The organism is Streptomyces sp. NPDC101776, assembly GCF_044766845.1.
Lineage (GTDB): Bacteria > Actinomycetota > Actinomycetes > Streptomycetales > Streptomycetaceae > Streptomyces.
In genome coordinates this window covers 1-57,033 of the sequence record NZ_JBIWMV010000020.1, presented here as the reverse complement: position 1 = coordinate 57,033, position 57,033 = coordinate 1, and the positions used below count along the sequence as shown (strand labels likewise).

50 protein-coding genes and 2 pseudogenes (1 of these 52 only partly in view) are annotated in these 57,033 nt (G+C 69.6%); 25 read left to right on the top strand and 27 right to left on the bottom strand.

The features are described 5' to 3' along the window. Positions 1-2,022: the 3' portion of an AAA family ATPase gene (locus tag ACIRRY_RS40850; RefSeq protein ID WP_403983519.1), read on the top strand. 741 nt of this gene lie to the left of the window's left edge; only the last 2,022 of its 2,763 coding nucleotides appear in the window; the start codon falls outside the window, past its left edge; the stop codon is at positions 2,020-2,022. A gap of 135 nt (positions 2,023-2,157) precedes the next feature. Beyond that, on the top strand, positions 2,158-3,207 hold the full coding sequence (locus tag ACIRRY_RS40845) for a hypothetical protein (RefSeq protein WP_403983517.1): 1,050 nt from the start codon (positions 2,158-2,160) through the stop codon (positions 3,205-3,207). 110 nt (positions 3,208-3,317) lie between these two features. On the opposite strand, the gene ACIRRY_RS40840 is transcribed toward ACIRRY_RS40845, so the two are convergent. The 8 genes and pseudogenes from ACIRRY_RS40840 to ACIRRY_RS40805 form a co-directional block, all read right to left on the bottom strand. After that, positions 3,318-4,868 carry a carboxylesterase/lipase family protein gene (locus ACIRRY_RS40840; RefSeq protein ID WP_403983515.1) on the bottom strand — a complete coding sequence of 517 codons (1,551 nt, stop codon included), beginning with the start codon at positions 4,866-4,868 and terminating at the stop codon, positions 3,318-3,320. A gap of 21 nt (positions 4,869-4,889) precedes the next feature. Continuing rightward, complete coding sequence (locus ACIRRY_RS40835) at positions 4,890-5,531, bottom strand: GPP34 family phosphoprotein (protein ID WP_403983513.1); 642 nt, start codon at positions 5,529-5,531, stop codon at positions 4,890-4,892. 114 nt (positions 5,532-5,645) lie between these two features. Further along, positions 5,646-6,305, bottom strand: a complete 660-nt coding sequence (locus ACIRRY_RS40830) for a response regulator (RefSeq protein ID WP_403983511.1) — start codon at positions 6,303-6,305, stop codon at positions 5,646-5,648. Then, positions 6,302-7,501 (bottom strand): sensor histidine kinase, encoded by a 1,200-nt coding sequence (locus ACIRRY_RS40825; protein WP_403983509.1) that lies wholly within the window; start codon positions 7,499-7,501, stop codon positions 6,302-6,304. The genes ACIRRY_RS40830 and ACIRRY_RS40825 overlap by 4 nt, the downstream gene beginning before the upstream one ends. Positions 7,502-7,799: 298 nt before the next feature. Beyond that, the gene (locus ACIRRY_RS40820; protein WP_403983507.1) at positions 7,800-8,162 is read right to left on the bottom strand and encodes a hypothetical protein; all 363 of its coding nucleotides are present in this window, start codon (positions 8,160-8,162) and stop codon (positions 7,800-7,802) included. An 886-nt stretch (positions 8,163-9,048) separates the two neighbouring features. Next, complete coding sequence (locus ACIRRY_RS40815) at positions 9,049-9,525, bottom strand: hypothetical protein (protein ID WP_403983505.1); 477 nt, start codon at positions 9,523-9,525, stop codon at positions 9,049-9,051. 404 nt (positions 9,526-9,929) lie between these two features. Beyond that, positions 9,930-10,291, bottom strand: a pseudogene (locus tag ACIRRY_RS40810) (transposase); the annotation flags it as partial. A gap of 288 nt (positions 10,292-10,579) precedes the next feature. Beyond that, positions 10,580-11,323, bottom strand: coding sequence for an SDR family oxidoreductase (locus tag ACIRRY_RS40805; protein ID WP_403983503.1), 744 nt, complete (start codon positions 11,321-11,323; stop codon positions 10,580-10,582). A gap of 211 nt (positions 11,324-11,534) precedes the next feature. Between ACIRRY_RS40805 and ACIRRY_RS40800 the strand changes: the two genes are divergently transcribed. Next, positions 11,535-12,404, top strand: coding sequence for a helix-turn-helix transcriptional regulator (locus tag ACIRRY_RS40800; RefSeq protein ID WP_403983501.1), 870 nt, complete (start codon positions 11,535-11,537; stop codon positions 12,402-12,404). A 173-nt stretch (positions 12,405-12,577) separates the two neighbouring features. Here the strand turns inward: ACIRRY_RS40800 and ACIRRY_RS40795 are convergent, their stop codons facing one another. Continuing rightward, positions 12,578-13,108 carry a helix-turn-helix domain-containing protein gene (locus ACIRRY_RS40795; RefSeq protein WP_403983499.1) on the bottom strand — a complete coding sequence of 177 codons (531 nt, stop codon included), beginning with the start codon at positions 13,106-13,108 and terminating at the stop codon, positions 12,578-12,580. A gap of 405 nt (positions 13,109-13,513) precedes the next feature. Between ACIRRY_RS40795 and ACIRRY_RS40790 the strand changes: the two genes are divergently transcribed. The 8 genes and pseudogenes from ACIRRY_RS40790 to ACIRRY_RS40755 all read left to right on the top strand — a co-directional run bounded on the left by ACIRRY_RS40790 (position 13,514) and on the right by ACIRRY_RS40755 (position 21,563). After that, the gene (locus tag ACIRRY_RS40790) at positions 13,514-14,431 is read left to right on the top strand and encodes a type II CAAX prenyl endopeptidase Rce1 family protein (RefSeq protein ID WP_403983497.1); all 918 of its coding nucleotides are present in this window, start codon (positions 13,514-13,516) and stop codon (positions 14,429-14,431) included. A gap of 2 nt (positions 14,432-14,433) precedes the next feature. Next, entirely contained in the window at positions 14,434-14,589 is a 156-nt protein-coding gene (locus ACIRRY_RS40785; protein WP_403983495.1) for a hypothetical protein, read from the top strand. A gap of 211 nt (positions 14,590-14,800) precedes the next feature. Beyond that, positions 14,801-15,055, top strand: coding sequence for a hypothetical protein (locus ACIRRY_RS40780; RefSeq protein ID WP_403983493.1), 255 nt, complete (start codon positions 14,801-14,803; stop codon positions 15,053-15,055). 86 nt (positions 15,056-15,141) lie between these two features. Further along, positions 15,142-16,023 carry a helix-turn-helix domain-containing protein gene (locus ACIRRY_RS40775; RefSeq protein ID WP_403983491.1) on the top strand — a complete coding sequence of 294 codons (882 nt, stop codon included), beginning with the start codon at positions 15,142-15,144 and terminating at the stop codon, positions 16,021-16,023. A 140-nt stretch (positions 16,024-16,163) separates the two neighbouring features. Next, a complete protein-coding gene (locus ACIRRY_RS40770; protein ID WP_403983489.1) occupies positions 16,164-17,078 on the top strand; it encodes an ABC transporter ATP-binding protein in 915 nt (304 codons plus the stop codon). 95 nt (positions 17,079-17,173) lie between these two features. Continuing rightward, on the top strand, positions 17,174-18,235 hold the full coding sequence (locus ACIRRY_RS40765) for an iron-siderophore ABC transporter substrate-binding protein (RefSeq protein ID WP_403983487.1): 1,062 nt from the start codon (positions 17,174-17,176) through the stop codon (positions 18,233-18,235). 14 nt (positions 18,236-18,249) lie between these two features. Further along, positions 18,250-20,370, top strand: a pseudogene (locus ACIRRY_RS40760) (iron ABC transporter permease); the annotation flags it as partial. Between the two features lie 74 nt (positions 20,371-20,444). Next, complete coding sequence (locus tag ACIRRY_RS40755) at positions 20,445-21,563, top strand: peptidase C39 family protein (RefSeq protein WP_403983485.1); 1,119 nt, start codon at positions 20,445-20,447, stop codon at positions 21,561-21,563. A 126-nt stretch (positions 21,564-21,689) separates the two neighbouring features. Here the strand turns inward: ACIRRY_RS40755 and ACIRRY_RS40750 are convergent, their stop codons facing one another. Beyond that, on the bottom strand, positions 21,690-24,908 hold the full coding sequence (locus ACIRRY_RS40750) for an alpha-L-rhamnosidase (protein WP_403983483.1): 3,219 nt from the start codon (positions 24,906-24,908) through the stop codon (positions 21,690-21,692). 514 nt (positions 24,909-25,422) lie between these two features. Here ACIRRY_RS40750 and ACIRRY_RS40745 point away from each other — a divergent pair. Genes ACIRRY_RS40745 through ACIRRY_RS40735 form a run of 3 tightly spaced genes read left to right on the top strand, consistent with a single transcriptional unit; the run spans position 25,423 to position 28,953 of the window. Next, positions 25,423-27,177, top strand: coding sequence for a diacylglycerol kinase family protein (locus tag ACIRRY_RS40745; protein ID WP_403983481.1), 1,755 nt, complete (start codon positions 25,423-25,425; stop codon positions 27,175-27,177). Then, entirely contained in the window at positions 27,178-28,131 is a 954-nt protein-coding gene (locus ACIRRY_RS40740) for a YihY/virulence factor BrkB family protein (RefSeq protein WP_403983479.1), read from the top strand. Between the two features lie 3 nt (positions 28,132-28,134). Then, positions 28,135-28,953 (top strand): phosphatase PAP2 family protein, encoded by an 819-nt coding sequence (locus ACIRRY_RS40735; RefSeq protein ID WP_403983477.1) that lies wholly within the window; start codon positions 28,135-28,137, stop codon positions 28,951-28,953. Between the two features lie 329 nt (positions 28,954-29,282). Here ACIRRY_RS40735 and ACIRRY_RS40730 read toward each other — a convergent pair whose 3' ends face one another. The 3 genes from ACIRRY_RS40730 to ACIRRY_RS40720 form a co-directional block, all read right to left on the bottom strand. Further along, positions 29,283-30,074, bottom strand: a complete 792-nt coding sequence (locus ACIRRY_RS40730; protein ID WP_403983475.1) for an alpha/beta fold hydrolase — start codon at positions 30,072-30,074, stop codon at positions 29,283-29,285. Continuing rightward, on the bottom strand, positions 30,074-30,232 hold the full coding sequence (locus ACIRRY_RS40725) for a hypothetical protein (protein ID WP_403983473.1): 159 nt from the start codon (positions 30,230-30,232) through the stop codon (positions 30,074-30,076). Before ACIRRY_RS40725 ends, ACIRRY_RS40730 begins: the two co-directional genes overlap by 1 nt. 84 nt (positions 30,233-30,316) lie before the next feature. Beyond that, on the bottom strand, positions 30,317-31,045 hold the full coding sequence (locus ACIRRY_RS40720; RefSeq protein WP_403983471.1) for a hypothetical protein: 729 nt from the start codon (positions 31,043-31,045) through the stop codon (positions 30,317-30,319). Positions 31,046-31,217: 172 nt separating this feature from the next. Here ACIRRY_RS40720 and ACIRRY_RS40715 point away from each other — a divergent pair, with 172 nt between their 5' ends. After that, the gene (locus ACIRRY_RS40715; protein WP_403983469.1) at positions 31,218-32,624 is read left to right on the top strand and encodes a diacylglycerol/lipid kinase family protein; all 1,407 of its coding nucleotides are present in this window, start codon (positions 31,218-31,220) and stop codon (positions 32,622-32,624) included. Continuing rightward, entirely contained in the window at positions 32,617-33,243 is a 627-nt protein-coding gene (locus ACIRRY_RS40710) for a phosphatase PAP2 family protein (protein ID WP_403983467.1), read from the top strand. The genes ACIRRY_RS40715 and ACIRRY_RS40710 overlap by 8 nt, the downstream gene beginning before the upstream one ends. A 221-nt stretch (positions 33,244-33,464) precedes the next feature. Here ACIRRY_RS40710 and ACIRRY_RS40705 read toward each other — a convergent pair whose 3' ends face one another. The 4 genes from ACIRRY_RS40705 to ACIRRY_RS40690 all read right to left on the bottom strand — a co-directional run bounded on the left by ACIRRY_RS40705 (position 33,465) and on the right by ACIRRY_RS40690 (position 37,731). After that, entirely contained in the window at positions 33,465-34,481 is a 1,017-nt protein-coding gene (locus ACIRRY_RS40705; RefSeq protein ID WP_403983465.1) for a CHRD domain-containing protein, read from the bottom strand. Between the two features lie 579 nt (positions 34,482-35,060). Continuing rightward, a complete protein-coding gene (locus ACIRRY_RS40700) occupies positions 35,061-35,597 on the bottom strand; it encodes a hypothetical protein (protein WP_403983463.1) in 537 nt (178 codons plus the stop codon). A 149-nt stretch (positions 35,598-35,746) separates the two neighbouring features. Then, the gene (locus ACIRRY_RS40695; protein WP_403983461.1) at positions 35,747-36,085 is read right to left on the bottom strand and encodes a thioredoxin family protein; all 339 of its coding nucleotides are present in this window, start codon (positions 36,083-36,085) and stop codon (positions 35,747-35,749) included. Positions 36,086-36,591: 506 nt separating this feature from the next. After that, a complete protein-coding gene (locus ACIRRY_RS40690; protein ID WP_403983459.1) occupies positions 36,592-37,731 on the bottom strand; it encodes a PucR family transcriptional regulator in 1,140 nt (379 codons plus the stop codon). Between the two features lie 87 nt (positions 37,732-37,818). Here ACIRRY_RS40690 and ACIRRY_RS40685 point away from each other — a divergent pair, with 87 nt between their 5' ends. From ACIRRY_RS40685 to ACIRRY_RS40675, 3 genes are all read left to right on the top strand, one after another. Then, positions 37,819-38,874 carry a ferredoxin reductase gene (locus tag ACIRRY_RS40685; RefSeq protein ID WP_403983457.1) on the top strand — a complete coding sequence of 352 codons (1,056 nt, stop codon included), beginning with the start codon at positions 37,819-37,821 and terminating at the stop codon, positions 38,872-38,874. Positions 38,875-38,881: 7 nt separating this feature from the next. Then, entirely contained in the window at positions 38,882-40,000 is a 1,119-nt protein-coding gene (locus ACIRRY_RS40680) for a fatty acid desaturase family protein (RefSeq protein WP_403983455.1), read from the top strand. 296 nt (positions 40,001-40,296) lie between these two features. After that, positions 40,297-41,454 carry an ISAs1 family transposase gene (locus ACIRRY_RS40675; protein ID WP_403983453.1) on the top strand — a complete coding sequence of 386 codons (1,158 nt, stop codon included), beginning with the start codon at positions 40,297-40,299 and terminating at the stop codon, positions 41,452-41,454. 251 nt (positions 41,455-41,705) lie between these two features. Here ACIRRY_RS40675 and ACIRRY_RS40670 read toward each other — a convergent pair whose 3' ends face one another. The 8 genes from ACIRRY_RS40670 to ACIRRY_RS40635 all read right to left on the bottom strand — a co-directional run bounded on the left by ACIRRY_RS40670 (position 41,706) and on the right by ACIRRY_RS40635 (position 49,361). Further along, positions 41,706-41,852, bottom strand: coding sequence for a hypothetical protein (locus ACIRRY_RS40670; RefSeq protein ID WP_403983451.1), 147 nt, complete (start codon positions 41,850-41,852; stop codon positions 41,706-41,708). A gap of 22 nt (positions 41,853-41,874) precedes the next feature. Next, on the bottom strand, positions 41,875-42,216 hold the full coding sequence (locus ACIRRY_RS40665) for a hypothetical protein (protein WP_403983449.1): 342 nt from the start codon (positions 42,214-42,216) through the stop codon (positions 41,875-41,877). Positions 42,217-42,323: 107 nt separating this feature from the next. Next, the gene (locus ACIRRY_RS40660; RefSeq protein ID WP_403983447.1) at positions 42,324-42,731 is read right to left on the bottom strand and encodes a hypothetical protein; all 408 of its coding nucleotides are present in this window, start codon (positions 42,729-42,731) and stop codon (positions 42,324-42,326) included. A 262-nt stretch (positions 42,732-42,993) separates the two neighbouring features. Continuing rightward, positions 42,994-43,929 carry an ISAs1 family transposase gene (locus ACIRRY_RS40655; protein WP_403983445.1) on the bottom strand — a complete coding sequence of 312 codons (936 nt, stop codon included), beginning with the start codon at positions 43,927-43,929 and terminating at the stop codon, positions 42,994-42,996. A 36-nt stretch (positions 43,930-43,965) separates the two neighbouring features. After that, positions 43,966-44,205 (bottom strand): transposase family protein, encoded by a 240-nt coding sequence (locus tag ACIRRY_RS40650; RefSeq protein WP_403983443.1) that lies wholly within the window; start codon positions 44,203-44,205, stop codon positions 43,966-43,968. Between the two features lie 307 nt (positions 44,206-44,512). Beyond that, on the bottom strand, positions 44,513-47,353 hold the full coding sequence (locus tag ACIRRY_RS40645) for a BTAD domain-containing putative transcriptional regulator (protein ID WP_403983441.1): 2,841 nt from the start codon (positions 47,351-47,353) through the stop codon (positions 44,513-44,515). Between the two features lie 362 nt (positions 47,354-47,715). Next, the gene (locus tag ACIRRY_RS40640) at positions 47,716-48,660 is read right to left on the bottom strand and encodes an NAD(P)-dependent oxidoreductase (protein WP_403983439.1); all 945 of its coding nucleotides are present in this window, start codon (positions 48,658-48,660) and stop codon (positions 47,716-47,718) included. After that, complete coding sequence (locus tag ACIRRY_RS40635; RefSeq protein WP_403983437.1) at positions 48,657-49,361, bottom strand: SDR family NAD(P)-dependent oxidoreductase; 705 nt, start codon at positions 49,359-49,361, stop codon at positions 48,657-48,659. Before ACIRRY_RS40635 ends, ACIRRY_RS40640 begins: the two co-directional genes overlap by 4 nt. 123 nt (positions 49,362-49,484) lie before the next feature. Between ACIRRY_RS40635 and ACIRRY_RS40630 the strand changes: the two genes are divergently transcribed. Together ACIRRY_RS40630 and ACIRRY_RS40625 are read left to right on the top strand one after the other, a co-directional pair. Beyond that, positions 49,485-50,384, top strand: a complete 900-nt coding sequence (locus tag ACIRRY_RS40630) for a LysR family transcriptional regulator (RefSeq protein ID WP_403983756.1) — start codon at positions 49,485-49,487, stop codon at positions 50,382-50,384. Between the two features lie 147 nt (positions 50,385-50,531). Continuing rightward, positions 50,532-51,668, top strand: coding sequence for a hypothetical protein (locus tag ACIRRY_RS40625; protein WP_403983435.1), 1,137 nt, complete (start codon positions 50,532-50,534; stop codon positions 51,666-51,668). Positions 51,669-51,717: 49 nt separating this feature from the next. Here the strand turns inward: ACIRRY_RS40625 and ACIRRY_RS40620 are convergent, their stop codons facing one another. Together ACIRRY_RS40620 and ACIRRY_RS40615 are read right to left on the bottom strand one after the other, a co-directional pair. Further along, the gene (locus tag ACIRRY_RS40620) at positions 51,718-52,560 is read right to left on the bottom strand and encodes an SDR family NAD(P)-dependent oxidoreductase (RefSeq protein ID WP_403983433.1); all 843 of its coding nucleotides are present in this window, start codon (positions 52,558-52,560) and stop codon (positions 51,718-51,720) included. A 60-nt stretch (positions 52,561-52,620) separates the two neighbouring features. Next, the gene (locus tag ACIRRY_RS40615; RefSeq protein WP_403983431.1) at positions 52,621-52,980 is read right to left on the bottom strand and encodes a nuclear transport factor 2 family protein; all 360 of its coding nucleotides are present in this window, start codon (positions 52,978-52,980) and stop codon (positions 52,621-52,623) included. Positions 52,981-53,153: 173 nt separating this feature from the next. On the opposite strand from ACIRRY_RS40615, the gene ACIRRY_RS40610 reads away from it, so the two are divergent. The 4 genes from ACIRRY_RS40610 (at position 53,154) to ACIRRY_RS40595 (ending at position 56,724) form a co-directional block, all read left to right on the top strand. Continuing rightward, positions 53,154-53,687, top strand: a complete 534-nt coding sequence (locus tag ACIRRY_RS40610; RefSeq protein WP_403983429.1) for a winged helix-turn-helix transcriptional regulator — start codon at positions 53,154-53,156, stop codon at positions 53,685-53,687. 155 nt (positions 53,688-53,842) lie between these two features. Beyond that, complete coding sequence (locus tag ACIRRY_RS40605) at positions 53,843-54,778, top strand: hypothetical protein (protein ID WP_403983427.1); 936 nt, start codon at positions 53,843-53,845, stop codon at positions 54,776-54,778. 105 nt (positions 54,779-54,883) lie between these two features. After that, positions 54,884-55,438 (top strand): hypothetical protein, encoded by a 555-nt coding sequence (locus ACIRRY_RS40600; RefSeq protein WP_403983426.1) that lies wholly within the window; start codon positions 54,884-54,886, stop codon positions 55,436-55,438. A gap of 32 nt (positions 55,439-55,470) precedes the next feature. Then, a complete protein-coding gene (locus tag ACIRRY_RS40595; RefSeq protein WP_403983424.1) occupies positions 55,471-56,724 on the top strand; it encodes a cytochrome P450 in 1,254 nt (417 codons plus the stop codon). Positions 56,725-57,033 lie beyond the last annotated feature (309 nt).

Genomic DNA, 57,033 nt, shown 5'->3' with positions numbered 1-57,033 from the left:
GCCGCGATCAGCGCGCCGACCGAGGCACTCGTCTGCGCGGCGGCGGTGCTCGGCGCGCACTGCGGGCTTGCCGAAGCGTGGACGGTGGCCGACGAGAATCCCCAGGTGGCCGACGAGAACCCGCTGGGGGTCGTCGGGGGAGTTGCCCTCGCCGTCCTCGAAGAGGCAGTGCGCGCCGGTCTGTTGACCGAGGCGGCAGGCGATCCGGTCATCCGGTTTCCGCACCCCCTCATGCACGCCGCCGTCTACCACTGGCTCGGTCCCGCACGCCGGGCCGCGCTGCATCTGCGGGCCGCCGCGGTCGTGACGGACGAGGCGCAGCGGCTACGGCACCGGGCGCTCGCGGCGGTCGGGCCCGACCCGGGACTTGCCGGTGAACTGGCCTCTTCGGGGCGAAGGTTGGCCGCCGAGGGTGCCTGGGCCGGAGCGGCGGGGCAACTCGACGCCGCCGCCCGGCTGACCGCGGACACCGAGGCTCAGGAGCGGTGCTCGCTGGAGGCGGTCGAGTGCCGGCTGCTGGCGGGGGACGTGCCGGACGTGGGTGAAGTCGCCGAGCGGATACGGCGGTTCGCGCCCGGCGGGTGGAGAAGCTATCTGCTGGGACGGCTCAGCCTGTTCGACGTGGCGCGTGCCGAGGCGCTGCTCACGGATGCCTGGCACCGCTGCGATCCGGAGGCCGAGCCCGTGCTGGGGGCGCGGATCGCCGGTCAGTTCGCCGCACTTCACGGCAGCATGTCGCACGGAGCCGAGATGGCCGAATGGGCGGATCTGGCGCTGCGTCTCGCGCCGGACGACACCGCCACCGACATGATCCGCTACCTGCGCCTGATCGGGCTCGCGATGAACGGACGGGCCGCGGACACCCTGGCGGCGCTCGGCCCGCTGCCCGATCCGGTCCTCGCGTCCCCCGCGCAGCTGGAGCAACTTCTGGGCCGTGGGAACCTGCGTCCGTTCGTCGGCGATCTCACCGGCGCCGTAAGGGACTTGAGCGGGGTGTTCGGCGCCTGCCGAGGGCGTGCCGCATCGTTCCGGGTGGTCGCCGCGACGGCGCTCGCCTCCGCCGAGTACCGCGTGGGGCGCTGGACCGACGCGCTGGTCCACACCGAGTTCGCCCTGTCGCTCGCCGCCGACACCGATCAGCCGCACATCGCTCTGCACAGCAGGACGCTGGCCGCCCAACTGTGCGCGGCCGGCGGCGCGTTCGCCAAGGCGCAGGCACACGCGTGCGTGGTTCGTGACTACGCCCGAGGCAGTCATGTGAGCCCGGCGCTGGCGGCCGCGCTCGCCGAGGGCTACCTGGCACGCGCCCAGGGCGATCCGGAGGGCGTCGTCGTGGCCCTCGATCCGCTGCTAGCGCTCGGCCCGCGCGGCTCCCTCGAAGAGCCCGGAACCGTGCCGTGGGCGGACCTCCTCTCCGACGCGTGGTCCGCCCTGGGCGAGGAGAAGCGCGCCGCACGGATCCTCGCCCCGTACGAAGTGCTCGCCGCCCGGCGCGGACACCACGAGGCGCTCCTCGTCGCCGCCCGCGCCCGAGGCACGCTCGAATCCGCGCGTGGCGACACCGAAGCCGCCGAGCGCGCCTTCCGGCTGGGACTCAGGCACAGGGCCCATGTCGAGGCCCCCTTCGATCGCGCCCTGCTGCACCTCGCCTACGGCGGCTTCCTGCGGCGCACGGGTAAGCGCACGTCGGCGGCCGAGCAGTTGCAGAGCGCCCGCGGCCTCCTCGCACACCTGGACGCGAAGCCCGATCTGGAGCGCTGCGACAGGGAGTTGGCCGCGTGCGGCCTTCGCCCCGCAAGGGAACACGAGCGGACGTCGGACCTGGCGCTGCTCACCCCGCAGGAGATTGCCGTCGCCCGTCTGGTCGCGTCCGGGCAGACCAACCGGCAGGTGGCGCGCGAACTCGTCATCAGCGTCAAGACCGTCGAGTACCACCTGGGCCGGATCTTCCCGAAACTGGGCGTGGACTCCCGCACCCGTCTCGCGGCCCGGCTCGCGGGCGGCCCCGAACCCCGCTCCTAGGGATACCCCTGGTGCCGCACCCGGGGTGCCGGGCCGGCGCGCGCCGTAGCGTCGGTCGCACTTCGCACCTCGTGAGCCCAAGGGCCGTAGCGGAGGAATCCCACTCACACGCAATCAACCGGGGGATCGACTGTCATGGCCGACAACATCAGTCAGGTAGTGACCGACATACCGCACGCAAAGGTGAAGGCGGTGGCCGAACGCGTCGTGCAGGAACTGAGGCTCGCCGCCGAGAAGGTCGCCGCGCACCACGCCGAGCCCGCCAAGTACCCGATGCCCGAGGACAAGGGCGCCGCGGAACACCTGCTGGCCCAGCGCTTCGACCGGCTGCCCGACGACAAGAAGAAGCGGGCCGCCGACGCGGTCGTCGCCGACCTCAAGGACGTGGCGGGCCGGGCCCGGCGCCTCGGCGACCTGGCCCGGGTCGACCTACGCTCACCGGCATCGGTCGACGCGCAGATCCAGCGGATGCCGTTCCCGGACCGGTTGAGGTTCCCGGCCGACGAACTGAAGAAGCTGCCGTTCCTCCTCCCCGAGGAGCCGCAGACCGACCAGCGGGCCGCGACCGTAGCTCCCGCACTGCACAAGCTGGAACTGCGCATCCAGAGTGTGAAGTGCCTGGCCGAGACGTCGGAACTGGGTTCGGACGAGATCTCTCTCGCGGGGACCAGCGTGGACGAGAGCGGCGACGCTCTGAAGATCAGTCCGTTCGACGTGCGCAGCTTCGACGACGGAGACGTCAAGACGTACGCGCCGCCGAAGCAGTTCCACTGGTTCAACCTCGACGAGGGAGGCGCCTCCTACCCGAAGTCGTACTTCGTCACGCTGGTGCTCGCGGAGGTCGACTTCGGCGGTCTCGCCACCTATGTCGACCGACTCCTGGACATGGTCAGGACGAAGGTCGCCGCCTGTCTCGCCGCTGCCGTCGGTGGGGCGATCGGTGCTTCGGGCGGTGTGCTCGGTATCCTCATCGGCATGGCGGTCGGCGCGGCCGTCGGCTGGGCCTTCGACCAGCTCAAGGGCATCGTCGAGGACGACGTGTTCGCCCCCGTCACCCTCAGCACCGTCATCCCGGCGCTGACCTGCCGCTGGGCAGGCAAGCCCGAAACGGCCGCGGCATCCATCGACTACCGCGGCTTCGGCGGGCACTACCGCGTGACGTACACCTGGCGCATGTTCAACTGAGCGGCATGGCGCCCCTGTTCGGCCGCGGCCGAACAGGGGCGCCATGCCACCCGGGTCGGCCCCTCTGCCGACGGTCACTTGTCGGCCGGGGTGGTCGGCCCGCGCGGTGGTCACCGGCGGGTGTTCCAGAACGCGCAGTGGTGGCGGAGTTCCGCCGTGCGGGTGGGGGCGATGTGGTCTGGTGCCAGGGACAGCACCGTGTGCCGCGACCAGCGCGGGGACGAGGAGCTGTTGGGGTCGGCCGTGCGGGCGAAACGGGTCCAGTAGTCGATCATGGTGTCGGCCAGCCGGTGCTGTGCCTCGGTCAGGTCGCGGGGGCGGCCGCCCAGGTCGAACAGGTAGGTCAGTTCGCTCGCATGCGGTGCGCCGAGCGGGAACGGCGGTGTGCCGGGGGTGAGCGGTGGGGCGTGCTGGTCGGCGAACTCGTAGCGCCAGGTGGGAACTTGAGCGCTGAGCAGGGCGTCGGTGCGCGCCGTCGGACAGGCGAAGTTCGCGTCGCCGATGACCGCGCCGAACACCGGGCCCCCGTCGGTACGGTTCACCGGGTACTCGCGGACGATCGCCTCGGCCTGTCCGGGGGAGGGGAAGAAGGCGGCCACGACGTCGGGCCAGGTGTCGGGGGTGACGGGGTTGTCGGCCTGGATGATCCCGGCGGCCCAGCCGTTGCCTTCGTCGTGGGTGTTGCCGAGGAGGACGGGGACGTGACGGAAGTGGCCCGCGGTGATGGCCGCGGCGGGGTCGTCGGGCAGCAACGGGGTTGCGTAGGCGGGTTGTTGATCGGGTTCCTGAGCCGCGAGAAGGCGGGGGACCTTCACGCGCCGCAGACAGGCGACGACGTCGCGGGCCGCGCCGCAGCCGACCTTCGCCGCGAGGTCCGCGCCCGTGGCGCGCGCCGTGGACAGGGGGACGGAGGACGGAGCGAACGGGCGGTCGGGGTTGCCTGTGCACGGTCCGCTCTCGATGATCGCGCGGTCGAAGAGGCCCGCGGCGGCGGGCGAGGTGAGCTGGGCGCAGACGCTGTAGCCGCCCGCCGACTCACCGGCCAAGGTCACGTTGTGCGTGTCGCCGCCGAAGGTCCCGATCTCGGTGCGGACCCAGCGCAGCGCCGCCTGCTGGTCGGCCAGGCCGAAGGTGCCGGAGCCGGGCAGCGCGCTGTGCGCGAGGAAACCGAGGGCTCCGAGGCGGTAGTCGACGGTGACGACCACGACGTCGCCACGGGTGGCCATGCGGTGGGCGTCGTAGGAGCTGCCCGACCCGGTGGTGAAGCCGCCGCCGTGCAGCCACACGATCACCGGCCGACGGCGTGCGGGTCCCGCGCCGTCGGGCGTGGTGACGTCGAGGTGGAGACAGTCCTCGTCGGTGCTGCCGCCGGGCACCTCGCCGGCCTGCTGGGGGCAGGCGCTCGCGGGCCGCGTCGCGTCACGTACTCCGGGCCAGGGTGCCGCGGGGCGGGGCAGCGCCCAGCGCAAGCTGCCGACCGGGGGCGCCGCGTAGGGGATGCCCTCGAAGGTGCGGTAGCCGTCGTGTGCGGCACCCCGCACCAGTCCGTCGTGGACACGTACCGTGGTGGCCGTGGCCGGCGGGGTCGGTGGTGGGCCGGACCAGGCCGTCGCGAGTACGGCGGTCAGGACACAGCCCAGGGCGGTCAGGACTCGGTGCATGGTCGTCGTCTCCCCGTTCGGTCAGCTGCCGCCCATGCCGCCCTGCGCGGCGATCATGGTTGTCGGCAGAGTGCGTACGACTTTCTCCAGGCCGGGCGCCAGGGCGGCGAGCGAACCCGTGCAGGCGTCGATACGGGCCCGGAGGGACCTGCGGTCCTGCCGGGACACGACCGAGCGGATGCGGCCCGCCGCGGCCAGCGCCAGCAGTGCGGAGTCGGCGGCGGGGACGTCCCGCACGGGGCCGTTCCCGCGCAGCGCCTCGGACACCCGCGCGCGGACCGCGGCGGGCAGTTCGCCGTCCGTCACGGTCAGCCTCCGGGTGCCGAAGGGAGTACGGGGCGCCTTCGCGGTGAGCACTCCCGCCGCGACGAGCCGGTCCTCCACCTCCGTCAGAGTCCGCTCGCGATGACGGCGCACGAGATGCTTCCAGCCGTGCCCGGCGGACGCGTCGCGCAGCACACCGTCCAGGACCGGGTCACCGGTCGGTTGAGCGCCGGACACGACGACCGTGCCGTCCCCGCCCTCCGTCAGCCGGCCGCGCATCGCGAGGTCGACCAGGGCGGCGGCACGCACCAGCAGCCGGGTACGGGAACGGTCGTAGGGGCCTCCGGCCGCGTCGTCGTGGGCGAGCAGATACAGGAGAGAGGGCAGGTCGTCGATCACACCTCGACGCTACGGCCGGCCGCCCCGGCTGCGGATCGGCCGCGGGAACGGGCGGGCACTGGGAACACAGGGGGAGCGCCGCCCGCTCTCCTCCTTGAGGAGGAGAAGGTGCCGTCAGGGGTGGCGCGGCTGAACGAGGCCGTGGTCGTAGGCGGCGACGACGGCCTGGACGCGGTCGCGCAGGGTCAGTTTGCGCAGCACCGCGGTGACGTGGTTCTTGACCGTGGCCTCTGACAGGCGCAGCCGGTCGGCGATCTCCGCGTTCGACAACGCCTGCCCGATCAGGGTGAGCACCTCCCGCTCGCGGCCGGAGAGAACCTGAAGGGAGGCTGGTGGTGCCGGGTCGGGTGTGGTGCGCAGGAAGCGGTCGAGGACGCGGCTCAGCACGGCCGGCGCCAGCAGCGCGTCACCGCGCGCGGTGAGACGGATCGCGTCGACGAGTTCACCGGGGCGGATGTCCTTCAGCAGGAAGCCGCTCGCCCCGGCCCGCAGGGCGGCGACCACGTGCGCGTCCACGTCCCAGGTCGTCAGCACGAGCACCCGGGCCCGACTGCCCGACCCCGCGATCTGCCGGGTCGCCTCGATGCCGTCCACCAAGGGCATGCGTACGTCCATCAGCACCACGTCGGGCGCAAGGTCCCGCGTCAGCCGTACCGCTTCCCGGCCGTCACCCGCCTCACCGACCACCTCCAGGTCGTCCCGGGCGTCGATGATCATGCGGAATCCGGTACGGACCAGGACCTGGTCGTCGGCCACCACCACACGCAGCGTCATGACACGCGCTCCACCGGCAGCCGCGCCGCCACCTCGAACCCGCCGCCGGGCAGCGGTCCGGCGCGCAGGCTGCCGCCCACGAGCCGCGCCCGCTCCCTCATCCCCACGAGACCGCGTCCCGCACCCTCCGCAACCGAACTCCCTTGTGGTGTACGTCCGTTGTCGACCACGGTGACCTCCACGCACTCCCCTCCGACCGTCACGCGCACGCCCACCTCGTCCGCGCCGACCGCATGGCGCAGCGTGTTGGTGAGGGCCTCCTGGACGATCCGATAGGCCGCCAGATCCACCGTGGTAGGCAGTCCGTCGTAGGTGCCCTCGCAGTGCAGTCGTACGGTCATCCCGGTCGCGCGCACGGTATCGGCCAGCTCGTCGAGGCGGGCGAGCGAGGGCCCCGGCTCCCGGTTCTCGCCCACTCCCTCGTTCGTCCGCTCGTACGCTCCCTCGTCCGCTCCCTCATCGGGTCCGAACGCATTCAGTAGCAGGCGCAGTTCCCCGAGCGCCGAACGGGCACCCGTCTCGATGGCCCGCAGCGCCTGACGGGCATGGTCGGGCCGCCGGGCGAACACATCGTCCGCGGCGCCCGCCTGAATGACCATCACGGACAGCGTGTGCGCCACCACGTCGTGCACCTCGCGCGCGATCCGCGCCCGCTCCTCGACCACGGCCCGGCGCATCTCCGCCGCCGCCCGCGCCCGCTGCGCCCGCCGCCACTGTCCCGCGGTCCACGCGAGGAGCACGGCCAGCAGATAGACCGTCACCCCGGCAGGGCCACCGCCGGCCCCGAACGCCAGCGGCGCGGGCAGACACATCGCGGCGAGCGCCCGTACCGACATCCGCCGCGGCCCGGTGGCCGACAGCACGCACAACGCGACCTGCGCCGCGAGCAGCGCCCCCGTCAGGGACACCTCGGGCAACAAAGCCCACACCGCGAGCCCCGTCGCCGCGGTCGCGGCCAGCACGGCGAGGGGGGCACGCACCTGCCACCTCAGGACGACGACCTGCGCGAGGACCAGGCCCACGGCCAAGGGCAGTCGCCGGCCGTTCCCGGAGCCTGCGACAAGCACCGAGGTACCGAGCACGACGAGCACCAGACCGGCCGACCCCCACCACAGCGCCCGCACCGCCCGCGCCGACAGCTCGACCCGTGCCTCCCCGACGAACGCCTCGTCCGGCTGCCTGCCGCTGCGGTTCACGCCCCGACCCTATCCAGCGAACGGGCCGTCCCCCGTGTCAGGCGTGCCCCTGACGCTGTCCGTTTCCAGGTCGGCCGGGAGCACGGATCCGGCACCGTGGGCCTCGTGCAGTCGGTCACCCTGGATGAAACGGACACGGCCTTGCTGCGCCTGCGACTCGCCGTGAGTTACTGGACGACGCGGATTCGTGTGCCCGGTCCTGCGGGGACTCACGGGGAACAACGCGGAATCGAGGCACCCCGAGCTTCCCGGGCCGCGCGGCCAAGCCCGGACTGACAGGCTGTCACAGGTAGGACTTTCAGCTCTCCCCGTGCCCTGTCGGGATCAAGTGCGGGGCTCGGGCCCCGAGGATGCCGAGAACCTCGTTCATGGCCGGCCCGTGGAGCTCGCAGAGGAAGTCCCGGTCGATTCCGTCCCGGCGGGCCCAGACGCCGGCGAGCGACTCCGCGCACAGCTGGGCCAGCACACTGGTGAAGCCCTCGGCACGGATGGTCCGGATCAGGCCCGACTCGACGAGCGGGCCTGAGAATTCCTCCAGGTACATCGCCGCGTCATACTTTTCGTCCTCGCGCGCCGCCGGGTTGTCGAGGATTCCAATGAGCAGGACCCCCCGTTCCTCGGGCGCGATCTCGGCCCGGCTCTCCAGCGGGGTCTCATCCATGGTGCGGAGGTGCCTCCTTCTGAAGAGCCCGCCCAGCGAGGTTCTTATCTGCACCACGTCCTCGATCCCGTCCATAGTGCGCCGCTGCCGATCCCCAGAGGGCCCGCGTCGGCAAGGCCACTCGCCAGGCCGGCATCGTCGCGGATGGCCGGGAAGGTCCTCTTGCGGCGGCCACACCCTAGCGTGATGTGCCGGAAATCCTGAGGGAGTTGCCGGCGGCCGCAGGCAGGGTGACGGGCGGAATTCGACAGCCGTGGCCAGAGAGAGGTGTTGTGCCAAGGAGCGCCGCAGCGCCGCACGCCGGTCCGGTGGGGTTGCGCGGAGGTCTGGGCCGGCGCGGCCCGGAATGCCTCGTTGAGGACATCGACCTCGCATTCTTCGCCTGATCGGGGCGGTGACGAGGAACCGGCCGCTGAGCGGATCGGTCTGGACGTGCGCGGTGAGGCCGGCCATGAGCGAGGCGACGATCTCGTCCATCGGGGCGGGATCTTCGGTGGCGACGTCGAGGTCGCTGCTGAAGTGTTCGGCCAGGCCGTGGGCCAGCACGGCGTAACCGCCCGTGCGGACCAGAGGATGGGGGAGAGACCAGGCCGAGGATGTCAGCGAGGAGACGCTCGTCGAGCGGGGGAGTCACACGGACGGCATGCCGCCCGCAGTGGTGCGCGGCAGCTCGGGGAAGGCATCCTCCCAGGCTCGCGGATGCAGGGGCTGATCAGGCGATGCGGAGTAGGCGACTGCTCGGTCGGCGACCGATGGCGAAGGAAGGCCGTCGGGGCCCGGCGCAGACCTTCGACCTGAACCGTCCGGTAGAGCGTCATGGGACTTCGGGCGGTCCAGGCCGTCGGGTCTTGCGGTATCAGGAACCAATCACTCACTCACGGCGGGTTCAGCTGAAGACGAAGGGCCCGGGTGTCTGGGCGGCGTTTGACGTACAGGTGACGGAGATGCCGAAGATGACCATCTTCAGTGAGCCCTTGTAGAAGTCGAGGCTGTCGCCGACGGCCACGGTGCCGGGAAGCGGGCCGACGGTGACCGAGCCGCCTGCGGGGATGGCCGGGTTGACGGTGCCGCTGAACACGCGGTTGGCGCCGGTGGAGTTGGTCATGGTGAGCGTGGAGCTGATGGAGTTCGCCGACAGGGCCAGCGGTGTGGTGATGGCGGTGGAGCTGAGGGTGATGGTGGCGGAGGTGCTGCTGACCTGGGTCGCGGTCAGGGTGGCCGTGCCGCCGCCGAAGATGCCGCAGGCGGCGGTGATGGTGGCGGAGCTGGGGGTGACGGCGGCGGATGCGGTGGGTGCGAAGGCCAGCGTCGTGGCGGCGATGGCCGCAGCCGTGACTGCCGCACCTGTGGTCAAGCGTTTCATGGGGATCGTGTTCCCTTCCCGTTGGTGGGAGTGCCATGTGTGGGATGGCGACCCCGGGCCGGGTGGGTGCGGGCACACTGCGGGGGATCGGATCTGACGGTCCGTCGGTTCTTGCGATCCCCATTGATACGCCGGTGACACGGAGCGGCATAGTTGAAATCTGGCCGACTGTGTACGAGGGGCTGAGGATCGGATCAGCGACGTGGGTTGCCCGGCCCGTCAAAGGTGTGCGGGAGGCGCGTACGCGGAGGGATGGTTGCGTGGTCCAGCCGTCTCTGCCGGGTCCGTACGGTCGGTGGAATGACACAGAGCCATGCGGACCCAGCGACGATCACGCCCGAGATGGCCGCTGGGTCCGCACCTGGCAGGTGGATGGAGACCTCGCCTGGCGCTCTGTGGCCCGGGCCACGCCAGTTCTCCAGGCGGTTGATGCAGCGTTCGACGGTGTTGGGTCGCTTGTGGCACTCGCGATCGAAGCCTGCGGTCGTCCGTCCTGGTGGCCCTTGTGTTTGCGGTTGGCAAGCCGGTCGGCGGGGTGTGGGAGCACTGCCCGGATCCCCCGTCCACGTGGATGTACACGGATGGCCCGGGATGAGTAGGCCCGGTCCGCAAGCAGTACACGAGGTCGGGTGTGCGGTCGACCAACCGTCCGGGGCACACGCAGGGCGGCCATGACGCGCTCCAAAGCCGGCGCATCGTTTGCCTGACCTGGTGTGAGGACGAAGCGCTGCGGACGGCAACAACTGTCCGCAGCAAGGTGAATCCTCCATCTGCCGAGTGTCGGCAGTCGGGCACGGCTGTCGACGTCTTCGAGCGGCCTCAGGAGCCGTACGCGAAGCGGCTGTTGGCCGCCGTGCCCCGGAAGGACACCCGGCGCGCCCCAACCACCCACCGGCTCCGGCGCCGTCTCACCGGGAGGAGAGGGCGGTGCCGCAACGTTCACTGATACGAGGCTTCGCGTGGCCGTCGTGGACTGCCTCACCTTCGGCGCGACGATCCTCCGGACCGGCACGGGCTCCTACACGCTCGCCGACACCAGGACTCACCCACTGGATCAGTAGCCGCTGAGCATGGCCAAGACGTTGTCGTATGTGCCGTTCGCCTGGGCGTGGCGCAGGAACTTGACGTTCTCGACGAGGATCTCACTGGCGTCTGGCTGCGAGCGCAGGAGGATCATGACTTCGGAGAGGAATTCCTCCAGAGGCATGGCCTGCTCGCTCTCCTGCTGTCCCATCAAGGCGGTTCGCACGGCCGGCGGCACCAGTTCGACGACCTTGACGGAGGTGCCGGCGAGTTGGACACGCAGGCTCTCGCTGAAGGAGTGGACCGCGGCTTTGGTGGCGTTGTAGGTCGGGGTGAACGGCAGCGGTACGAACGCCAGTCCGGAGCTGACGTTGATGATGACCGCGTCGTCCTTGGCCGTCAGGTGGGGCAGGAAGGCGTTGACCATCCGGATCGGGCCGAGCAGGTTGGTGGTGACGGTGTCCTCGGCGACGCGCAGGGAGTCGGCGTCGAGGAGGGATTCCGGCAGCATGATGCCCGCGTTGTTGACCAGGACGTTCACCTCCGGATGGGTGCTGGTCACCGTCTTGCGGGCATGGGCGATCGACGTGGGGTCGGTGACATCGAGGCCGATCGTCTCGATGCCCGGGTGGTCGGTCGCGATCTGGTCGAGCAGGTCCGCGCGCCGTCCGGTGATGATCACCTTGTTGTCGGCCTCGTGCAGCCGCAGGGCCAGGCCGAGCCCGATGCCCGAAGTGCCGCCCGTGATCAGAATTGTGTTGCCCGTCGTCTTCATGGGGATGATGTCTCCTTTGCCACGGGAGCCGGTGGGCCCCGTGGCCCCTACCTTGCGGGCGCCCGTGGGTGGGCGGGAGAGGAGAGCGTGTCCAGGGACCGGCGATCCCTGCCCGACATCGGACGACGGCCGGCTCAGCCTGCCGAAGGGGGGCGAGCCGCGGATCGGCAGTCCCTGGATGAATGGGCGGGCAGCAGCCACCATGGAGGACATGGACCGAGAAGGACTGGCGGATTTCCTTCGCCGACGGCGTGAGACGCTGCAGCCCGGCGATGTCGGACTGACCGAGGGCTCACGCAGGCGCACCCGGGGACTGCGCCGCGAAGAGATCGCCGCGCTGGCCGGCATGTCCACCGACTACTACGCCCGACTGGAACAGCAGCGCGGCCCGCAGCCTTCCGAGCAGATCGCGACTTCCCTGGCCCGCGCCATGCGCCTGACCCTGGACGAACGCGACCACCTCTTCAGCCTCATCGGGCACGGCGCCCCAGCGCGCTTCCTTCGCTCCGAGCACGTCAGCCCCCCTCTCATGCGGGTCCTGGACCGCCTCGACGACACCCCGGCCCTGGTGCTGTCCGATCTCGCCGACACCCTCGTGCAGAACCCGCTCGCGACCGCGCTGCTCGGCGACCAGACCCGCCACACCGGCCTGGCACGCAGTGCCTACTACCGTTGGTTCACCGACCCGGCCGAGCGGACCCACTATCCGGAAGAGGACCACCCGAAGCAGAGCCGGATCCAGGCAGCCGCCCTGCGGGCCGCGCTGACCGCCGACCACGGCAACCCGAGAGCAGCGCAGATCGTCGCCGAACTACGCGAACGCAGCACTGAGTTCGTCCGTCTGTGGGATCGGCACGAGGTCGCCAAGCGCTTCGAGGACCACAAGACCCTCATTCACCCGGAGCTGGGCCGTATCAACGTCGACTGTCAGATCCTGTTCACCGACAATCGCGCACAGACCCTGCTGGTGATGACCACGCGTCCCGGCACGGAAAGTCACGGAAAGCTCCAGCTACTCTCGGTCATCGGACATCAACAGTTCACAGATGACCCTCCGCCCACGCGGCGTACGGTCACTTGACGCGTCGGCTGTCCTGAAGACGCCAGGGGACTGTTCCATGGATTGCCGCTCGTGGAACACGGCGACGGTCGACACCCTCCAAACCTTTAGGGCGGACCTTCACAACGATCAACGCTGCGGAGCACGCGGCGAATGAGTTCGCGAACGTGTGCCGTCGGCTCGGCGTGCCCCGCTCACGCGGGTTTGTCCGGTACGACGACGAGGCTGATGACACGACGTATGCGGCCGCCGTCCCTGGCACGGCCGACCCGTGCGAGGACCGAGCTCTCGATCTCCTCGACCATCTCCGCGAACTCTTCATCGGTCAGCCATACCGCTGCCTGCCGGTAGACCACGCCGTCCGAGGTGGGATCGGCGTCCTCGTGAGTGAGGTAGCGGTCGAAATCCGCCATCAACGATGCCGCGAACGTGGTGTAGGCCCGCAGATGGTCCTCCCGCGTCATGGACGCTCGCGCGGCGGGGTCGACCACCGCTTCTTCCTTGCACACCCGGTAGCTGCGCTCCACCGTGCCGCGCACCCGCCTCTCGTCCACCACCTCCAGCACGCCCGCTTCGGTCAGTACGGCGATGTGCCGGTACATCGTCGCCGGGGCGATGTCGGGCAGACGCTCACGCAGCTGTGCTGTGGTCAGCGGATCGGCGTCGAACAGCGATTGCAGGATCCGCATCCGGACGGGATGCAGGAGGACGTCCGCGGTTGCCATGGACCAACCTTTCTCGCATACGATAATGTTCTCATAGTTGATAACGATGGGGGTGGGGCATGTGGGACGTCGACATGACAGTCATGCGGGCAGCGGCCCCCACGGGGCGGCTCGCCCAACCGGCGGTGCGCTGCCGTTGCCCCGTGCGTCCGTCGGTGTGCTCCCCTCGCCGACGGCTGCGCCAGTCGGCCGACACCGATCTGTTCGCGCAGGTGACCGACCGCCTCGCCCACCAACTCCAGAATACGACCGGAGGGGATTCGCGCCGCAGAGGGAACGCGCCGACTGGAAGTCGCGCCCGGTCGGCGCGTTTGGTTTCGCGGCTCCGGAATAGCCATCGACCGTATTGTTCCGCACGGACTTCCGAAAATTCTGCGGTCCCATTTTGTGCCCGCTCTCTTCGGAATGAACAATCAATTCCTCCATACGGTACCCATGAAAGGCAAAAGCGTGACAAGCGCAACCACTCTTCACCATAAAAGCAGCCTGGCCGTTTTCGGGGCTGTCACCTTCGCGACGAGTTGGGGTTTCTGGCTCATCGCGATCGTACTCGGCGGATCGGTGAAGAATTCCGCCAGCGTCATTCCCTACGTGCTCGGCGGCTTCGGCCCGGTGTTCGGCGCGATCGCGGTCCGAGTGCGCCGCTCCCGCCTCGGTGAACCCGCTCCTGCCCGTACGGTGAGGCTCCGGCTGAGCGGGCGGCTGTTCTGGGTGCTGCCCCTGCTGGTGATGGCGTCGGCAACGGTGCTGACAGCCGCGCTGCTCGCGGACCGCCTGGGTGGTCCCGCGCTGAGCTTCGCGGAGGGGCGGAGTCTGATGTCGGACGCCGGCGGACCCGTGCCGTTCTTCGTCGGCATGCTGGTCGCCGGTCCGCTGTCCGAGGAGCCCGGTTGGCGCGGTACGGCATATCCACGTCTGCGCGCGTCGTTCGGACGCTTTCAGGCCGGCCTGTTGCTGGGTGTTGTCTGGGCGATATGGCATCTGCCGCTGTTCTTCGTCTCCGGGACCCTCCAGGCGAAATTCGGTCTGATCAGTTGGAACGGTCCGCTCTTCGTGCTCAGCGTCATCCCGATGGCACTGCTGACCGGCTACGCCTACGAGCGCGCCGGGGTCGCAGCGTCGATGGCGGTTCACTTCGGCGTCAACGCGACAATCGCGCTGTTGGACGTCAAGGCGCCCTTGATGCTGGCATGCATCGTGGCGGTGCAGGCCATTGTCGCGATCACCCTGCTCGCCCGGCAGAGCGATCGCCAGGCGGACCTGCCGGTGCACGCGGATCCTCACCTGCACCGGGTCGTCACCGGCAGCACCGAAACTCTGTGACCATGCTCCCGTTCGGCAACTACCGGGCCCTGGCGGAGCAGACGCAGACCCAGACGTATCCCGAGAGCGTCCATACCGCGTCCGCCGCCTTCGCCCCCTTCGGCAACTCGACCACAGCCCGGAGGAGTTGCTCAGCGCTGCGCGCCCTCTGGCCGTAGGCGTACGAGAACAAGGTCGCCAACACCGCGCCCGCCGCTGCCGCAGGAATACGGTCGGTTGATCCCATGTCTGTGCTGTCGCGTTGATCTCTGACCGGCGTCAGGCTTCGGCGCCGTTGCGTGACGTCCGCTTCGTGACGCACTGCCAGCTCGGCAACGCAGCAGCACGGCTTCCAAGATCATGGAGGCCGTGCCTGCCGACGCAAGATCCTTGATCCCGCCTGCCCTCGTCGGACTCCTGACCCGCGTCGACGGCTACACGCCGGCCGGGCTGTGGGCCGCGGGCGACGCTCTCCAGGAGTTGCCCGTACTGACGTTGCACCAGCCCCAGCCCCAGCCCCCGACCCCAGCTCGCGGCGAGGTCGACGACGTGCACAAGGCCCTTCCCATGGCGGTATCCGCGCGGACCCTCTCGACGCCGCGAGCCGTTCTGGAGCGCGGCCGGACCGGCATGCCCACAGGCTGACGTGCCTTCGTGGCCCGTCGTATCGCTTCGCCGATCATGAGATACGGGTTCCTGCCGCCTGAGCGGCCCCCGATAGACTCGTCCGCATGGTCCGGTCGTCCCGTGGTGAAGTGAGCGTCGGGACGTGGCGGCGAGAAGTGAGCACCGTGGTGCATCCTGCCGGGGCGTTCCCAGAGGTGACGGTGGAGCCGTTCGCCATCGCCGCCGGGTTTCACGTGCCCCCGGTCCCCACGGAGTGGGCGCCGCACTCGCATCCCTCGCACGAGCTCGTCTGGGTGCGCGGGGGGACGTTGACGTCCCGGGTGGAGGACCGCGTCTTCACCGTGTTCGCGGGGCAGGGGCTGTGGATGCCCGCCGGAGTGGTGCACGGGGGGCGGGCCACGGCGGGTGCGGAGTTCCATGACGCGTTCTTCGCCCCTGAGCGCACGTCGTTCGCGTTCGCGTCCGGGGAGCCGACGGCGATCGCGATCACGCCGTTGCTGGAGTCGCTGCTGACCCACCTGTACCGCACGGATCTCGACGTGGCGGCCAGGGCGCGGGCGGAGTCCGTCGTGTTCGACGTGATGCAGCCGGCGGAGCGGCAGTTCGCGTTGCAGCTGCCAGGCGACGCTCGGATCGACGCGATCGCCGAGGCCCTGCTGGACGATCCCTCCGACGACCGTTCGCTGGAGGAGTGGGCGCGGTGGCTCGGGGTGAGCGACCGTACGGTCACGCGCGCGTTCCGTACCGCGACGGGTCTGTCCTTCGCGCAGTGGCGGCAGATGCTGAGGGTGCATCAGGCGCTGGCGCTGCTCTCCGAGGGCCTCGACGTGATGACCGTCTCCGAGACACTCGGCTACGCGCAGCCCAGCTCGTTCATCGCCGCCTTCCGCCGGGTCATGGGCACCACCCCGGGCGCGTTCTTCGGCGCGGACGACTCCTTCCGCGAGGGTGTCCGGAATCCCGTATCGCCTGTCGGGAACTCCTGATTGTCGACACGTCGGGCGAACCATAAGCTTCTTGGAGTTAGGTAACCCTTACTTCTTGTCCGGGCCGCGGGCGGTATTTGTCGTGCGCGCCCGGTGGAGGGTGCCGTCGTCCTTGCTCCTCCGACCGTCCGGATCCATCGATGTTCACCAGCCCTTTCCGGCACGCCGATCACTCCGCGGACGAACCCGTCGCGCCGGTCGCCGCCCTCAACGGGCACGACCTGGTGCTGCGCTACGGCGGCGAACCGGTCGTCCACGGCGTATCCATCGCGCTGAAACCCGGCCGCGTCACCGCCCTGGTAGGGCCGAACGGCAGCGGGAAGTCCACACTGCTGCGCGCACTGTCCAGGCTGCACCGGGTGGACAGCGGCCGGGTGACGCTGGGTCCCGGTGCCCCGGATGGGTCCGCCGGCGGACCCGACGACCGTCCCGATGGCGACACCGACAGCCCGCGTGTGCGGGACGCGGCGCTGCTCAGTGCCCGTCAGTTCGCCCGCGAGGTCACGCTGTTCTCCCAGTCGCGGCCCGCGCCCCAGGGGCTGACGGTCGCGGAGGTCGTGGCGTTCGGACGTCACCCCTACCGGCGGAGCTTCGCCGGGCCGACCGCTGAGGATCGCGGCGCCGTCGACCGCGCCATGGGCGTCACCGGCGTACGGGACATGGCCTCCCGGCCGGTCGGTGAGCTCTCCGGCGGCGAGATACAGCGGGTCTGGCTCGCCGCCTGTCTCGCCCAGGACACCGGCGTCGTCCTGCTAGACGAGCCGACCAACCACCTCGACCTGCGCTACCAGATCGAGACGCTCGACCTGGTACGCGATCTCGTCGAGGACCACGGCATCGCGGTCGGCATCGTGCTCCACGACCTCGACCAGGCGTCCCGCGTCGCGGACACGCTGGTCCTGATGAGCGCGGGCCGCGTGCACGCGACGGGTAGACCCGCCGACGTCCTCACCGTGGCGAACATCGGCGAGGTCTACGACATCCGCGTCGAGGTCGGCGTCGACCCGCGCACCGGCCGTCTCCGCATCGACCCGATCGGTCGGCACCCCGCCTGAAGAGGCGCTCCATCCGAAGCGGCACTTCCATCGCCGTGATCACTCGTAGAAGCACCCGCAGGAACATCGCGGGGAAACAAGAAAGAGGCTTGTCCATGAACCGTGCCCACCGTCTGGCGGCGTCGGCCTCCGTGGGGCTCTTCGTCCTCTCGGTGTCGGCGTGCGGCACGACCGACGTCGACAAGGTCGGGGCCGGCAGCAGTGCCAGTGCCTCGCCCGCGTCGAAGAGCTGTGCCGACGACACCACGACCACCTCGACGAAGCCGGTCTCCTTCACGGACGGTGTCGGCCGGAAGGTGACGCTCGCCAAGCCCGCCAAGCGGATCGCCGTCCTGGAGTGGCAGCAGGTCGAGGACGCGCTGACCCTGTGCGTCACCCCCACCGCGGTCTCCGATGCGAAGGGATACGGCACCTACGTCAGCGCCGAGAAGCTGCCCGGCGGGGAGACCGACGTCGGTACCCGCGGCGAGCCCGACCTCGACACCCTCTACGCGACGAAGCCCGACCTCATCGTCGTCGAGGCCTTCAAGGCCGACGACGAAACCCTCGTGAAGCTGGAGAAGCGCGGCGTCCCCGTGCTGGCCACGAAGGGCGCGGACCCGAAGGACCCGCTCGGGAACATGAAGAGCGTGTTCACCATGATCGGCAAGGCGACAGGGCGGACCGAGCGTGCCGACCAGGTGCTCAAGCAGTTCGACCAGCACCTCGCGGAGGCGAAGCAGAAGGTCACCGACTCCGGTCTGCCCACGAAGAAGTTCCTGTTCTTCGACGGATGGCTGGAGAGCGGCAACCTCGTCATCCGCCCCTACAGCACGGGCGCCCTCTTCACTCAGATAGGCGAGGAACTCGGCATGACCCCCGCCTGGACCGACACCATCAACAAGGCCCACGGCGACGGAGGTGTCGATCCTTCCTACGGCCTCGCACAGACCGACGTCGAGGGGCTCACCTCGGTGGGCGACGCCAACCTGTTCTACTCCGCCGACGAGGGAGCCGACGGATATGTCGCCGCGCTGAAGAAGAACCCCCTGTGGAAGAGCATGGCGGCCGTGAAGGAAGGCCGTGCGCACGCGTTCCCGTCCGGGGTGTGGGGCGCGGGCGGCCCGCTCTCCTGCGAGCAGGCCATCGACGCGTACGTCGACGTACTCGACAAGTGAGCACATCGCAGAAATCCCCGGCCCCGGCCTCCTCGACAGCGGGGACGGTGGAGGCACCCCCGGGGAAAGCGCTGCCGCGCGTCGAGCGTGGCGGCGGTCCCACCGGTGCGGCCGTCCTGGCCCTCCTGCTTCTCCTGACCGTTCTGGTGGGCATGTGGCACCTGACGCAGGGGACGTCGGGCGTCGGAGTCGGCGATCTCGTGCGATACCTCGCCGGAGAACGGCAGACCGGCGGCGGAGCGCCGGTCGGTGAGATCCTCACCGGCTCGCGCCTGCCGCGCCTGTTCGCGGGCGTGGCCGTCGGCTTCGCCCTCGGCTCGGCCGGGACGCTGCTGCAGTCCGTCACGCACAACGCGCTCGCCTCGCCCGACACCCTCGCGGTCACGTCCGGGGCCTACTTCACGCTCACGCTCGTGGCGGCCTTCGGTATCTCCGTCCCCCTGTGGGCGTCGGGCGCGGTCGCCTTCGCGGGTGGTCTGGTCGCGGCGGCTCTCGTGTTGCTTCTGGCCGGTCGGGCGGCCGGTACCGCGGGCACCCGCCTCATCCTCGCCGGATCGGCGATGGCGATGGCGCTGGACGCGGTGAGCGGGATGCTCCTCGTCCTGTTCAAGGAGAACACGGTCGGTCTCTTCGCGTGGGGGAGCGGTTCGCTCGCGCAGATGAACATCGACGCGTCGCTGCGTGCGTTCCCCGTCCTTCTCGTGGTGCTGTGCGTCGCACTGGCACTGTCCCGGCGGTTGGACGTGATGAACCTCGGCGACGACACCGCGTCCACCCTCGGTGTGCCAATCCGCGCCACCCGCGTGACGGCCGTGCTGTGCGCGGTGGTGCTGACGGCCACGGCGGTCACCCTCGCGGGCCCGATCTCCTTCGTCGGTCTCGGCGCCCCGGTCCTGGCCCGCATGATCGCGGGGCGGGCCAGGGCGCTGCGCCGGCATCTCCTCCTGGTGCCGGCGGCAGGCCTGCTGGGCGCCTTGCTCGTCCTGCTCGCGGACGCGGTCCTGCGGGCGATTCAGGGTGCGAACGGTGCCGCCTCCATTCCCACGGGCGTGCCGACCGCGCTGCTGGGCTCCGTCGTGATCGTGGTCCTCGCGCTGCGCCTGCGCGACACCGGCGAACTCCGCCGACCGCCTCACGTCCGGGTCGCCGTACGGTCGCGCCGGGGGTTCCTCCTTGTGGTGTGCGGCGCGGCGGCACTGTTGGCCGTGGCGGTCCTGGTGGCGACCCTGGCGGGCGCCATCTGGCTGCGGACGGGCGACATCGGCCTGTGGCTGCGCGGCACGGCCCCGGATCTGATCGGCCAGGCGCTCGACGACCGGGTCCCGCGGGTGACCGCCGCGGTACTCGCCGGCGCGGCGCTGGGACTGGCGGGATGCGTCGTGCAGGGCGCGGTGCGCAACCCGCTCGCGGAACCGGGCGTGCTCGGCATCACGGCGGGCGCCGGACTGGGAGCGGCCGCTGTCGTCACGTCGGGTGTACCCGGCGGCCGGCCGGTGCTCGTCGTGGCCGCTGTCACGGCGGGCCTCGCCACGTTCGCGCTGATCACCCTGCTGTCGTGGCGCGGCGGTTTCCTGCCCGACCGGTTCGTGCTGATCGGCATCGGCTGCGGGTACGGCATCAGTTCCGTCACCACGTTCCTGCTGCTGCGCGCCGATCCGTACAACACGCCCCGGCTCTTCACCTGGCTCTCCGGTACGACCTACGGCCGGGAGTTCCCCGATGTCGTGCCGGTGGCGGTGGCCCTGGTGCTCGCGTTCCCGGTGCTGATGGCGATGCGCGGAAGGCTCGATCTGCTGGCCGTCGACGAGGACACTCCGCGCATCGTCGGGGTCGGGGTCGAGCGCACCCGTTTCGCGGCTCTGGGGATTGCCGCGGTGCTTGCCGCGCTGAGCGTGGTCGCCGTGGGCGTCGTCGGCTTCGTGGGGCTCGTCGCCCCGCATCTCGCCCGGTCACTGGTGGGTGCCCGGCACGGGCGGTCGATCCCGGTCGCGATGCTGCTGGGCGGAGTGCTGGTGTGCGTGGCCGACGCCCTGGGGCGCACGGTGGTGGCACCGGCCCAGGTGCCGGCGGGCCTCATGATCGCGCTCGTGGGCGGCCCGTACTTCATCTGGGTGCTCCGGAAATCCCGCGTATGACAACGAGGGGGGCGCCTTTTTTCCTGCCCCCGTTCCCCGCCCTGTTTCCCGTCCTCGCCCTCAGGAGCACCGGAATGCCGTCGTCCCAGCAGGAAGCGTCCGTCGGGCGTGTCGTCGTCCCGTTCGAACGGGAGGCCGTGCCGACTGCGCTGCGGCGGCTCGCGCACCACGAGGTACTGGAGCGCTGGCAGGCGGTCGACCGTACGGCCCACGGGGTTCACCTCGTTGCCGTTGCGGGTGACGGCGGCGGGGACGATGCGGACTGGACGGGGGCCGCGCTGGTCACCGCACGTCCGCACACGGCCTACCTGAAGATCGTCGACGCCCTCGGCGACGTACAGGCGGCCGTCGCGGCCGTCGTCGGTCACGCGCGCGAGCGGGGACTCGTGCAGGTCAAGTGGGAAGGCTGGACGGCACGTTCCGAGGATGCCGCTGACGCCGGATTCACCGTGTTGCGCCCGCCGGCCACCGACAACACTGGGCCCGCGTCGGCGTATGTCCGCTGGCTGCACGCCGGCGAGACGGTGCCCGAGCCGCCGTACTACGGGCAGACCACACACTTCTCGTGCGGCGCGGTGACCGCGCTGGTCGCGCAGGCGCACGCGGGGACGCTGCCGGTGGAGTCGCTGGACCGCCGGGCGGAGTTGACGCTGTGGCGTGAGGCGACCAACTTCCCCTCGTGCGAGCCCGTCGGACTGGGCGTCGCCGTGCGCCGGACCTGGCCGTCGTCCTCCGTGACGGTCCACCTCGATGTGGACCGGCCCGTCCTGCTCGACCACTTTCCGGAGACCGAGCAGGAGTGGCGGGCCCACCTCCAGCGCATGTCCCGTGCGGACGCGGCACGGATCGGTGTGCCGGTCGAACCGCACCGGCTGCTCCCGGCCGGGATCCGCGGCGCGGTCGGGCGACGGGAACAGGTGCTGCTGCTGATCTCGCTCGCCGGGATGCAGGGGTTCGACGTACCGCACTGGGTGCTCTGCCACGGCATCGTGCCGGGCGCCGTCGTCGTCGAGGATCCGTGGCACGGCACGGCGACGGGAGACACCTGGGTCGACGCCCACCTGCTGCCCGTCCCCGACGAGTCCCTCGACACGATGGCGGCCGTACCGCCGGACCACTTCCACGGTGCTGTGCTCATCGGTGCCCGTCCGGCGGCCCGTACCGCCTTCCTTTCCGATTCGGCCGGCGCGTAGGACCAGGTACCGCGGTCGGACACATCGTGGGTGCCTTCACCGTGTACGACGCGCGGCTCCTTGACGAGCCCGCCGCAGGCGGACACACGGGTGCTGTGTCCGCCTGCGGGTCCGGAGGACCGACCGTCAGGCGGTGAACCGGTGTGTGCCGGAACCGACTTGGTAGACCGAGGCGCCGTCCTCCTGGCGCAGGAACGTCCCGTGAGTGTGTCCGACCGCGTCCGGACCGGTCGCGGGCACCCATACCTCCGCGGTCGTGTTGGGCGGCACCACGCAGGTCAGGGCGAAGCGGCCGGATCGTACCCGCCACCGGGTGGAGACAGGGCCGTAGACGGACGTGAAGTCGGCGCGGGCGGAGGTGACGGCCCCGCCGGGGCGGGGGCGGATGACGATCTCGCGGTAGCCGGGCCGGCCCGGCGAGATACCGGCGATGTTCGTGTACATCCATTCGCCCACCGAGCCGTAGGCGTAGTGGTTGAAGGAGTTCATGCCGGCGTCCTGGAAGCTGCCGTCGGGCCGGATGGAGTCCCAGCGTTCCCACATCGTGGTGGAGCCCCGGTCGATCTGGTAGCCCCAGCTGGGGAAGGAGCGCTGCTGGAGGAGGCGGTAGGCGACGTCGGTGTGGCCCGTGTCGGTCAGGACGGGCAGCAGTCGGGGCGTGCCGAGGAAACCGGTCGACAGGTGCCAGTCCTTGGCCTCGATGAGAGCGACGAGACGGTCGGCCGCGGCCGTTCGTGACGCGTCCGGCAGCAGGTTCATCGACAGGGCCAGGACGTAGGCCGTCTGTGTGTCGCCCCTGACCCTGCCGTCGGAGGTGACGTAGGCCTGCTGGAAGGCTGTCCGTATCCGTTCGAAGAGGTCGAGGTAGGGGGTGGCGTCCTTGCCCAGTTCCCCGGCCATCCGGGCCGCGAGGTCGGCGCTGTGCGCGAAGTACGCGGTGGCGATGACGTCCTTGGGGGTCTCGTCCCCGACGTTCAGCCAGTCGCCGAATCCCTGGTCCGGGCGCAGCAGTCGGTCGCTGTTCTTCTCCAGGTACGCCAGCCAGGCCTGGACGGACGGCCAGGCGTCCGCCAGGACTTGGCGGTCACCGTATGCCTGGTAGAGGGACCAGGGGACCGTGACCCCCGCGTCGCCCCAGCCGGCCGTGCCGTTGCCGATCGTGCCGACGACGGGTGCCACGTCCGTGAACGCGCCCTCCGCGGTCCGGGAGTCCCGGAGGTCGACGAGCCACTTGGACAGGAAGCGGGCCGACTCCATCGTGTAAGCGGCCGTGGGCGCGAAGACGTTGATGTCGCCCGTCCATCCCAGGCGTTCGTCGCGCGCGGGTGTATCGGTCGGAACGGAGAGGAAGTTGCCGCGCTGGCCCCAAGTGATGTTGTGGTGAAGCTGGTTGAGCATCGGTACGTCGGTCTCGAAGTCGAGGGTGAAGGGGGCGGAGGTATGCATGACGCGCCCGGTGACGGCCTTGGCGGTGGGAGTGCCCGGGAAACCGGTCACCTCGACGTAGCGGAACCCGTGGAAGGTGAAACGAGGTTCGTAGACCTCCTCCCCGTGTCCCTTGAGGGTGTACGTGTCGGTGGCCGCCGCGGTCCGCAGGTTCGCGGTGTAGACGGTGCCGTCGGGGTTGAGCACCTCGGCGTGTCTGAGCCGGACGGTCGTCCCCGCGTCGCCCGACACACGCAGCCGCACCGAGCCGACCATGTTCTGGCCCAGGTCGAACACGTGGACGCCGGGCTTGGGTTGGGTGATCGCCTTCGGCGTTAACTCCCGTTCCACCCGCACCGGACCGTCCACCTGCGCGACGATCAGGCCGGGACCGATGTCGCCGACGCCACCCATGCCCCGTACGCCGAGCCAGCCGGTGTCGTCGAAGCCGGGGGAGGCCCAGCCGGGGGTCTCCTTGCGGGCGTCGTACGTCTCGCCGTTGAGCAGATCGGCGGCGACGATTGGCCCCGCGGCGGCCCGCCAGTCGGTGTCCGACGTGATGCGTTCGCTCGTCCCGTCGGTGTACTCCACGTCCAACTGGGCCAGGAGCGCCGGGTGTTGGCCGTACTGGCCGGGCCCGAACATGCCGACGTTGCCGGCGTACCAGCCCGGTGCCAGGTAGACCCCGATGGCGTTGGCGCCGGGCCGTAGCAGCGTGGTGACGTCGTACGTCTGGTACTGGACGCGCGTTCTGTAGTCCGTCCAGCCGGGAGCGAGGTGGTCCCGGCCCACCTGGCTGCCGTTGAGGTGGGCTTCGTACAGGCCGAGCGCCGTGGTGTACAGGCGGGCCCGTGACACCTTCCTGCGCGGGAGCCGGAATGCGCGCCGGACCTGGGTGACGGCGTACGACACCGGGACGACCCGTCCCCACGGTCCGCCGCCCCACGCGGCAGCCACCCTGGCATCCCGCCAGCCGGCGTCGTCGAAGTCCAACTCGCGCCAGTCCGTCGGGGGTTGCTGGTCCGTGGTCTTCCAGGAGGCGTCGGTGAACACCTTCCGCTCACCGGAAGCCGTGGCGACCACGAGGACGGCGACGAGTCCCGCCGGGCCCTCCGTCGCGTTGGTGGCAGACACGGCGATAACGTTGTCACCCGCCCGTACACGGTCCAGTACGTCGATCACCGCAGGGCGCTTCCAGTCCTCGTTGTCCGTGTCGAGGTCGGTGTGGCCCACCTCGATTCCGTTCACGGAGACGGCGTACACGTTGTCCGCGGTGATGGCGAGCGTGGCCGACGTGATTGCGTCGGGCAGTTGGGCGGTACGGCGGAACCAACGGGTGGCCGCCGGAACGCTGTTGGTCGGATCGCCCTCGGGGAACCAGATCCAGGAACCGCCCTCGAAGGACGGCGCGTCCGCGAGGCCCGCCGGCGCGGAGATCCAGCCCGCGCTCCACTGACCGGCATCCATCAACCCGGTCTCCCACCATGAGGGCGCGCTCCAGGCGGAGACCTGTCCGTCCCCGTCCCAGACGCGTACTGACCAGTGGTAGCGCGTCCGAGGCTTGAGTCCGGGACCTCCGTACGACACGAGGACGGACTCGCCGGACGTGACCTTCCCGCTGTCCCAGACGTCCGGTCGGGACAGGCCCGACACGGTGCCGGCCACGCGGATCTGGTAGGCGCTCTGGCGCACATCCACCCCGTCCGAGGCCAACGGCCAGCTCAGCCGGGGGCGTTGCGCGTCGATCCCCAGCGGGTTCTGGACGTACTCCACGGTCGGCGCCGTGACGCGCAGGCCGTCGCGCCGGGTCTTCGCCCGCGCCTGTCCGGATGCCGACGCGGCCATCGCCGGCGCACCGTCGACCGTTGCCGCCGCGACCGTGACGACCGCGCCCGCGAGAATGTTCCTCCTGCTGATCACTACGACTCCTCACTCGTACAAAGAATTGAATCGATTCAAATCGGAGGGGCGTGGGTAACGTAGAGCTCAGTGGGGCGGGGGTCAATCGTTCTGCGGTTCTTTTCGGTGGGAGGGGCCGGCGGAAGCCGACGGCGGCGCGCGGCGGTCGGCCTCCAGGTCGTTCACGCACAACTCGCCCTCCGGCGCAGGCTCTTGGCGGACGTCGGAGCCCAAGGCCGCAGCGCTGTGTTGGACCTGGGCCACCCCGCCCAGAATCCGCAGGCGTGCGGGAAGGACGTCCCCTGGTCGCAGGACGAGCTGTTGGCGAGCTGGACGTTGGTGACTGGTAACTGGCGGCCGACAGGACCGGGGCGATGGGTACTCGGCCTCTGTCTGATGCTGAAGTTCTTCGAGATCGGGATTCCCACGTGAAGGAGGTGTCTGCGCCTCGGCTTTGGGGGCAGACGGCGATGGATCGGGTGTGAACGTCACCCGGTCGTGGACCGCCGCGAGGCGCCGACCCGTGGGAGCGCCGATGTCGACCGCAGTGCCGGGAAGAGCAGTGGGAGCGACCGGGGAAGAACCTGACGCGGTCCGGCCGGGCCGTTCGCCTGTTCTGCCCCGCGGTACCGGGAGCACCGCGGCGCGCATCGGCGTACTGACCGTCTGTCAGGCCGCTCTGCTGGTGGGCTTCGGGCTCCTGATCACCGGCCCCGCCCGGAACATGTGGCCGCTGACGGTCGAGGACCACGTCAACGAGGGGTTGGAGCGGATCCGTACGGGCCCGCTCACCGCCCTGTCGTACGTCGGTTCGGAGGCGGGCAACACCCTCACGGTGATCGCCGTCACCTTGGTGAGCTGCGTGGCGCTGCTGCTCGTACCCCGGCTGCCGATGTGGCGTCAGGCGGTCTTCCTCGCCGTCGCCGTCTCGCTCCAGGCACTGGTGTTCCTGGCCGTCACCGAGTCGGTGGACCGGACGCGCCCGCACGTGCACCGCCTCGACGCCTCCCCGCCCACGTCCAGTTACACCTCCGGCCACACCGGCGCGGCCACCGTGCTCTACGCCGGACTTGCGGTTCTCGTGCTGTCCCGGGTGCGCAGGCCGTGGCGGTGGCCGCTGGCCGGGCTGCTGTTCCTCGTGCCGCTGGCCGTCGGTCTCTCGCGTCTCTACCGGGGAATGCATCACCCCACGGATGTGATCGGCGGACTGGCCAACGGTGCCTTGTCCCTGCTGATCGTCGGCCGTGCGCTGTTCACCGACGGGTCCGTGGTCGCCGTCCCCTCGCCGCGCACCGGGCGCGCCGACGCGGAAGCCGAGGCCGAGGTCGAGGAGCGCGAGCCCGGCAGCACCGCCGTGATCTTCAACCCCACGGTGACCGGCGAGGCGGACCGGGCGAAACTGCGCCGCATCCTCGAACAACACGGCCACCGCGCACCGGAGTTCATCGAGACCACCGCTGATGACCCCGGCACCGGCCAGGCGGCCGGCGCGGTCCGTGCCGGAGCGCGACTGGTCGTGGTCTGCGGGGGCGACGGAACCGTCAGGGCCGCTGCCGACGCCCTGGCCGGCACCGGCGTACCGCTCGTCGTGGTGCCCTGCGGCACCGGCAACCTGCTGGCCCGCAACCTCGGCCTGCCGCTCACCCCCTCCGGCGCACTCGACGCCGCGCTGTCCGGCACCCCGCACCGCCTCGACCTCGGCCGCATCGAGGGCGACGGCCTCGCCGCCACCCACTTCGCCGCGATGTCAGGGGCCGGGCTCGACGCCGCGATGCTGGAACACACCGACGCCCGCGCCAAGTCCGCCGTCGGCTGGCTCGCCTACGTGCTCGCCACTTTCGGCACGCTGCGCACACCCCGTATGCGGCTGACGGTCCGTCTCGACGACGGTCCCGTCCTGCACCGCACGGCCCGCATGGTGCTCTTCGCCAACGTGGGCACCGTGCAGGGCGGTCTCACGCTCCTCCCGGCGGCCCGCCCCGACGACGGACTGCTCGATCTGCTGATCCTGGACCCGCGCGGCCCCGGCGGCTGGATGAGCGCCTTGGTCACTCTGCTACGCGGCCGCGGGCGCAGCGCGCGGCCCACGACCCTGGACACCCTCGTCCCCGACGGCACCGGCACGAAGGGCGTGGCGGTGGAGTTCCGCACCTTCCGGCGGGCCGAACTCACCTTCGCCGTACCGCAGTCGCGTGAACTCGACGGTGACCCGGTGTCCCACGGCAGGCGTCTCACCGCCGAGGTCAGCCCCGGCGCGCTGACCGTGCTGCTGCCCACCCGGGAGAAGTGAATGGGTACCGCCACCAAGGTCCCCGAGACCCGTGACATGACCGGCGACGACCTCGCGGCCGACGAGGCGCTGGCGTCGCTGCGCCGCTACGGCCGCTGGCCGCTGCTGCGTGACTCGTTCGTCCGGTTCCGCTACGCCGACGGCTTCAGCCACTCGCGTGCGCTCGCCCTGCAGACGGTGCTGGCGGTGATCCCGCTGGTCATCGCCTTCGTCGGACTGTCCACCGCGCTGCACACGGAGAACATCGGCAGACTCGCCGAACTGACCATCCACCGCATCGCGCAGGGCCCCAGCGCCGACGTCGTCGACGACGCCCTGGACCGCGGCCGCCACAGCGCGGGCGACGGCGACCAGATCGCCCTCTGGTTCGGCCTGCTCTTCTCCCTGGTCAACGTCACCACCGCGATGTGCCAGATCGAACGCGGGGCCAACCGGATCTACGGCAACGAACGCGACCGCCCCTTCCGCCAGAAGTATCTGCGCGGTCTGGTGATGTCGCTGAGCGCGGGGATCCCGCTCGGCCTCGGCTTCGTCGTGATGGTGGCGGGCGGCGACCTGGCCGCCGCGGCGGCGACGGTGTACCACCTCGACGGTGACGCCAGGACCGCCTGGGAGATCCTGCGCTGGCCCTTCGGCCTGCTGCTCGCCCTCCTCTCGGCCAGCGCGATCTTCCGCCGGTCCCCCCGGCGCCGCCAGCCCGGTTACACCTGGCTGGCCTTCGGCGCCGCCGTGTACCTCGTGCTGTGGACGGCCCTGACCTGGCTGCTGAGTCTGTACCTGAACTTCAGCGGATCCTTCGACGCGGTCTACGGCCCGCTCAGCGCCTTCATGTCCCTGTTGCTCTGGGCCTACCTGACCTCCATCGCCCTCTTCCTGGGCCTGTCCTTCGCCGCCCAACTGGAGGCGGCGCGGGCGCTGCGGCCCGGTCCGGTCACTGCCGACCCGGGAGTGTGAGTGATGGTCCGTGCCACGGCTCAGCGCCTTCGCGACCTCCGCCGTCGTCACGCCGACCGGAGATTCGGCGTCCACCTGCTCGGTTCGGCCACGGTCGCTGCCGTGGCCGCCGTCCCGTTCGGACTGCTGCTCGTCCTGGTCGAGGGACACTGGCAGCCGCTGCGTCGGCTCGACGCGGGCGCCGCACGGCAGTTGAACGAGACGGCCCTCCAACACCCGGCGTGGACGCACGTGTTGCGGTTCCTGTCCGACCGGGTGTGGGACCCGGTCACCCTTCGCACGGCCGTAGCGCTGCTGACCGTATGGCTGTTGTACCGCCGGGCCTGGCGCCTCGCCATCTGGTCCGCCGTGACGGCCACGGTCGGTGGACTCATCGGGCTGCTGGTGAAAGTGGTGGTTGAGCGGGCGAGGCCGTCCTTGGAGGATCCGGTCGCGCACGCACCGGGATTCTCCTTCCCGTCGGGTCACACGATGACCGCGACGACGTCCTTCGCGATTCTGCTGCTGGTCCTGTTGCCCGTGGTGCCGCGTGCTCTGCGTGCGCTGTGCTGGTGCGTCTCGGTCGTGTCCGTCCTGGGCGTCGGTTTCACCCGGATCGCGCTCGGTGTCCATTGGTTCAGTGATGTGGTGGGTGGTTGGCTCCTGGGTCTCGCGGTCGTCGCGCTCACCAGCTGGGCTTTTGAGGCCTGGCGCGTTGACGTGGGCCGTGGACGTGCCGGGTTGAGCGGGGGGTTGGAGCCTGAGCTTGTCGGCGTCCGGCCCGAAGCCGGTCCCGCTGGGCGGAGCGGTCACGACGGAGGTTCGGCCGAAGTCCTGGAGTAGGCCTCCGCCGTCAGTGGGCCGCAGCCGGGAGGCGGCGATCGGGCCGGCGCATGGCGAAGTCGTCGAGGACGCGTCACGACGCGGAACGCAGACCGCGGTTCCGGCGCTGGTGCAGCGCACGGCCAGGTCGCTGCCGGTCCGGTCGGGTGTCTGCTCGACCGAGGGGAAACCACCCGCTCGCGGAATCGTCGCCCCCTGCGACGGCCGACGCGCCCGACCTGCTTGCCCGGATGCCGAGTTCAGGTGGCCATGGCCGGGCTGGATGTTCGCCACCATGGCGGAGCATCGTCCGCGGCGGTCGCTGAGACGTCGCCGTCTCCTCGGGCCCGTCAGCGCGCGGCACGCTTGATGAGGTCGGCCGTTGCGGCAGGCTGCGAGATCATCGCGACGTGCGAGGTGCTGACCTCCCGGACCTGCGCACCTGCTCGCTGTGCCATGAAGCGCTGCGCCGTGGCCGGCAGCACCCGGTCGTCGCGGGCCACGAGATACCAGGACGGGGTCCGCCAAGCCGGGGCGCCGGACGGCTCGCCCAGGGTACGAGTGTCGGCCGGTCGCTGGCCGGCCCACATCAGCTCGGTGGTCCTCCGCGGCACGTCGGCCGCGAAGACGTCCCGGAAGGCTTCCTTCTTGATGTAGCCGTCGACGAGACCGTCACCGTAGGGACGGAAGTCCAGTGCTGCCTCGTTCAGGAGGCTTCCCGGGTACTGGGTTTGCAGGCCCAGCAGCGTTTCGCCGTGATCCGGCATGAACGCCGCCACGTAGACCAGCGCCGTCACATGGGGGTTGCCGGTCGCTGCGTTCGTGATGACCATCCCGCCGTACGAGTGCGCCACGAGCACCACCGGCCCCTCAAGGGTGGCCAGGACGTCGGCCAGGTATGCGGAGTCCGTGGACACGCTGCGCAAGGGGTTCGCCGGTGCGATGACGGGGTAGCCGTCACGGACGAGCCGGTGGGCGACGTCGTTCCAGCCGGAGGCGTCGGCGAACGCGCCATGCACGAGCACGACGGTCGGGTTGGGACCCTTCGCCGGGGTTTGGGCCTGCGCAGCTGGTGCGCTGAGCACGCTGCCGGTCGCGATCGCGGCGGATCCGGCCAGCAACGTACGGCGAGAAGTCGTCATCACACCACGCCTTTCAGGGAGTTGTCCTCCGAGGTGACGAGGCGTGAGCGTAGAGCCGGGTACTTGACGTCCTGTGGACGGTGCCGGGCCGGGCGCCGGGCGGTGCGTCCACGAACGGTCCAGTCCTCGTCCAGGGTGCGGATGCCACGGGCCGCCATGAGCCGGGAGACGCTCGGGTGCGCTGCCGCCGTCGCCCGCGCCTGGGGCGTTCCGCCGAAACGCAGGTGGCCGCCGGCGGGTCGTCAGGCCTCGGGCAGACCGGACATCAACTCCTCGACACGGCGGGCGAACAGGTGCGCCTCGCGCTCGTCGCACAGTGCCCGGGCGCGCTCGGCAACGGCCCGGACGGTGGCGTCCGGCTCGTCGCGGGCCTGCAACACCCGCGCCCGGATAATGAGGAGCAGACTCTCCGCGTAGCGCTGGCCGTAGGTGTCGAGGGCCAGGTCGGCCTGGTCGAGGGCTGCTGAAGCCTCGTCCGATCTGCCGGCCGCGAGCCACATCTCGGCGAGGAGGCCGTACCAGGTGGCCAGGCCGGAGCGTGGTGGGTCGGCCAGTGCCGCGGTGATCAGCCGTTGTGCCTCGGTCGCGGCGCCGGCCGGGTCCTCGCCGGTCACGGCACGTGCCCAGCACATGGCCAGACGCTGATAACTGCCGAGGAAGACGAACGAGAACTCGGGGTCCAGGGCGCTTCCCTGCGCCGCTGTGCGCAGCGCCTGTGCCGGGTCGCCGGCAAGTGCCGCGGCCGTGCAGGCGAAGGCCGCCCAGACGGTGATGACATAGGGGTCGCCGTCAGCGGTGGACTCGATCGTGTCGAACAGTGCCCGCGTACGGCCTCGGCGCCGCGACAGGCGTCGTACCGGTCGGCCGGCGTGGCGACACGGCGGCCCAGCGGCTGAGGGCGGCGGAAGGGTGAGCCGTCGCGTTCGGACGTGAGTCCCCAGGCGCGGCTGCCGTAGGTGACGTGACACCATCACTCCAAGATCGGTGACGACGCGCCGTCGGTCCACCTGGCCGATGCAGGCGCCATCGAGGTGCCGGGCTCACGAGGATCGGTCACTGCCGACGCGGTGTCCTCAGCCGTGGGCAGACGGAGCACCCGCCGCGTTGGTGGCCGTCCCACCTAGCCATGACCGGGAAGCGGTAGTGAACGAGACCAGAACGACGCGCGAGACGGAACGCCACGGACCCCAGGGCCTCGGCTCGGCGCGAGCCCTGGCCCGTCTCGCCCTGCTGTGCGTCGCGGGTGCAGTGGCGGCAGTGGTGGCCGGCACCGGCCATTGGTTCATCCTGCTGCTGGGCCTGGCGGGACTCGGACTGGCCGGCGCGGGCCTGTGGTGGGCGCTGGCACACCGCGGTTTCGCCCGGCTCCTCGGTGCCCTGTTGGCGATCTTCGCGCCCGTCGGTGTCCTGGTGCTGTACGCCGTGTCGGGCCTGTGGGTGGTCGCGGTGGTCGCCCTCGCGGCGTGGACGGCCGCGCTCGGCTGCGCGAGGAGTGCCCTGCGCCGTCTGCGTGAGCCGCACGGCATGCACACCCGTACGGTCCGGCCGCCGCGCCGGGCCGTGCTGATCATGAATCCGAAGTCGGGTGGCGGGAAGGTCGGGCGGTACGGACTCGTGGAGCGGGCCGAGGCACTGGGCGCGCGGGTGATCCTGCTCGACCTCGACACGGATCCGGATCCGGTGGCACTGGCCCGGCGGGCTGTCGCCGAGGGAGCGGACCTGCTCGGTGTGGCCGGCGGTGACGGCACCCAGGCACTGGTGGCGGGAGTGGCCGCCGAACACGGTCTGCCGTTCATGGTCGTCACGGCGGGCACTCGCAACCACTTCGCCATGGACCTCGGTCTGGACCGGGACGATCCGGTGAGCAGCCTGGAGGCGCTCTCGGACGGTGTGGAACTCCGCGTCGACCTCGGAGACATCTCCGGCCGGCCGTTCGTCAACACCGCCTCGTTCGGTGCGTACGCGCACATCGTGCAGAACCCCGACTACCGGGACGCCAAGGCGGTCACCGCGCTCGACCAGTTGCCGGACCTGCTGGCGGGCGAGTCGGGCGCCGAACTCAGTGCCCGGACCGACGAAGAGCGGCTGGAGGCCCCACAGGCGGTGCTGGTCAGCAACAACCCCTACGCACGGGCCGACCCCCTGACCGGTGGCCGCAGGGAACGCCTCGACACGGGCGCGCTCGGCGTGATCGCGGTCCGGGTCGGGGGCGCGGTACAAGCCGCCGAACTGGCGCTGTTGGGGGAGCGGGCCAGCGGCATCACGACCCTGACGTCCCGCAGCGTCGTCGTCGAGTCAGAGCAGGAGGCCATCCCGGTGGCCGTGGACGGCGAGGCACTCGTCCTGCCGCCGCCCGTGGTGTGCACGATACGACCCGGCGCGCTGCGGGTGCGCGTGCCACGGGAACGCCCCGGGGCACCGTACGTCGCACCGGCCGTCGACTGGTACCGCGTCCTGCGCCTCGCCTTCGACCGGTCGCCCCACGACCACGAGAGCCACGACCCCACAGCCCCCTCACGCGACAAGAACCAGGAGCAGCGCGATGATTGACCGTCGTCCTCGGCAACAGCGAGTACCGCAGGGCCTGTTGCGCGATCTCGCCGGCCTCGACCAGGCGCTCTACGAGACCGTGACGGTCACCAGCACACCGGCACTGGACTCGGCGTTGCGCCGACTGTCCGCGGCGGCCGACCATTCCAAGATCTCCCTCCTGATCGCCGCCACCCTGGCTCTGCGCCCCGGCCGCTCCCGCCGCGCCGCGGTGCTCGGCGTCGCCGCGCTCGGCGTCGCGTCCACCACGGCCAACCTGCTCGGCAAGCGCCTTGTACGGCGGCCACGCCCGCACCGTGCCGAGGACTCGCCCTTCCCCGGTCGGCATGTCCCCATGCCGGCGTCCGCCTCCTTCCCCTCGGGGCACACGGCCTCCGCCGTGGCCTTTGCCGCAGCGGTCGGACCCGCGTTCCCGGCTGCCGCGGTCCCTCTCGGTCTGCTGGCCTGCGCCGTGGGCTACTCGCGCGTCCACACCGGGGTGCACTACCCGGGCGACGTCGTCGCCGGCGCCGTACTCGGAACGGGCGCGGCTGCTGCTGTCCTCGCGGCGGCCGCACACTGGGACGGTTCGGGCGGCGGCAGCGCCGGGCGACCGACCTGGTGTTCTTCGGCCCGGTGACGGCTCGTGGTCCTGGCGCTCGGGCGTCAGGACGGCAGACATCTCCCGCAGCCCGGATCACCCCACCCCGTCGTTGAACGGGTTCAAATGTCTTGCCCATGATGGGAATGGGAGCGAGGCGCCGGGGTGTGGGGCGTCGGTTGTCGCAAGCACGCGGCGGTGCGAGTCCGCGGGGGACTCGCACCGCCTGGTGGTGTTCGGGCCGGATGGCCAGGTAGGTCTTACTTGGTGGCGAGGAAGAGGTAGTCCGCGGTGTAGGGGACGCGGGCGGTGGGCTGCGTGGCCGGGTTGCAGGTGCCTGCCGGGGCGACGCCGCCGGCGGTGTTGAGTCGCAGGACCGAGGTGGTCTTGGACAGGAGTCCCTCACTCTTGCCGGTCTGCTGTGCGCGGAGCAGGAGTTGGGGGACGTTGCCCGTGCCGTTGTCGAACTTGTTGAGGACGGTGCCGGTCACCGAGGAGCCGTCGGGGGCGATCCACTGCGGCGGGCCGGCGGGGCCGTGCTTGGCGAAGCTGTGCTGGATGCCGCCCTGGAGGGTGGCGTCGACGTTGTCCTGGGTGAAGGCGTAGGAGCCGTCGTCCTGCTTGGTGCAGGCGTAGACCTGGGCGCCCTTGACGACGCCGGCCAGCGCCGAGTGCCGGATGGCGTCGGGCAGTGAGACCGCGCCCGGCAGCGCGACAGCCTGTCCGCGGACCGCGCCGCCGGGGAACTCGGCGGTGTGCAGGTTGAAGTAGAACCGGTCGGGATACGCCTTGATGCTCCGCAGCAGGTCGGCGTCCTTGACCTTCACGGTGCCGAACACGAACGGCGTGCCGCCCTTGAGCTTCTCCATGAAGAACGGGATCTTCACGTCACCGTTGGTGCCCCGGCCGCCTTGGTGGAGATGGGCCATGGTCGGGGTCCCCGTACCGGTCCACGCGAACGCGAAGGACACCTCGTTGCCCTGGATACGCATGAGGGCCACGGCGCTGCCGTCCTTGTCGCCCACCGCCGGCTTGCCCTTGACGGGCACCTCGTTGTCACCGGTGAGGATCGAGGTGAAGTACATCGCCCCCGGCGCGTTCTCGGAGTAGCGGCCGATGGCGCCCGCCGCCTGCGTGGCGCCTGCCTGCTGCGTCGCTCCGGCCGCCGGATGCGACACGTTGGCGTCGGCCGCACCGTCCGCGCCGTTGCAGGCGGTCAGGAGCAGGGTGCCGGTGATCGCGGTCGCGGCGATGGTCCCGAATCGCTTGAACATCATGTGTCTCGTTCTCCCCGTGATTGCCGATCCGCGGTTGCCCCGCGGTCGTTCTCCCTCCATCACGGGGGCCCTGGGGCGATCCCTCACCCGATGACACTCCTGAGACACGCCTGAGAAGGGACAGCATCACTGAGGACACGATCTTGACATTACGACGCAGACCGACCGGCCGCCGGGAGACGCCGGCCGGATGCCGGTGACGTCTGCTAAGGCATGCGGCGCCGACCCGGCGCCAACTCGGCCTTGCCGCGCGGGTGGTGGACATCGATCGGACGTCGCCCGCACCGTGAGCGGCAGGGCGTGCGGTGCCCTGTCCGGGGAGGGCGGACGGCACCCGCTTCAGGACACCGTCCGCAACAGCGTCGTACAAAGGGTGCGGTGGTGGTGTGACGGAGCAGAGTAACTGCGGGCGTGTTCGTCAGTTCCGTGAGGCTTTCGACAGGCCTGAGCCGCTGGCGTGGCCGGAGATCAGCCGCGGTCAGCTGCGCTGAATGCGACGCTGGGCATCCTGCTGCGGCGTTCTCCGATGGGTTGGCTCGTTCTCGGGGAAGGGCTGAACTGGGGGACGCCGGTGGCCCGTTAGGCCATGGTCAGCGGATTTGGTGGCTCCGCGAGCGACAGCTTCTTCCTGCAGGAAGTGATCCTGGTCGCGGCCCAGTCGTGGACCGCCATGGTGCCGTCGGCGATGCCCGCGACATGGTGAGCCGTCTGATGCGCCTGCTGGATCCAGTCCGCGATCGGGTCATGGTCCCGGACCTGATCGAGTCGTTGACGGGCACCTCCGGGCTGTCCCACCAGTGCGGCCGCCACACCGGCGTTGAAGTCCTCCCACAGGTGGCCGGGCCGACTGGGACGTCCCATCAGCGCGTCGGCCGTGGTGCCAAGGTCGACGAACCGGGCCCTGAGGTTCCTGACCCGCTGTTCGGCTTCCCGGGATAGCGCGGCCGCGACGGTGGTGAACTGTGCTTCGTTGCGGAAGTCCGCTGCCGGCCGGACCTGTTCGGCGAAGTCGAGGGCCAGGTGTCCGAGGTCCCAATCCACACGGCGCGGGCACTGTTCGACACGATCGAGTCCACCGCTGACGGCGCCGACCCGGTCGTCCGCACGTACGGCCACTGCGCCTGGGGCATAGTGACCGCAGCCGGGCGGCAGTCGGACGCGACCGTGATCGACTGCGTTATGTGACCTGCGGGGGTGTCTTAGGCCGCGCAGCTCTTCATGGACGAGATGGGACGGGCGTCGCGACCACGTGCCGCAGCGCCCGCTCAGAGGTGGCCGTCCAGGAACTTCCGTACCTCTGTGGTGGTCATGGGCCCCGTGCCGTGTGCCACCACCTCTCCCTCCTTCAGCAGGACGTAGGACGGGGCTCCGGTGATCCCGTATCGCTCGGTTGCGGCCGGACAACGCGTGATGTCGGCGCGGACGGCTGTCAGGCGGCCCGTGTAGTCGTCGGCGATGCCACCCACGACGAGGTCCATCACCCGGCAGGGCTCGATCGCCTTGGGCCATGACCCGGTGAAGTACGCGAGGACCGGAACTCCGCTCATCCCGAGGATGAAACTGAACTCCGCGTCCTCACGGGGTCGGTGAACCTGATTCGCCATGGAAGCTCCTGACCTCACATTCCGTCATTCGATTCCCATCATCCCTCGCGCGGTGTGCCGGGCCGGCGCGGTCGGTCGTCCGGTTGACCTGTCGGAAGAGAGGCGCGGGGCGGTCGCAGACCACGGCGGTCGCCGGCGCGAGAGGCCCGCTACCTGGCGACCTGGCCTGGTCACCCAGCTGTGGCCCGCCGCGCGCCCGCGGGTCAGCTCGTGCCAGGACAGCGCCCTTCACGAGGACAGGAAGCCGTTTTCCAGGGCACAGCGGCCCAGATCGCCGACCAGATGCTCGATGATCGCGTCGACGAGCGGGCCGGTGCGCATCGTCCACCGGATCCCGTCGAGTCGTATCCGCCACCGCGCTTCTCAGGTACAGCCCCCCCGACGGGCTTTCCCGCGGCCTTGTCCGGTCTTCGCGTCAACCCCGTCTCGGCTGGCTGATGACACCGGGAACGAGGTGCGATTCCTGGACCGCTCGCGGACGCGGTCGTGGACGGTCGACGTACGCGTCAGCCGGCCGGAAGACCGACCGCCAGCGTCAGTTCAAGGACCCGCTGTGGCGATGCGAGATCCGGAAACAGCTCCCGCAGCTGCGACATCCGGTACCGGACCGTCTGGGGATGGACGAACAACGCCGCCGCCACCTCGTCCCGCCTGCCCTGGTGCAGCAGCCACGCCCGCAAGGTCTCCTCCAGCCGCCGTGCGGTCGCGGCAGGCAAGGTCCGCAACGGTGCGAGGGCTCGGGCCCGCAGGTCTGCGAACGCGTCCACGTCGGCGGTCAGCACCAGCTCGGGCAGGTGGTCCTCGGTGTCGCGGATATCGGAGGAGAGGGAGCGCGCGCGTACGGCTCGTGCGTACGAGGCGGATGCACGGGTCCATGGCCGGGCCGGGCCGGCCACGGCGGTGCGGTCGGTCAGCTGTCGCAGGAGATGTGGTCGGTCGGCATCGGGGACGAGCAGCACACCGGTGGCGTCCGGCAGATCGTCGAGGACGAGGGTGCTCGGGTCGAGGGTGCGGTAGGCGGGCCGGGCCTGGGCGGCGGGCAGCAGGACCGCGGTCAGCGAGACCGGAGGCTGCCACCCGGCCCGTTGCGCGGAGGCCAGCAGCACGTCCGGGCTCGCGCCGGCGAGTAGGTCGCGGGCCAGGTGTTCCAGGTGGCGCTCGTGGGCCCTGCCATGGGCGGCCAGTTCGTCGGCGTGGCCCGCGGCGCTCGAGGCGGAGAGCTCGTCGATGTAGGCGAAGGTCAGCTCGGCGAACTTGGCGACCTCGGCGGCGGGCAGACCCGCGGGTACGGCACCCGCTGCCAGGCAGCGCCAGGCCACACGGGCGCCGACGCGGTAGGCGCTGAGCAGGGCATCCATCGAACGGCCGTCGCGCGCCTCGCCGCGGCCCAACTCGTAGGCCGCGTCACCGGCGTCGCCGCCCGTGGCATTCCCGCTCGCGAGGTCCAGGTAGTGCCCCAGGGCGGTGCGGACGGCTCGGCGGATGGTGGCGCCCATGCGGCCCGAAAGGGCGTTGGCGTAGGAAGGGACCTCGTCGATGATCGCCTGGACGACCTCGTCGGCGGTGGTCTTCAGCGCGGCCCGAAGTACGGTGACCGTCGTCTCATCCAGGGCCAGTTCGCTGGCCCTCCGGATTGCGTTACTCATGTTTTTGTTCCCTGCGAACAATTCAGCCGACCAGATTTACGTCCTGCGGTCAGGACTTTACGCCCTGCGGCGCAGCAAGCTGGAGCCATGACGAGTACAGCCCTTCGCAGCAGGGCGTGGAAACTGCTGGAGATGGTCACGACGCCGCTGCTGCCGTCGGACTATCTCGACCTGGTCAGCCCGCTGCGTGCGGGCGCCGACCTGCGTGGGCGCATCGAAGCCGTGCACCCCGAGACGGGTGACGCGGCGACCATCGTGATCAGGCCGGGACGGGGCTGGCGCGGCCACACAGCCGGTCAGTACGTGCGGATCGGGGTCGATGTCGACGGGGTGCGCCTGTGGCGTGCCTACTCCCTCACCTCGCCGACGAACCGCGAGGACGGCCGCGTCACGATCACCGTGAAGGCGATCCCGGACGGCAAGGTCAGCAACCACCTGGTCCGCAGGGCGAAACCAGGCACGCTGATCCAACTCGACCAGGCGACCGGTGACTTCGTGCTGCCGCAGGCCAAGCCAGCCAGGGTGCTCTACCTGACGGCCGGCAGCGGCATCACGCCCGTGATGGGCATGCTGCGCGACACCGAGTTCGACGACGTCGTCATGATCCACTGCGCGCCACAGCCGCAGGACGTGATCTTCCGCAGCGAACTGCACGACCTGGTCGCGGACAAGAAGCTGCGGCTCACCGAGGTGCACACCGACACGGACGGCACGCTCGACATCACCCGTCTCGACGAACTCGTGCCCGACTGGGCCGAGCGCGAGACCTGGGCCTGCGGGCCCGCAGGCCTGCTCGACGCCGCCGAGAAGCACTGGGCCGAGCACGGCGTACCGGAGCGCCTGCACACCGAACGCTTCCGCGCCGGCATCGTCGTCACCGGCGACGGCGGCGAGGTCACGTTCAGCGCCACGGGTAAGACCGTCGACGCGGACGGCGCCACGCCGTTGCTGGACATCGGCGAGGAGGCCGGCGTGCTCATGCCCTCCGGGTGCCGCATGGGCATCTGCTTCGGCTGCGTCACGCCCCTCAAGGCGGGCGCCGTCCGTGACCTGCGCACCGGCGAGATCACCGAGGCCGAGCCGGGCGTACTCATCCAGACCTGCGTGTCCGCCGCCGCGGGCCCCTGCGACATCGAACGGTAGGAGCACCTTGACCGCCATCGACCCCACCGCCCACCTGACCGCGGAGCAGATCGAGGAACTCGGCCGCGAGCTGGACGCGATCCGCGACGAGGTGATCGCCGGCCGCGGCGAGAAGGACGCCGCCTACATCCGCAAGGTCATCTCGGCGCAGCGCAAGCTCGAACTGGTCAGCCGGGGCGTGCTGTTGTTCTCGCTCTTCCCGCCCGCGTGGGTGATCGGCACCGCCGGTCTGTCGGTGGCCAAGATCATGGACAACATGGAGATCGGGCACAACATCCTGCACGGCCAGTGGGACTGGATGCGGGACCCGAAGATCCACTCCACCACCTGGGAGTGGGATCACGTCTCGCCGTCCGAGCAGTGGAAGCACTCGCACAACGAGCTGCACCACACGTACACCAACGTGATCGGCAAGGACAACGACCTCGGCTACGGCATCATGCGCGTCGACGAGGACCAGAGGTGGCACCCGTTCCACCTCGGCCAGCCGCTGTGGAACTTCCTCAACGCCTGCTTCTTCGAGTACGGCATCGCGGCGTACGACCTGGAGCTCGGCAAGAACCTGAACAAGCGCCGCCGCAAGAACCCGGAGTTCCGCGCGCGGGCCAGGGCCGTGGGCCGCAAGATCCGCAAGCAGGTGCTCAAGGACTACGTGATCCACCCACTGCTGTCGGGCCCGTCGTTCCTCACCACGCTCGCCGCCACGTTCACCGCGAACCTGGTCCGCAACATCTGGACCCACTCGGTGATCATGTGCGGGCACTTCCCCGAGGGCGTGCAGGTCTTCGAGCGCCGGTCGATCAAGGGCGAGACGCGCGGCCAGTGGTATCTGCGCCAGATGATGGGCTCGGCGAACATCAGCGGCAGCAAGGCCATGCACTTCATGTCCGGCAACCTGTCGCACCAGATCGAGCACCACCTGTTCCCGGATCTGCCGAGCAACCGCTACGCCGAGGTCGCGGTGAAGGTGCGCGCGCTGTTCGAGAAGTACGAGCTGGAGTACGTCACCGGGCCGCTGCCCAAGCAGGTGTTCTCCGCGTGGCACAAGGTCTTCCGCCTCTCGCTGCCGAACAAGAGGCCCAAGGTCAAGACACCGGACCGCGAGCAGGAGCTCGTCGCGGCCTGATTCCCGGTATTGGTTCAGATCTCCCAGCGGTACCGCCGGGTCAGGACGGTTGCAAGTTCCGGGATCACGTAGATCGTCTGCGCCCGGCGGGAGTTGACGTGGCAACAGCACGGGCACGAGACCGGTGATCATCAGGGTGTCTACGCCAGCTGATCACATTGAGGTCCCGTGCCTGCCGCTCCATCCTTCCGGATCACTGCCGTCCTGGCGAAACTGCGCCCCCGTCACCAGCACGACACCGGCCGCCTGCGCGCCCACCTCCAGCGCGTACCCGACCCGCGTTCGCGTCGCGGGCGGTGGTATCCCTGGCCGGCCTGCTGCTGATCTGCGCCTGCGCAGTCGTCTCCAGTGCCCGGACCATCACCGAGATCACAGAGTGGGGACAGCGCACCACCACCACGGTGCTGGAACACCCCGGCATCCGCCGGCACCTGCCCGGACGCCGCCGCGCTCCGTCCCATGCCACCTTCACCCGGCTCCCGGCCGCCCTCGACAGCGAGGTGCTGGACGCCGCGATCGGCACCTATCTGGCCGGACACGACCACACCGACGTCGGCGCCACCGCCTCGGCACCGCGGCCGTCGATCGCGGTGGACGGCAAGACGCCGTCCGGCTCCGCGCACCGGCAGCAACGCCACCGGCACCTGCTGTCCGCCGTCACCCACGCCCCCACCGTCACCCTGGCCCAGCGGGAGGTGGGGGCCAAGACCAACGAGACGGCCGCCTTCCGCCCGCTGCTGGAACCACTCGATCTGGCCGGCACCGTAGTCACCTTCGACGCCCTGCACAGCATCAAGGACCAGGTGCGCTGGCTGGTGCAGGAGAAGAAGGCCCACCACATCGCGGTGATCAAGGGAAACCAGCCGACCTCGTCGGCCCAGCTCAAGGCCTTGCCGTGGGACCAGGTGCCCGTGGCGCACACCGTCTCCGGCACGGGGCCCGGCCGGCGGGAGTCCCGCTCGGTCAAGACCATGGCCATCGCGGCGAACCTCGGCGGGATCGCCTTCCCGCAAGCGCGGCTGACCTTGCGCATCCACCGGCGCCGCCAGGAGAGCGGCAAGCGGCAGACCCGGGAGACGGTCTACGCCGTCACCCGCCTCGATACCCACCAGGCCAGCCCTGCCGACCTGGGCGGATACGTGCGCGGGCACTGGGGAATCAAAAATTCCAGCCACCATGTCAGAGACGTGGTGTTCGCCGAGGACGCCTCCACCGTTCACACCGGCAGCGCACCGCGGGCGATGGCCGCTCTGCGGAACCCGGCCATCGGCAGGCTTCGGCTGCTGGGAGCGGACAACATCGGCCAAGACCACCCGAGCGATCCGGGACGCACCCGCGTTCAAGGGGCTCTACACGGAGTTGTCACTCCGGGGCCTGCACGCCGACCTGAACGATCTCCTCCCAGGAGTCCGCGGGTGTGCCTGCTGGGCCGTTGTTCTGGTTTTGAACCGTGACTCGCACATAGCCGGTATTGATGCCAGTCGCGATCAGTGCCCCTTGCGCCATGCAGGGCCTCCCGGAACGCTCGGAATGGGGTCGCACCCCCGAGCTACCGGGAGGCCCTGCCTTCATGCGCGTACGACCGGAAGATCACCCGACCAGGAACTCCGTTCGACCTGCAGGTTTCAAGATCGGTTGAGATGCGGCTTCTCACTGCAAGCAGCGCCTCACCGACCTCGACTGAACCCACCACCCCGTTGATCCGTCAGATCACGAAGTACGACTGGAGTACTGGGCCACGAAGAGCACTCTGCGCTACGCCCCGCGCCACCCCGAACGCCGCATCGGTCTCCTGGCCGGAACCGGCCTGGAACTTGTCGCCCCGCGTCAGCCCGTAGTCAGAGATCAGCATCAGCGGGGGTCTCGTCACGCGATCAGCCGCGGATGGTCTGCTTCACACCGTCCTTGGTGGTGATGTCCACGGACATACGCCACCTCGTACGCTTGTCGACCGTGACGGTGACCGTGTCCGCGAATTTCCTGCCGTGCAAATCCTTCGCCTTGATGCGGGCGCCGAACGTGGCGCTGTCGTCGCAGCCACCGACCTCGGCGCTGAGGCCGGTTCCGCTGGTGACAGTGAGACCGCCAGGTCCGAGACAGTCGTAGCGGACGCCTAGTTCGGCGATCCGGTCGGCAGAAACAGGAAGTTCGACCGTCCCGGGTCCGAGATGGCCCGGCGTCTCCTTTCCGCTGTCAGGATGGTCCGGATCAGACACCAGCACTGATTTCGACGGGCTGGCCTCAGGAGCCCGATTTCCCCCGCCCCCACACCCGGCGGCCAGGATGACGATGACTGGCAGTACGGCCAGATGTCTTCTGCGCATCAGCTCTTTCCGTGCCAGGTTTCGCGACCCTCGTAGACCAGCCGCGCTGATCCACTGCGCAGCACCTTGGTGCTGCAGTTGGGCTGTGTCTGGTTGTAGTTCCACTTCGTGTACTTGACCTTCACACCCGCGTGCAGGTAACCGTGCGTCATGTTGTTCGGCACCTTCCACGACCACGTGTAGGTCGAGCTGTTCTCCCACTGCCATGCGAAGTGGTAGTCGAACGATGCCGACGCCTTGACGAAGACCACCTTGGCTTCGCCCGAGATCGCTCCGCCCACGGTGGACGTCGTCGTCTTTCCCTTGTGGAAGGTGATGCTGATTGTCGTACCGCTGTCGCCGCCGGAACGGGGTTCCAGGTCGCGGTAGTAATTGTAACTGCCGGAAAAATCGTAGCCCGTGGTCATCGGGCAACTCATCGGCACAGCGGCGGAGGCAGGTGTGGGGCTGATGACGGCCAGTGCCCCTGCGACACAGCCTGCCGACATGATTCGCGAAATTCGGCGCACGCGTTCCCCTCGGTTTTCTTTGGTCGACAACGGCCTCTACAGCCGCCGAGGAGAGACCCTAGCGCCGACTCCCGCCCCCGTTCGCACGGTTGAGCGAAACCTGAGGTGTGGCGACAGAGGGGACCGGGTCGCCCGTTCGACTGCTGGTGCCAGGGCTTGATCAAGTTCCGTAGCTGTCCGGGTTGTTGGTGACGCCCAGGATGGGGAGTGCTCGTTCGGGTTGGTCGCGGATCGCCCGGGTGGTCTTGGCGATGTTGTCGGCTCCCAGGGTTTTCAGCGCGCCAATGGCGGGGTTGCGGAGGGTCGCAATGGCCCGTGGGGGTTCGGTCCCGGCGTGGACGGTGGAGGTGTCCTCGGCGAAGGTGACGTCCCTGATGTGGTGCGAGGAGTTCTCCGCTCCCCAGTGTCCGCGGATCGCGGCGGCCAGGTCGGCGGGGCCGGCTCGGTGGGCGTCGAGGCTGGTGACGGTGTAGACGCTCTTGCGGGTCTCGCGTGTGCCGGTGGGCTTGCGGCGGCGGTGGACGCGGATGGCCACGCGGGCATGGGGGAAGGCGATTCCGCCGAGTTCGTCGGCGATCCCGCACGTCTTGACCGAGCGGGACTCGCGGCGTCCGTGCCCGGTTCCGGACGCGGTGTGCTGGACTGCGATGGACTGCCAGGGCAGGGCGCCGAGTTGGGCGTGGGCGGTGGGCTGGTTGGTCTTGATCACGGCGAGGCAGCGGGCCCTCTTGGTCTCGACCAGCCAGGAGCTGTTCGCCTCGACCGAGTGCAGGGCGTCGAAGGTGACGACGGTGCCGGTCAGGTCCCGCGGTGCCAGGAGCGGTTGGAAGTGTGTGGTTTCGTACGTCTTCGCGTCGGCCGCCACCTGGGCGAGGGGCACGATGGTGCCGTGAGTGACTGCGGAGAGCAGACGCCGGCGCGTTGCGGCGAGACGGGCTGATCCCTTGAGTGCTTTGCCGTCGACAGCGATCGCGCGTGGCCGCCCGGACGCGGAGAGCAACGGCGCCTGGGCGGGTGCGGTGGCGGCACGGTGCCGGTCGGCCAGGCAGGCGCCCACCGCCCGGTCCCGGGCGTCACCGTCAACAGCCCCCAGCACACGGCCGATCGTGGCCAACGCCGGAGTGCGCCGCCATCAGCGCAAGTGGCGGCGGATCCCGATCGCCGTCAGGAGTGCCGTCGAGGCACGCCGGCCCCACTCGGCGAGTTCGTCGATGCCCCTGGCTCCCGAGACAGCCGCGCAGGCGCACACCAGCAGGATCGCTGTGAGTGAGTACCACCGGCCCCGCCGTGCGCGCGGGTCGGGCACCGAGTCGAAGTAGGGGTGCAGGTCGGCGATCCGGCCGGTGTCCAGCGGGCCCAGTGTCACCAGCACGGCAGGGATGGGAGAGGACGCGGCAGCAGGCACGGGCCACCTCGTGATCATCTGGCCTACACACCACAATGATCACGAAGCCCGTGCCTGCTCTGCCATACGCCCCAACTGGTCACGACCCGACCAGCCGCACGAACCCGGAACTTGCAACCGCCCTGACCGCCGGGTCCGGCGAGATCCGGTGCGGAGGGCATGGGCTGTGACGTGGACTCTGCCGGAGTCGATGCTCGCCGCCCCGGTGCCCGCCCCTGCGCTATTGCCGGGGTGGGCGGAAGTGCCTGCTCCTCGGAACGAGGCGGCCATCGCCTCACTTGCTGATTCGCTCCCGGAGTAGGTCCCCTTCGGGGTGGCCGAGTGAATCGAGTATTTTCAGCGCGTCGGTCCATGCTTGTTGGGCGTCGTGCGGGGATTCGGGAGAGTGTACGTCGCCGATGTGTATAAGTGTATCGGCGATCAGGTATGAATCGTTGAGTTCACGATAGAGGGCCAGTGCCCGGTTGAGTGCCTCAAGTGAGTCTGAGTGGCGTCCGAGGTGGTCGTAGGCAACGCCCAGACTATCCCATGATGCTGCTTCTATATTTCGATTTCTGATCTTGCGGGCGATGTCGACGGCATGACGGCACGATGTTGCCGCGTGTTCGAAATCGTTGAGCAGGATATGGGTCCATCCGACCTCGTTGGTTACGGCGGCCAGCCCGATCTCGTAGTTTGCTCTCTGATACAGGGATGAGGCGGACTCGTAATGTGCCAGGGCTTCGTAATGTCGTTTACTGGCGTTTCTGAGAAATGCCAGGTAGCGATTGGTGAGTGCGGCGCCGAGCAGGTCGCCGGCGTCGGAGAATATCTTCAATGCTTTAAGGAGGTGACTTTCTGCAGCGGAATCGTCGCCGGTTCGGCCGAGTGCGAAACCGAGGGACCTGTGCATCTGGGCTTGCCCCTGGGCGTCACCAGCCCGCTGGGCCGCTGAAAGTGCGGAGCTTTGAATTGCGATCTGCTCCTGACGCCGTCCGCTGCGATCGAAGATCAGCTCAAGGACAGCCGCCAAGCGCCATGTCTGTGCGCCTGCACCTGCGCCATGGTGAGCGTGGTGGAGGACGATGGCCTGTAGGGCGGGCATCTCCTGGTGGAGCCACTCGGCTGCGCACCCTGTGCTGGTGAAGGAGATGACCTGGGTTCCGGGTGCGGAGGCCGTGAGCGCGGGGTGTTCTCGATGCGTATTTATGGCGCTGGATGCGTTGTGCGCCGTGTGCAGGTAGTGGTCGTAGAGCCGCCGTCGTGCGGTCTTGAGGGTGTTGCTGGAATCATTGCGGGCGAGTTCCTGACTGAATACCTTGAGGAGATCGTGCGTGGTGTACTGCCCGGTCCTGTATTCAGTCCAAAGGTTGGCTCGGTGGAGCTCGGACATCACTCGGCGTGTGCTTTTAATGGTCAGGCTGGTCAGGCTTGCCGCGGCGTGGATCGACACGCTGTGCGCGGGGCTCAGGCACAGGCGAAGGAATGCGTCGGCTGCCTGTTTTGTGAGTGTGCGGTATGACCAGGAGAAGACGGAGCGGGTATCTGTGGCGGGGTCGCCGTCGCCGCTGAGTGTGAACGCGCGGAGGCTGTCGCGGCTTGCTTCGAGTTCGGCTGCGATGTCTGACAGCGGAGTGGCCGGTCGGCTGCTGACGCGTGCGCAGACGATGGCGAGGGTGAGGGGAAGCCTGCCGCAGTGGATCCCGATTGCGAGTGCCGCGTCGCGTTCTCGCTCGACACGTGTTTTCCCGAGTCTTCTGGAAAGGAAATCGAAAGATTCCACCTGGGTGAGTGTGCTCACGTTGAGGAGACTCGCTGCTGCGGATGCCGCCAGGCCGGTCATTTCCTCGCGGCTGGTGATGATGGTGAAGCAGTCCGGGTTTCCGGGAAGGAGTGGGCGAACCTGCTCTGCCTTTCGTGCGTTGTCGAGAACGATCAGGCAGCGGCGTCGTGCCAGGATGCTGCGATAGAGGGCGATCTGACTGTCGAGGCCTGAAGGAATGCGTTCGCTTGGTATGCCGAGTGATTCCAGGAAATAGCAGATCGCCATGGAGGGGGTGAGGGGAGCTCCTGCGGGATCGTAGCCACGCAGGTTGATGTACAGCTGACCGTCCGGGAACCGGTGGGAATTGCGGTGGGCCCAGTGCAGAGCGAGCGTGGTTTTCCCGACGCCGGGAGCGCCCCCGATGGCGACGGCCGTATGAGCGTCAACCGGCAGGAGCGAGTCCAGGTACTCCAACTCGCCATGCCGTCCGGTGAACACGTGTAAGGCCGCGGGTAGTTGGGCGGGCCGGACCGAGGTCCAGTTCTGTTCGGGAGATCCTGTGGTCGCCGAGGTGTGGGCGGCGTTCGTGTTGCGCAGCACGTCGGCTTGCGCGGCGCGGAGTTCGGGGCCTGGGTCGACTCCCAGTTCGCCGGCCAGCCGTGAACGGATGCTTCGGTAGTGCTCCAGGGCTTCAGCCGTATGTCCCTCAGCCGCCAGGACACGGACGAAGCCGGCCTGTAGGAATTCGTTGAGGGGATCACCTTGGGCGGCCTGCCGGAGGAGTGGAAGGGCGGCCTTGGTGCGTCCGGCCGCGAGGGATGCCTCCGCGGCGGCCCGGGCGGCGCGGTAGTACTCCGCGTCGGCTGCGGCGAAGACGGGGTGCGAGCGCAGGTCGTGGGGCAAGCCGGCCGCCGTCGGGCCGTGCCACAGTGAAAGTGCCTTGAGGAGCAGGTCTGAGCCCTCCTCGGGTCGGCCGCCGTCGGCGGCTTCGTGGCCCGCGTCGCGCAGTTTCCGAAACCGCAGGAGATCCGAGGCCTCCTCCCCGAGGTTCAGCCGGTAGCCCCCGGCGGCCCGTACCAGTACCTGTGCCTTGCCTCTCTGCGTGAGACCGGGCTCAAGCAGCCTACGTAAAGCGCCCACATGGCGGTGCACCACGTTGACCGCTCGCTCGGGAGGATCGTTGCCCCACAAGGCATCGATCAGGTGGTGCAGCGGCACGGGCTGCCCTGCCTGAACCAGCAGCAAGGCCAACACGCCTTGCTGTTTGGGAGGTCCGAGGTGCAGCTCTGTGTCCCGATGCCAGGCTCTCAGCGGGCCAAGGATCGAAAGGCGCAGCGGGTGCTCTGCCGTGGGCGCCGATTCTTGCTTCAATTTCGCACCTCCCGAGTGCGGCTAAGGGAGTCGGGCGTTGGCGGAGGATCGTGGCGTTACTGGTGTGGATCTCCGGGGTGCGGGTGCAGCGAGCCGACGTTGGCGCTGTGGCCGCCGAGCACGCAGACCGGCTGAGTGCCCAACATCGCGGCCCTGCGAGGCAGTTGGACACTGCCGGGGAGTGTCACCACGGACTGCGTCGGCAACACCCTGGCAAGGAGGGATTTTCCCCAGAGGCGGCGGGGAGCGGCCGTCCGATCGGGTGCCTCGGACGGTTTCAGGTGTGTGCAGTTACGCTCGCCCGCCATCCGGATCCCCGGCCGGGGGAGTGCTGCGGGGTCCCGGTGATGGTGTTCAGCGCGTCAGAGAGAGCTGGGCGGTCGGATCTCCTGCCCCGGTCGCTGCTCGGCCTCGGCTGCGGCGTTGCTTCGCAGGAGTTCGGCCAGTACGGAGACGCCGTCACGATCGCCCAGTCCTGCGGCCATGGCCTGGTCGATCAGCGCGCGGCTCGCGTCCAGTCGGGCCATGGGAGCTCCCACTTCTGACGCCAGGGTGTCGATCAGCGTCAGGTCCTTGGCGACCAGGGACAGGGCCATGTGTATAGCTGCTTCGCGTGGTCGTACGAAGTTGTCGCGGTTGTAGAGGACGAAGGGGGCTGCGGCAGGGCTCTGGGTGAAGGCGTCGTAGGCGTCGGCGCGGTCGATGCCGGCGCGCTCCGCGAGGACCAGGGCCTCGGCCAGTGCTGTCGCCAGCGACAGGAGCAGTGAGTTGATGGCGAGTTTCATGATGTTGCCGTTGCCCGATTCCCCGAAGTGGAGGATGCGGGTGGCCAGGACGTCCAGGACGGGGCGGACCCGGTCGAGTGCTTCTTTGGGGCCGCCGGTCAGGAAGGTGAGTTCGCCGCGGGTGGCGAGTTCGACGGAGCCGGACATCGGGGCGTCGAGGAGAGTGGCGCCGCGTTCGAGGACCCGGGGTGCAAGGGCCCGTGTCGTCTGCGGAGCAACTGTGCTTGTTTCCAGGACAGTTGCTCCCTCGCGCAGTCCGGCGAGGATGCCGTCAGGCCCGTCGTAGACCTCGCCCACCGCCGTGTCGTCGGTCAGGCAGACGATGACGATGTCGGCGCGGGAGGCCGCCTCGCGCGGGGTGGCGACCACGCATGCGCCCGTCTCGCCCGCGATGTCGAGGGCACGCCCGGGGCTGCGGTTGGTCACGGTGACGCTGTGCCCTGCCCTGCGCAGGCGTACCACCATGGGGCGGCTGATGCGGCCGATGCCGATCACGGCCAGTGTGGGCAGGGCGTCGGTCATGCGTGGCCGCCGTTGAGGTCGAGGTTCACACCGTTCGCGGCCGGGTTCTCCAGCAGGAACATGGAGCCCTCGACGATGTCCCGCATCGTGGGGACGACACCGGTCAGGATCCGGGCGCGTGCCGCTTCCACGGCGGGCTGGTTGTCGGCCCAGTAGGGGCTGTCGCCGACCATTCCGGGGTGGACGGCGTTGACGCGGACCGGTGCGAGTTCCTTGGCCAGCGTCGCCACCAGGCCTGTGACTCCGGCGTTGACGGTGGTGACCGTGGTGGAGCCGGGGTAGGGAATGTCCTTGGCCAGGCCGCCGAAGAGCAGCACGGAGCCGGTGGGGGAGATGCGCGACCGCAGCGCGTGGACGACGGTGGTGTAGCCGACGATCTTGGTGATCGCCAACTCCGTTGCGCCGGCGATGTCGTAGCCGGCGATCGTGTTGTTGTCGCGCCGCATTCCGGTGAGGACGATCGCGTCGACGTGGTCGATGCCGCTCAACGCGTCCTTGAGGATCTCGGGCTTGGAGAGGTCGGCCGCTATGCCCCGCACCTGAGCTGTGTCCGTCTCGGCGTTGAGCTCCTTGGCTGTCCTCTCCGCGCCGGTGCTGTCGCGGCCGGCGATGATCACGGAGGCGCCCTGACGGGCGTAGGCGGCGGCCAGTTCGCGGCCGATACCGGTGGTGCCTCCGACGATTAGGACCTGCTTGCTCATGACCATCCCTTCGTCAGACAGACAGCGGGAGTCGCTGCCGGTGAGTGACAGCCTGGCGCGGAAGTCGTATCGAGTCCAACGAAAAATGTTGACATGTGTTATCGAAGAAATCGATAATTGCCCATGGAATTACGGCAGTTGCGCTATTTCATCACCGTGGCCGAGGAGCTGAGCTTCACGCGTGCCGCGGCCCGTCTTTTCGCAGCTCAGTCGACGGTGTCGGCGGCTGTTCGGGCCCTGGAGGAGGAGCTTCAGGTGTCGCTCTTCGACCGGTCGACCCGGACGGTGGCTCTGTCCCCGGCGGGCGAGGTGTTCCTCCCCGAGGCCAAGGCGGTCGTCGTGGCGGCGGAACGGGCGAGGGAGGTGGTCGGCGAGGCGTCGCGAACCCTGCGGGGCAGTCTGCGCATCGGCACGATGACCCGCATGACCGCTCTCGATTTGCCGCGCCTGGTGGGGGCCTTCCGTCAGCGCCACCCCCTGGTGGACATACAGATCCAGGTCTCCGGGTCCGGCTCGGGCGGAATCGGTGAGGACGTGCGACGTGGCCGTCTCGATGTCGGCGTCGTGGCCTTGGCCGCCAGCGAGGCGCACGACCTGGACCTGCGGCAGTTCGCGACGATCCCGTATGAGGTGATCCTGCCGTCCGGGCATCCGCTGGCGCGGCGAGAACGCATCGCACTGAAGGATCTCGCCCACGAGAACTTCGTCTCCGGGGCGAGTGGCTTCGGCTCGCGCGCCGCCATGGACCGCGCCTTCGGCGAACTCGGCATCACCCGCCGCGTGTCCGTCGAGATCACGGACATCGCATCGGCCGCCTCGTACGTGCGAGCCATCGGCGGCGCGGCCGTCGTGCCCCGCTACGAGCAGGTGGACACGGCCGGGGTGGTCATCAAGCCGCTGTCCGGTCCCGTACCCACGCTTAATCTCTCCTTCGCGGTCCGCGCGGGACGCGAACCGAGCCCCGCCGTCGCCGCCTTGCTGCAACTCAGCCCCAACTACACCCGCGACGAAGGGACGTTCTGAGCCCGGACGGTGAGGCGAACGTGGGGTGCGTCGATCTCAACTTCCTTTGCTTGTGCGGCGAGTTGTCGCGTCGAGGGCTTGTTGCGGCGTCGACTGTAATGGCATGCTCCGGGCCATGATCAGAAGAATCGAGTCCTCCGTCCGCCGATGAGCGCGACAGCCGGGCCAGGACTGTCAGGACTGCCCGGATCACCGACGACACTGTTCGACCACGCGCTCCGCCTGCATCAACTGGCCCCGGGGGAGCCGCTTCCGCGCAGCGGGGAACCGTATCCCGACGACGGACGGCACCGTCGTCGGCCGCGCCCGAAGGCGCCTGTTGACCGGTCCTTGGCGGGCCAGGGCGCGGCACTCATCCTGGACGCCCACTTCGCACAAGTCTCCGCGCTTCCCAGCGAGTTGGCCGACGCGTTCCACGACGTCCACATCCCGAATCGCCACAACGAGCACATCGCCGCGGCGGCTGAGCGGGCCGACCCGGAACGCGTCCGCCGAACCGGTCGCTGGCTCGTCCGGCACGGAACCGACCGATGCTCCGTCACCGTGGGGCTCGCCCTGCTGGCTGACGTGGGAACGCCTGCCGACATACCGCTGATCCAGACGATCGGGCTGCTCTCCCATCAGTCCGGGCCACTGGCGGTGCACGCTTTCGAGACGCGGCCGGGAGGAGTCGAGGCCCTGCTCTGGCTCGCCGAGCGCGTGACGGGCTGGGGACGTGTCTACGTCGTTGACGCTCTCTGCAGACTCGACCTCGACGGCGACCCGGCTGTCCGACCATGGCTGCTGCACCGAGCCTGCGACGGTGACGTCCTCAACGGATACTTCGCCGGGAAGGTCGCCACTCTCACCCGACTCCATGAAGAGCTGGAAGCCCTCGACACCGATCACGAGATGGTCGATCACGTCGGTCGGGTCCTGCATGTCATGAGCGGCTGCGCGGGGATGGGGCTCACGCTTGCTCATTACCCGCACTCGGGAGCGGTTCTGGAAGCTCACGCCCGCCATGCGGGTTCGCTCAGCCCGACCATCGCGCGCTACTTCACGATCGCCGTACTCACTCAGCATCTGGCCACGAAGTCTCCCGAGGCCGCGGGGTGCACCGCGGCCCAGCAGGAAGCGCTCCGGGCAACGTACTTGGAGGTGCTCGACCGGGAGGAGTGGACCCGGACCGCGCGCGCCGGATTCGCGGCGGACGACCGCCGGATGCGATGGCTCGCCGACTACCGGGCGCCACAGGTGAGGCTGCGTGCGTTCCCCGATCGAGAACCGGGTACCGAGGAATAGCCCCGGAGAGGGTGGCGACCCACAACGCCGCGAACTCCCTACGACCTTCCTACGACGCGGGAGGGAAGTCCGCGCTGCGCGAGGCGGCCTCGTAGGTGTGCAACTCCTCGATCATGCCTGCCAGTTGGCCGTGTACGGCGTCGTAGCCGGCGGTGCCCAGGACGAGACGGTGAGGAGGCTCGGCCTGATCCATCGCGTTCAGGACGGCCCGCACCCCTCGGTAGGGATCGCCCGGCTGGCGGCCGTCCTGGTCGATCATGGAGGCGCGGACGGACTGGCCGAGCGGCAGATAGGCGTCGACCGTCTCGGACACCGGCTCGTCGGTGAAGGAGGAGTACGCGCGGGTACGGAAGGCGCCGGGTTCGACGGCCAGCACCTTGATGCCGAACGGGGCCACTTCGCGCCGTAGCACCTCGGTGAGGCCCTCGACGGCGGACTTCGCGGCGCTGTAGTAGCCGAAGCCGGGCACGCCCCGCAGGCCGGCGACGGAGGACATGTTGATGATCCATCCGCTGCCACGGGCTCGCATGCCGGGGAGGACGGCACGCAGAACCTCGGCGACGGAGAAGAAGTTCAGCTCGAAGGACCGCCTGACATCGGCGTCGGACGTGCCTTCGACGGAGCCGTACCAGCCCCGGCCGGCGTTGTTGACGAGGACATCGATACGGCCGAACCGTTCCTCGGCGGCACGGACGGCCGTATGGATCTGCTGGGCGTCGGTGACGTCCAACGGCAGGACAAGTGCCCGCTCCCCGTGGGGACTTGACCAGGCGTCGAGCAACTGCGGGCGGCGGGCGGTGAGTACGATGTTGTCGCCGCGCTCCAGGGCGAGGTCGGCGTAGGCCGGGCCGAAACCGCCCGGGGTCCCGCCGGTGATGAACCAGGTCTTCATGATTCCTCGTGATCTGGGGGGGCAGGTGGATCGGTGAGTTCCGCGACCGGTCGGCGGTCGTCAGGGGGCGATGACGAGTTGGCTGATCCGTCCGTGTGCGTCGAGGTCGAAGCGGTAGCGCAGATCGACCTTCCCGCCGGGGAAATCGCCTTCGAGGTGCTGGATGACGGTGTACCCGTCGGGACCGTGGCGCTCCGCTCCGAGCGGCGTGGTGGTGTAGGTGTACTCGGAGGCGGTCCGCTCCAGCCAACGCCCGATGGCGGCCGGCCCCTGGTAGGTGTGGCCGTCGTCCGTGACGGTGGCCTCGGGCGCGAGGACAGCCGTGGCAGCGGTGACGTCCCGCGCGTCGTGGGCCCGCAGATAGCGACGGACGACCTCCGGCAGGTCGTCGACACCGACGTGGTCGTGGTGATCGGTCATGTCTGCCTCGCAGGTGCGCTGGATGGTGGTGGCCCGGGCGGGCCCGCCTCCGGTGTGGACGCAGGAGGGCCATGTCCGGGGCAGTCCCGCCGGCGGTGCCCGATGGACACCGTGGGCAACTGCTAAAATAGAAGTGAGTAGCTTCGACTTTAGCAGTAACTCTGGAGGGTGCCATGCCGAGCAGGATCCGACTGGAGGATCGCGCGTGTCCGCTGTCGACCACGGCGCAGCATGTCGGCGAGTGGTGGACGCTGCTGATCCTCCACGACGCCTTCGACGGCTATACGCGCTTCGATCAGTTCCAGCAGAGCCTGGGCATTTCCACCAGCATGCTCACGGCCCGCCTGAAGACCCTGGTCGCCGATGGCCTGTTGGAACGCCGGCCCTACCAGACGAACCCGGTCCGCCATGAGTACGTCCTCACTGAGCGTGGGCACTCCCTGCGCCCCGTGATCGTCGCTCTGGCCGCATGGGGCAACCAGCACCTCGACCCGTCGGACCGGTCCATGATTCTTGTCGACGCCGAGACCGGCCAGGAGGTCGAGCCGGTAGTGGTCGACGCCCGCACCGGCAAGCGCCTCGACGACAGCGACGCCTACGCGTTCACTGCCGGGCCGGCCGCCGGAGAGGCCATGCGGGCCCGCTATGACGAACTGGACCGGCAGCGGCGATCGCGAAGCGCCGAGCCCGAGCCGGGCGCGAAGTAACCGCGCCGCCTCTCCGCCTCGACCCCGCCCCGGCCTGCGAGCCGGACCTCCTCGCCGCCGAGCGCCTGGTACGTCGAACGCATCGGCATGCCTGCGCCGTGTGTACAGCGATGCTGTCACGTCAGGAAGTGGGAGCACTGAGCGCGAGGACTGTCGTGACAAGGCTTGAACAAGGGATGCGGATCGCGGCGGGGGCAGTTGTACTCTCCTTCCTCCTGTCCGCGTGCGGCACTGCGGAGAAAACCCAGCCGAGCAAGACACAGCAGGTCACCCTGATCCCGACCAGCGACCCCTCCTTGGATGTTCCGCAGGGGAACGTCAAAGCAGCCACTCCTACGAGTGTGTCCGTGCGGGTCGACGACGAACTCAAGTCCGTGGTGGTCGACGGGAGTGGAAAGACCGTCTACGTCTTCGACAAGGACGAGGCGACCCCGGGCAAGTCGAACTGCGTCGCGGAATGCGCCAAGACGATGCTGCCTGTATCCGCCGACGCCGAAGCCGCCACATCGGGCAAGGGCGTCGATCAGGACCTCCTGGGTTCGATATCCCGGACGGACGGATCGAAGCAGCTGACACTCGTGGGGAAGCCGCTCCACACCTACGCGAAGGACGAACCGGGCGACACCAAGGGGCAGGGGTACCAGAAGGCGTGGTACGCCGCGGCCGTGGACGGCGCCAAGGCGGGTGTCAGCAGGCCGGCTCTGAGCGTCCTCGACAGCCCGAAGCTGGGCCGGGTCCTCCAGGACAGGAACGGCCGCACGCTCTACCTCTTCACCAAGGACACCCCGTGGCCGATGACCACGGCCTGCGATGCCAAGTGCCTTCAGAAGTGGACGCCGAGTGCCCCGGTCACGGCTGCTGATGCCGAGGCCGCGGGTCTCGGCCCGGAGATCCTCTTCACGTTCGCCACACCAGGTGGAACCAAGCAGGAATCATTCAACTGCTGGCCCGCCTACACCTTCAACGGGGACAAGGAGCCCGGCGAGACGAACGGCCAGGGGGTGAACGGAGTGTGGTTCGCGATCAAGGCCGACATCCCCAAGAGCGACCGGGGCAAGACGGTCCCTGCGGCCGGGCGGAACCAATACTGACCCCTGGCACGGACAGGCCCGGCGCTCCCGGCGGATCCGCAGGCGCCGGAAACCGTGCGGCCACGCGAAGCTCCTTCACCGCACCGAGCCGACGGCACCCGGCGGATGGAACTGGAGGCGGCCGATGCCCGGCGGCACGCGCAGCGCCGGCACGCGCAGCAGCTCCAGCAGGCCAAGCGCTCCGAGTCAAAGGCGCCGCCACTGGTCGATCCGCGCCGCTCCTGCCGCATCGCGCTCAACACCGCCTCACGGCAGTACCTGACCGCCCAGGGCACCCCGGTGCACTCTCTGCGCGCGGGCACCGGCATCCAGTCGTGCCCGGAACAGCTCGAAGCCTGCCGCATCGCGCAAAACGCGACAGCTTCGCGCAGGCCGAAATGGTGGTCCCCAACAGGCAATTGGCAGCGGTCACGGCCGTCGGGCACCGGCTCGACCGCCGCTACCTCTCCGAAGCCTCCAATGCCGAGTTTCCCCCACACCGTGCTGGTCGACGTACGCCCTGTCCCAGACATGAGCCGGCACACCACGCCGGATGATCTCAGTCGTACAACCGACCAGCTTCTTCGGCACAGTTTCGGCACTCCTCAGCACCTAACGTCATTCGGCACCATGTCCGGGCCGCGCATCCCTTACGGGGTCGGCGCGGCCGACCAGCGATGACACTGCCACGCCTAGAAAGGCAGGACCACGACATGACCTCGGCCGCCGGCCACGGTGACGAAGACCCGCAGGACTACCCCTTCGTGGGCGCCACCGCCCTCGAACCGCCCGCCCAGTGGGCCGGGTTGCGCGAGAAGTGCCCCGTGACGTGGGTACGCACACCCGGCGGTGACGAGACCGCGCTGCTGACCCGCTACGAAGACGTCCGCAAGCTGTTCGCCGACCGCAGGTTCCGCCGGAACCTGGCCGCGGAGGACACCGCCCGGCTGGGCGATTCCGAGGACGGCGGACTGTTCTACAACCCTGATCCCGACGGAGAGGGGATATCGGACGCCGACCACGACCGCAACGACCGATCCGATCACACCCGCTGGCGCGCCGTCCTCACCCGGGCCCTGACCGGGCGGCGGCTCGACGAACTGCGCCCCCGTATCGCCGCGAAGGCCGACGAGCTCATCGACGCCATGACCGCGCGCCCGGGTCCCGCCGATCTGATCAGTGCCCTCGCGAGGCCACTGCCCCTGTGGGTGATCTGCGAGGCCCTCGCCATTCCGCACCAGGACCAGGACCAGATTCTGCGCTGGTCGACGGTCCTGCTCAGCCTCACCCGCCATACGCAGAGCGAGATGGACCAGGCCGGAGGCGATTTCTACGACTACATGATCGCGCACATAGCGAGCAGGCGCGCCACCCCTGGCGACGACGTCATCAGCGAACTCACCGCGATCGTCGACGCCGACGACGGACGCTTCAACGAGCCCGAACTCGCGAGCGCGGGGATCGGTCTGCTCGTCGCCGGACACGAGACCACCTCCCAGATGATCGGCAAGATGACCGCGATGCTGCTCGCCGATCGCGACCGCTGGCGCGAACTGCTGGCCGACCCCGGGCTCGTACCCACCGCGGTGGAGGAGGCACTGCGTTTCGATGCCAACCACGGCTTCGCACTGCCGCGATACCTCTCCGCCGACATGGAGTTCGGCGGCACCACCCTCACCCGCGGCTGCACCGTCATGGCCGAGATCGCCGCGGCCAACCGCGACGGGACCGTCTTCCCGCACCCGGAACGGATGGATCTGCGACGCGCCCCCAACCCGCATCTCACCTTCGGATACGGTCCCCAGGTCTGCGTGGGCCGTGAATTCGCCCGCAACGAACTGAGGACCGTTCTCACCGTCCTGCTCAAGAGACTTCCGACGCTCGAACTCGCCGTACCGGCGCAGCAGTTGAAACGTCGGTCAGGGATTCTGGTCGGCGGTCTGGAGGAGCTGCCGGTCCGCTGGTGACGGCCCGGACTGCCGGAGCGGCGGCCGGCCCGCGCTGACCAACCAGCTCTGCCTCGCCTGCCTGGGCCGCCCCATGGTGAGGGGGCCCGAGCAAGTGGTTGAGAGGGCGGCCGCCATACCCGCCGCCGAGTGACCAGCCCGTCTGGTCTGGGCAGTTCAGGGGAGATGTGAGGCATCCGCTCAAGCCGCCACTGCGGAGGTCCGGCTGCACGCCCTAGTACTGCAACGACACTCCGTGACGTGGTGTGCCCGCGATCGTTGATGGGTTCGTGCCTGAAGAGATAGTTGATGGTTGGTCAGATGCGTTCG

Bases quoted from the DNA above. Each gene is read 5' to 3' on its own strand.
- ACIRRY_RS40845 (WP_403983517.1), top strand. From the start codon at position 2,158: ATGGCCGACAACATCAGTCAGGTAGTGACCGACATACCGCACGCAAAG.
- ACIRRY_RS40840 (WP_403983515.1), bottom strand. From the start codon at position 4,868: ATGCACCGAGTCCTGACCGCCCTGGGCTGTGTCCTGACCGCCGTACTC.
- ACIRRY_RS40830 (WP_403983511.1), bottom strand. From the start codon at position 6,305: ATGACGCTGCGTGTGGTGGTGGCCGACGACCAGGTCCTGGTCCGTACC.
- ACIRRY_RS40820 (WP_403983507.1), bottom strand. From the start codon at position 8,162: ATGGATGAGACCCCGCTGGAGAGCCGGGCCGAGATCGCGCCCGAGGAA.
- ACIRRY_RS40815 (WP_403983505.1), bottom strand. From the start codon at position 9,525: ATGAAACGCTTGACCACAGGTGCGGCAGTCACGGCTGCGGCCATCGCC.
- ACIRRY_RS40805 (WP_403983503.1), bottom strand. From the start codon at position 11,323: ATGAAGACGACGGGCAACACAATTCTGATCACGGGCGGCACTTCGGGC.
- ACIRRY_RS40800 (WP_403983501.1), top strand. From the start codon at position 11,535: ATGGACCGAGAAGGACTGGCGGATTTCCTTCGCCGACGGCGTGAGACG.
- ACIRRY_RS40795 (WP_403983499.1), bottom strand. From the start codon at position 13,108: ATGGCAACCGCGGACGTCCTCCTGCATCCCGTCCGGATGCGGATCCTG.
- ACIRRY_RS40790 (WP_403983497.1), top strand. From the start codon at position 13,514: ATGAACAATCAATTCCTCCATACGGTACCCATGAAAGGCAAAAGCGTG.
- ACIRRY_RS40785 (WP_403983495.1), top strand. From the start codon at position 14,434: ATGCTCCCGTTCGGCAACTACCGGGCCCTGGCGGAGCAGACGCAGACC.
- ACIRRY_RS40775 (WP_403983491.1), top strand. From the start codon at position 15,142: ATGGTCCGGTCGTCCCGTGGTGAAGTGAGCGTCGGGACGTGGCGGCGA.
- ACIRRY_RS40770 (WP_403983489.1), top strand. From the start codon at position 16,164: ATGTTCACCAGCCCTTTCCGGCACGCCGATCACTCCGCGGACGAACCC.
- ACIRRY_RS40765 (WP_403983487.1), top strand. From the start codon at position 17,174: ATGAACCGTGCCCACCGTCTGGCGGCGTCGGCCTCCGTGGGGCTCTTC.
- ACIRRY_RS40755 (WP_403983485.1), top strand. From the start codon at position 20,445: ATGCCGTCGTCCCAGCAGGAAGCGTCCGTCGGGCGTGTCGTCGTCCCG.
- ACIRRY_RS40745 (WP_403983481.1), top strand. From the start codon at position 25,423: ATGTCGACCGCAGTGCCGGGAAGAGCAGTGGGAGCGACCGGGGAAGAA.
- ACIRRY_RS40740 (WP_403983479.1), top strand. From the start codon at position 27,178: ATGGGTACCGCCACCAAGGTCCCCGAGACCCGTGACATGACCGGCGAC.
- ACIRRY_RS40735 (WP_403983477.1), top strand. From the start codon at position 28,135: ATGGTCCGTGCCACGGCTCAGCGCCTTCGCGACCTCCGCCGTCGTCAC.
- ACIRRY_RS40730 (WP_403983475.1), bottom strand. From the start codon at position 30,074: ATGACGACTTCTCGCCGTACGTTGCTGGCCGGATCCGCCGCGATCGCG.
- ACIRRY_RS40725 (WP_403983473.1), bottom strand. From the start codon at position 30,232: ATGGCGGCCCGTGGCATCCGCACCCTGGACGAGGACTGGACCGTTCGT.
- ACIRRY_RS40720 (WP_403983471.1), bottom strand. From the start codon at position 31,045: ATGGTGTCACGTCACCTACGGCAGCCGCGCCTGGGGACTCACGTCCGA.
- ACIRRY_RS40710 (WP_403983467.1), top strand. From the start codon at position 32,617: ATGATTGACCGTCGTCCTCGGCAACAGCGAGTACCGCAGGGCCTGTTG.
- ACIRRY_RS40705 (WP_403983465.1), bottom strand. From the start codon at position 34,481: ATGATGTTCAAGCGATTCGGGACCATCGCCGCGACCGCGATCACCGGC.
- ACIRRY_RS40695 (WP_403983461.1), bottom strand. From the start codon at position 36,085: ATGGCGAATCAGGTTCACCGACCCCGTGAGGACGCGGAGTTCAGTTTC.
- ACIRRY_RS40690 (WP_403983459.1), bottom strand. From the start codon at position 37,731: ATGAGTAACGCAATCCGGAGGGCCAGCGAACTGGCCCTGGATGAGACG.
- ACIRRY_RS40685 (WP_403983457.1), top strand. From the start codon at position 37,819: ATGACGAGTACAGCCCTTCGCAGCAGGGCGTGGAAACTGCTGGAGATG.
- ACIRRY_RS40670 (WP_403983451.1), bottom strand. From the start codon at position 41,852: ATGCTGATCTCTGACTACGGGCTGACGCGGGGCGACAAGTTCCAGGCC.
- ACIRRY_RS40660 (WP_403983447.1), bottom strand. From the start codon at position 42,731: ATGACCACGGGCTACGATTTTTCCGGCAGTTACAATTACTACCGCGAC.
- ACIRRY_RS40640 (WP_403983439.1), bottom strand. From the start codon at position 48,660: ATGACCGACGCCCTGCCCACACTGGCCGTGATCGGCATCGGCCGCATC.
- ACIRRY_RS40635 (WP_403983437.1), bottom strand. From the start codon at position 49,361: ATGAGCAAGCAGGTCCTAATCGTCGGAGGCACCACCGGTATCGGCCGC.
- ACIRRY_RS40630 (WP_403983756.1), top strand. From the start codon at position 49,485: ATGGAATTACGGCAGTTGCGCTATTTCATCACCGTGGCCGAGGAGCTG.
- ACIRRY_RS40625 (WP_403983435.1), top strand. From the start codon at position 50,532: ATGAGCGCGACAGCCGGGCCAGGACTGTCAGGACTGCCCGGATCACCG.
- ACIRRY_RS40620 (WP_403983433.1), bottom strand. From the start codon at position 52,560: ATGAAGACCTGGTTCATCACCGGCGGGACCCCGGGCGGTTTCGGCCCG.
- ACIRRY_RS40615 (WP_403983431.1), bottom strand. From the start codon at position 52,980: ATGACCGATCACCACGACCACGTCGGTGTCGACGACCTGCCGGAGGTC.
- ACIRRY_RS40610 (WP_403983429.1), top strand. From the start codon at position 53,154: ATGCCGAGCAGGATCCGACTGGAGGATCGCGCGTGTCCGCTGTCGACC.
- ACIRRY_RS40600 (WP_403983426.1), top strand. From the start codon at position 54,884: ATGGAACTGGAGGCGGCCGATGCCCGGCGGCACGCGCAGCGCCGGCAC.
- ACIRRY_RS40595 (WP_403983424.1), top strand. From the start codon at position 55,471: ATGACCTCGGCCGCCGGCCACGGTGACGAAGACCCGCAGGACTACCCC.